This is a genomic window from Parabacteroides massiliensis, from assembly GCF_900155425.1.
GTDB classification, from domain to species: Bacteria; Bacteroidota; Bacteroidia; order Bacteroidales; family Tannerellaceae; genus Parabacteroides; species Parabacteroides massiliensis.
The window spans coordinates 1,245,141-1,302,811 of sequence record NZ_LT700191.1; the positions used below are offsets into that span (position 1 = coordinate 1,245,141).

At 43.5% G+C, this 57,671-nt stretch carries 42 protein-coding genes, 2 pseudogenes and 1 CRISPR repeat array (2 of these 45 cut by a window edge); of the genes and pseudogenes, 33 read left to right on the forward strand and 11 right to left on the reverse strand.

What is annotated here, in order from left to right:
* A protein-coding gene (locus BQ9893_RS16220) for a head GIN domain-containing protein (protein WP_075966900.1) crosses the window boundary here: on the reverse strand, positions 1 to 309 show its beginning. The gene continues 477 nt to the left of window position 1, outside the view; only the first 309 of its 786 coding nucleotides appear in the window; the start codon lies at positions 307 to 309; its stop codon lies beyond the left edge, outside the window.
* Between the two features lie 128 nt (positions 310 to 437).
* On the opposite strand from BQ9893_RS16220, the gene ahcY reads away from it, so the two are divergent.
* Positions 438 to 1,856, forward strand: coding sequence for an adenosylhomocysteinase (ahcY, locus tag BQ9893_RS16225; protein WP_075966901.1), 1,419 nt, complete (start codon positions 438 to 440; stop codon positions 1,854 to 1,856).
* A 65-nt stretch (positions 1,857 to 1,921) separates the two neighbouring features.
* Entirely contained in the window at positions 1,922 to 2,707 is a 786-nt protein-coding gene (locus tag BQ9893_RS16230) for a class I SAM-dependent methyltransferase (RefSeq protein WP_075966902.1), read from the forward strand.
* A gap of 634 nt (positions 2,708 to 3,341) precedes the next feature.
* Here BQ9893_RS16230 and BQ9893_RS16235 read toward each other — a convergent pair.
* On the reverse strand, positions 3,342 to 4,337 hold the full coding sequence (locus tag BQ9893_RS16235) for a PD-(D/E)XK nuclease family transposase (protein ID WP_075966903.1): 996 nt from the start codon (positions 4,335 to 4,337) through the stop codon (positions 3,342 to 3,344).
* Between the two features lie 204 nt (positions 4,338 to 4,541).
* Here BQ9893_RS16235 and BQ9893_RS16240 point away from each other — a divergent pair, with 204 nt between their 5' ends.
* The 8 genes and pseudogenes from BQ9893_RS16240 to BQ9893_RS16275 all read left to right on the forward strand — a co-directional run bounded on the left by BQ9893_RS16240 (position 4,542) and on the right by BQ9893_RS16275 (position 14,986).
* On the forward strand, positions 4,542 to 8,177 hold the full coding sequence (locus tag BQ9893_RS16240; protein ID WP_075966904.1) for a glycosyl hydrolase 2 galactose-binding domain-containing protein: 3,636 nt from the start codon (positions 4,542 to 4,544) through the stop codon (positions 8,175 to 8,177).
* Between the two features lie 327 nt (positions 8,178 to 8,504).
* Positions 8,505 to 8,719: pseudogene (locus BQ9893_RS22450) on the forward strand (hypothetical protein).
* Between the two features lie 360 nt (positions 8,720 to 9,079).
* Positions 9,080 to 9,655: a DUF4254 domain-containing protein gene (locus tag BQ9893_RS16250; RefSeq protein ID WP_075967410.1), complete on the forward strand. Its 576-nt coding sequence runs from the start codon at positions 9,080 to 9,082 to the stop codon at positions 9,653 to 9,655.
* Positions 9,655 to 10,689, forward strand: coding sequence for a glycosyltransferase family 9 protein (locus tag BQ9893_RS16255; RefSeq protein ID WP_075966905.1), 1,035 nt, complete (start codon positions 9,655 to 9,657; stop codon positions 10,687 to 10,689). The genes BQ9893_RS16250 and BQ9893_RS16255 overlap by 1 nt, the downstream gene beginning before the upstream one ends.
* A 47-nt stretch (positions 10,690 to 10,736) precedes the next feature.
* Positions 10,737 to 11,453 (forward strand): glycosyltransferase family protein, encoded by a 717-nt coding sequence (locus tag BQ9893_RS16260; protein WP_075966906.1) that lies wholly within the window; start codon positions 10,737 to 10,739, stop codon positions 11,451 to 11,453.
* A gap of 8 nt (positions 11,454 to 11,461) precedes the next feature.
* Positions 11,462 to 12,928: a glycosyltransferase gene (locus BQ9893_RS16265; RefSeq protein WP_075966907.1), complete on the forward strand. Its 1,467-nt coding sequence runs from the start codon at positions 11,462 to 11,464 to the stop codon at positions 12,926 to 12,928.
* 56 nt (positions 12,929 to 12,984) lie between these two features.
* A complete protein-coding gene (locus BQ9893_RS16270) occupies positions 12,985 to 13,686 on the forward strand; it encodes a glycosyltransferase family 32 protein (protein WP_075966908.1) in 702 nt (233 codons plus the stop codon).
* 10 nt (positions 13,687 to 13,696) lie between these two features.
* Positions 13,697 to 14,986, forward strand: a complete 1,290-nt coding sequence (locus tag BQ9893_RS16275; protein WP_075966909.1) for a nucleotide sugar dehydrogenase — start codon at positions 13,697 to 13,699, stop codon at positions 14,984 to 14,986.
* A 1-nt stretch (position 14,987) separates the two neighbouring features.
* On the opposite strand, the gene BQ9893_RS16280 is transcribed toward BQ9893_RS16275, so the two are convergent.
* On the reverse strand, positions 14,988 to 15,626 hold the full coding sequence (locus BQ9893_RS16280; protein WP_075966910.1) for a ribonuclease H1 domain-containing protein: 639 nt from the start codon (positions 15,624 to 15,626) through the stop codon (positions 14,988 to 14,990).
* A gap of 178 nt (positions 15,627 to 15,804) precedes the next feature.
* On the opposite strand from BQ9893_RS16280, the gene BQ9893_RS16285 reads away from it, so the two are divergent.
* From BQ9893_RS16285 to BQ9893_RS16325, 9 genes are all read left to right on the forward strand, one after another.
* Positions 15,805 to 16,326, forward strand: a complete 522-nt coding sequence (locus BQ9893_RS16285; protein WP_075967411.1) for a shikimate kinase — start codon at positions 15,805 to 15,807, stop codon at positions 16,324 to 16,326.
* An 89-nt stretch (positions 16,327 to 16,415) separates the two neighbouring features.
* Positions 16,416 to 17,615, forward strand: coding sequence for an alanine dehydrogenase (locus BQ9893_RS16290; protein ID WP_075966911.1), 1,200 nt, complete (start codon positions 16,416 to 16,418; stop codon positions 17,613 to 17,615).
* 91 nt (positions 17,616 to 17,706) lie between these two features.
* Positions 17,707 to 19,563 carry a 2-oxoacid:acceptor oxidoreductase subunit alpha gene (locus tag BQ9893_RS16295; RefSeq protein WP_075966912.1) on the forward strand — a complete coding sequence of 619 codons (1,857 nt, stop codon included), beginning with the start codon at positions 17,707 to 17,709 and terminating at the stop codon, positions 19,561 to 19,563.
* Positions 19,564 to 19,566: 3 nt separating this feature from the next.
* Positions 19,567 to 20,586 (forward strand): 2-oxoacid:ferredoxin oxidoreductase subunit beta, encoded by a 1,020-nt coding sequence (locus BQ9893_RS16300; protein ID WP_075966913.1) that lies wholly within the window; start codon positions 19,567 to 19,569, stop codon positions 20,584 to 20,586.
* Between the two features lie 90 nt (positions 20,587 to 20,676).
* Positions 20,677 to 20,991, forward strand: a complete 315-nt coding sequence (locus BQ9893_RS16305; protein ID WP_374046544.1) for a nucleotidyltransferase family protein — start codon at positions 20,677 to 20,679, stop codon at positions 20,989 to 20,991.
* The gene (locus BQ9893_RS16310; protein WP_075966914.1) at positions 20,975 to 21,379 is read left to right on the forward strand and encodes a HepT-like ribonuclease domain-containing protein; all 405 of its coding nucleotides are present in this window, start codon (positions 20,975 to 20,977) and stop codon (positions 21,377 to 21,379) included. Before BQ9893_RS16305 ends, BQ9893_RS16310 begins: the two co-directional genes overlap by 17 nt.
* Before the next feature lie 247 nt (positions 21,380 to 21,626).
* Positions 21,627 to 23,234 carry a phosphoenolpyruvate carboxykinase (ATP) gene (gene pckA / locus BQ9893_RS16315; protein ID WP_075966915.1) on the forward strand — a complete coding sequence of 536 codons (1,608 nt, stop codon included), beginning with the start codon at positions 21,627 to 21,629 and terminating at the stop codon, positions 23,232 to 23,234.
* A gap of 153 nt (positions 23,235 to 23,387) precedes the next feature.
* Positions 23,388 to 24,497, forward strand: a complete 1,110-nt coding sequence (locus BQ9893_RS16320) for a TlpA disulfide reductase family protein (protein WP_075966916.1) — start codon at positions 23,388 to 23,390, stop codon at positions 24,495 to 24,497.
* Positions 24,498 to 24,589: 92 nt separating this feature from the next.
* Positions 24,590 to 26,128, forward strand: a complete 1,539-nt coding sequence (locus tag BQ9893_RS16325; RefSeq protein ID WP_075966917.1) for a YifB family Mg chelatase-like AAA ATPase — start codon at positions 24,590 to 24,592, stop codon at positions 26,126 to 26,128.
* Between the two features lie 253 nt (positions 26,129 to 26,381).
* Here the strand turns inward: BQ9893_RS16325 and BQ9893_RS22225 are convergent, their stop codons facing one another.
* The 4 genes and pseudogenes from BQ9893_RS22225 to cas9 form a co-directional block, all read right to left on the reverse strand.
* A complete protein-coding gene (locus tag BQ9893_RS22225) occupies positions 26,382 to 26,804 on the reverse strand; it encodes a transposase (RefSeq protein ID WP_317042854.1) in 423 nt (140 codons plus the stop codon).
* A CRISPR array of direct repeats spans positions 26,805 to 27,233; the repeat unit is 47 nt; unit sequence GTTGTGATTTGCTTTCATTTTTGTATCTTTGAACTATTAGAAACAAC.
* A 107-nt stretch (positions 27,234 to 27,340) separates the two neighbouring features.
* Positions 27,341 to 27,673: a CRISPR-associated endonuclease Cas2 gene (gene cas2, locus BQ9893_RS16335; RefSeq protein ID WP_075966919.1), complete on the reverse strand. Its 333-nt coding sequence runs from the start codon at positions 27,671 to 27,673 to the stop codon at positions 27,341 to 27,343.
* Between the two features lies 1 nt (position 27,674).
* Positions 27,675 to 28,604, reverse strand: a complete 930-nt coding sequence (cas1, locus tag BQ9893_RS16340; protein ID WP_075966920.1) for a type II CRISPR-associated endonuclease Cas1 — start codon at positions 28,602 to 28,604, stop codon at positions 27,675 to 27,677.
* 132 nt (positions 28,605 to 28,736) lie between these two features.
* Positions 28,737 to 33,033 (reverse strand): annotated as a pseudogene (gene cas9 / locus BQ9893_RS22455) (type II CRISPR RNA-guided endonuclease Cas9).
* A gap of 563 nt (positions 33,034 to 33,596) precedes the next feature.
* Between cas9 and leuS the strand changes: the two are divergent.
* From leuS to porZ, 4 genes are all read left to right on the forward strand, one after another.
* Positions 33,597 to 36,434, forward strand: a complete 2,838-nt coding sequence (gene leuS, locus BQ9893_RS16350) for a leucine--tRNA ligase (protein ID WP_075966921.1) — start codon at positions 33,597 to 33,599, stop codon at positions 36,432 to 36,434.
* A 10-nt stretch (positions 36,435 to 36,444) separates the two neighbouring features.
* Positions 36,445 to 37,323 (forward strand): YitT family protein, encoded by an 879-nt coding sequence (locus BQ9893_RS16355; RefSeq protein WP_075966922.1) that lies wholly within the window; start codon positions 36,445 to 36,447, stop codon positions 37,321 to 37,323.
* Positions 37,324 to 37,409: 86 nt separating this feature from the next.
* The gene (locus tag BQ9893_RS16360) at positions 37,410 to 37,991 is read left to right on the forward strand and encodes a non-canonical purine NTP diphosphatase (RefSeq protein ID WP_075966923.1); all 582 of its coding nucleotides are present in this window, start codon (positions 37,410 to 37,412) and stop codon (positions 37,989 to 37,991) included.
* Between the two features lie 13 nt (positions 37,992 to 38,004).
* Positions 38,005 to 40,329, forward strand: coding sequence for a type IX secretion system anionic LPS delivery protein PorZ (porZ, locus tag BQ9893_RS16365; RefSeq protein WP_075966924.1), 2,325 nt, complete (start codon positions 38,005 to 38,007; stop codon positions 40,327 to 40,329).
* Positions 40,330 to 40,406: 77 nt separating this feature from the next.
* On the opposite strand, the gene nadA is transcribed toward porZ, so the two are convergent.
* On the reverse strand, positions 40,407 to 41,393 hold the full coding sequence (gene nadA / locus BQ9893_RS16370; RefSeq protein WP_075966925.1) for a quinolinate synthase NadA: 987 nt from the start codon (positions 41,391 to 41,393) through the stop codon (positions 40,407 to 40,409).
* 735 nt (positions 41,394 to 42,128) lie between these two features.
* Between nadA and BQ9893_RS16375 the strand changes: the two genes are divergently transcribed.
* Positions 42,129 to 42,659 (forward strand): RNA methyltransferase, encoded by a 531-nt coding sequence (locus tag BQ9893_RS16375; protein ID WP_075966926.1) that lies wholly within the window; start codon positions 42,129 to 42,131, stop codon positions 42,657 to 42,659.
* On the opposite strand, the gene BQ9893_RS16380 is transcribed toward BQ9893_RS16375, so the two are convergent.
* Entirely contained in the window at positions 42,651 to 43,256 is a 606-nt protein-coding gene (locus BQ9893_RS16380) for a DUF4294 domain-containing protein (protein WP_075966927.1), read from the reverse strand. The genes BQ9893_RS16375 and BQ9893_RS16380 overlap by 9 nt on opposite strands.
* Before the next feature lie 348 nt (positions 43,257 to 43,604).
* Between BQ9893_RS16380 and BQ9893_RS16385 the strand changes: the two genes are divergently transcribed.
* Genes BQ9893_RS16385 through BQ9893_RS16395 form a run of 3 tightly spaced genes read left to right on the forward strand, consistent with a single transcriptional unit; the run spans position 43,605 to position 47,268 of the window.
* Positions 43,605 to 44,411 (forward strand): PorV/PorQ family protein, encoded by an 807-nt coding sequence (locus BQ9893_RS16385; protein ID WP_075967413.1) that lies wholly within the window; start codon positions 43,605 to 43,607, stop codon positions 44,409 to 44,411.
* A 13-nt stretch (positions 44,412 to 44,424) separates the two neighbouring features.
* Positions 44,425 to 46,452, forward strand: coding sequence for a helix-hairpin-helix domain-containing protein (locus BQ9893_RS16390; protein WP_075966928.1), 2,028 nt, complete (start codon positions 44,425 to 44,427; stop codon positions 46,450 to 46,452).
* Between the two features lie 36 nt (positions 46,453 to 46,488).
* Positions 46,489 to 47,268: a radical SAM protein gene (locus BQ9893_RS16395; protein WP_075966929.1), complete on the forward strand. Its 780-nt coding sequence runs from the start codon at positions 46,489 to 46,491 to the stop codon at positions 47,266 to 47,268.
* 8 nt (positions 47,269 to 47,276) lie between these two features.
* Here the strand turns inward: BQ9893_RS16395 and BQ9893_RS16400 are convergent, their stop codons facing one another.
* Positions 47,277 to 49,832, reverse strand: a complete 2,556-nt coding sequence (locus BQ9893_RS16400; protein WP_075966930.1) for a T9SS type A sorting domain-containing protein — start codon at positions 49,830 to 49,832, stop codon at positions 47,277 to 47,279.
* 139 nt (positions 49,833 to 49,971) lie between these two features.
* On the opposite strand from BQ9893_RS16400, the gene BQ9893_RS21765 reads away from it, so the two are divergent.
* On the forward strand, positions 49,972 to 50,142 hold the full coding sequence (locus tag BQ9893_RS21765) for a hypothetical protein (protein WP_167369881.1): 171 nt from the start codon (positions 49,972 to 49,974) through the stop codon (positions 50,140 to 50,142).
* 111 nt (positions 50,143 to 50,253) lie between these two features.
* Here BQ9893_RS21765 and BQ9893_RS16405 read toward each other — a convergent pair whose 3' ends face one another.
* On the reverse strand, positions 50,254 to 51,930 hold the full coding sequence (locus BQ9893_RS16405) for a SulP family inorganic anion transporter (protein WP_075966931.1): 1,677 nt from the start codon (positions 51,928 to 51,930) through the stop codon (positions 50,254 to 50,256).
* Between the two features lie 565 nt (positions 51,931 to 52,495).
* Between BQ9893_RS16405 and BQ9893_RS16410 the strand changes: the two genes are divergently transcribed.
* From BQ9893_RS16410 to BQ9893_RS16430, 5 genes are all read left to right on the forward strand, one after another.
* Entirely contained in the window at positions 52,496 to 52,888 is a 393-nt protein-coding gene (locus BQ9893_RS16410; protein ID WP_075966932.1) for a hypothetical protein, read from the forward strand.
* Between the two features lie 17 nt (positions 52,889 to 52,905).
* Complete coding sequence (locus BQ9893_RS16415; protein WP_081415480.1) at positions 52,906 to 54,831, forward strand: FtsX-like permease family protein; 1,926 nt, start codon at positions 52,906 to 52,908, stop codon at positions 54,829 to 54,831.
* Positions 54,832 to 55,024: 193 nt separating this feature from the next.
* On the forward strand, positions 55,025 to 55,603 hold the full coding sequence (gene rbr, locus BQ9893_RS16420) for a rubrerythrin (RefSeq protein WP_075966934.1): 579 nt from the start codon (positions 55,025 to 55,027) through the stop codon (positions 55,601 to 55,603).
* Positions 55,604 to 55,766: 163 nt separating this feature from the next.
* Positions 55,767 to 56,660, forward strand: coding sequence for an ABC transporter ATP-binding protein (locus BQ9893_RS16425; protein ID WP_075966935.1), 894 nt, complete (start codon positions 55,767 to 55,769; stop codon positions 56,658 to 56,660).
* 16 nt (positions 56,661 to 56,676) lie between these two features.
* On the forward strand, positions 56,677 to 57,671 hold the 5' portion of the coding sequence (locus tag BQ9893_RS16430) for a golvesin C-terminal-like domain-containing protein (protein WP_075966936.1). It continues 2,278 nt past the right edge of the window; 995 of the gene's 3,273 nt are visible here — the first part of the coding sequence; it begins with the start codon at positions 56,677 to 56,679; its stop codon lies beyond the right edge, outside the window.

Consider the following 57,671-nt stretch of genomic DNA (forward strand, 5'->3'; position numbering starts at 1 on the left):
GGTCTTGACGATGAATTTGGTGAAATGGTCAACTTTCACTCCTTTAAACCCGACGGTCAGGACACGGTCTTTGATGTCGATGCTCACATACGGATGCAGGTTCTCATCTACGGTTATTTCAATGTGCGGAGTAGATTCCGACTGCTCGTAGTTGAAGTCGATCACCCCGTCGAACTTAATGGAATTGAAGTCGTCGATTGTTATTTTCTTGGTAGAGAGTTTTCCGCTTCCTTTCACATGGTCTGCAGCTTGGACGTTGAGAAACATTCCTATCAGGAAAGCGATCATTAATAAACCTTTTGTTTTCATATGTCTGTCTTCTTTATGTTATACGAAGGAACGCATTTATTGTACTTGGGTTACAAATGTAGAAAATTTTGCATGAAAGTCGGAGGTTTTTATGTAAATTTGCAGTATTAACATTTTAGTATCAATTTATGTCACAATTATTTCCAACTAATCTGCCTTATAAAGTAGCAGATATGGGTTTGGCTGAATTCGGTCGTAAAGAAATCGAGATCGCCGAACACGAAATGCCGGGACTTATGGCACTTCGTAAGAAGTATGCCGATCAGAAACCTCTGAAAGGAGCTCGCATCACCGGCTCACTGCACATGACGATTCAGACCGCAGTGTTAATCGAAACATTAGTTGCGTTGGGAGCAGATGTTCGCTGGGCAAGTTGCAACATCTTCTCTACACAGGATCATGCCGCCGCAGCCATCGCTGCCGATGGTGTTCCCGTTTTCGCTTGGAAAGGTGAAACACTGGAAGAATACTGGTGGTGTACCGACATGGCACTCCGTTTCCCCGACGGCAAAGGTCCGCACATGATTGTGGATGACGGTGGCGACGCATCCCTGCTGGTCCATATGGGTTACCGCGCAGAGAACGATGCCGAAACGATCAACCGCAAAGGTGGCAATCACGAAGAACAAGTTATCTTGGATACTTTGCACCGTATCCTGGCTGAAGACAATACCCGTTGGCACCGCACGATTGCCGAAATGAAAGGCGTTTCCGAAGAAACGACTACCGGCGTACACCGCCTGTACCAAATGATGGAAAAGGGCGAACTGCTGGTTCCGGCTATCAATGTCAACGACTCCGTTACAAAATCGAAATTCGACAACCTGTACGGTTGCCGTGAATCACTGGCCGATGGCATCAAGCGTGCTACCGACGTGATGATCGCCGGCAAAGTCGTGGTGGTTGCCGGATATGGCGACGTAGGTAAAGGCTGTGCCCACTCCATGCGTTCTTACGGAGCCCGTGTCCTGATCACGGAGATCGACCCGATCTGCGCCCTGCAAGCAGCCATGGAAGGCTTCGAAGTGACAACGATGGAAGAAGCCGTCAAAGAAGGTAACGTTTTCGTTACGACCACCGGTAACTGCGACATCATCACCATCGAACATATGGCCCAGATGAAAGATCAGGCCATCGTTTGCAACATCGGCCATTTCGACAACGAAATCCAGGTCGACAAACTGGTGAACTATCCGAACATCAAGCACACCAATATCAAACCACAAGTCGACAAGTACACATTCCCGACAGGCAATTCTATCTTCCTGTTGGCAGAAGGCCGCTTGGTGAACTTGGGTTGCGCGACCGGCCATCCTTCTTTCGTAATGAGCAACTCCTTCACCAACCAGGTCTTAGCCCAGATGGATTTGTGGACAATGCCTTACGAAGTAGGTGTCTACCGCTTGCCGAAACGTTTGGACGAAGAGGTAGCACGTCTCCACCTGGAGCGTATCGGCGTCAAACTATCCAAATTGACGCAGAAGCAAGCCGATTATATCGGCGTACCGGTTGAAGGACCTTATAAAGCCGAACATTACAGATATTAATATATCTGAGGGTGTGCCCAAAAATATGATAACTTTTTGCACACCCTCATTTTTATTTTGTAGATATGCAAAAAAGACACGCTGACAGACAACTATATTTCAACGAACAAAGTATTACGACACAAAAATATGTAATACCTTTTATTGAAAAGCATAAACCGATAACGGCGGATTCTCATATTCTTGAAATCGGTTGCGGTGAAGGAGGAAACATAAAACCCTTTCTGGATCTCGGTTGCCAAGTAACAGGCATAGATATCAACGAAGGCCAGATTGCGATCGCAAAAGAGATTTACAGCGCACATCCCAACAATAAAAACCTGACACTGATCTGCGAGGATATCTACAAAGTAACCGAACTGCACAACAAGTTCGATATTATCATCATCCGGGATGTGATAGAACACATCCCAAACCAAGAATTATTCTTGCCTTTCATAAAAAGGTTCTTGAATGCCTACGGTGTTATTTTTGTTGCTTTCCCCCCTTGGCAGAATCCATTCGGAGGTCACCAGCAGATTTGCAATAACAAGCTCTTAAGCCATTTGCCTTGGTTTCACCTGTTACCTCGTCCCATATATAAAAAAGTACTGGAATGGGGAAATGTCAACCCTGGAGGACTTTTGGAAATCAAAGATACCGGTATTTCGTTGGAGCGTTTTCTCTCGATCGTGCACAAGGAGAAGTACCGTATAATCGAAGAAGTTCTCTATTTCATCAACCCGAATTACGAAACAAAATTCAATCTGCCTCCCCGAAGACTATGGAAATTCCTGAATATTCCATATATCCGTAATTTCTATACAACCTGCGGATATTATATTTTGGATTACCCGCATCAGCATTTATAAGAATGCCATTCGTTTCCTTATGCACGCTCTATGATGTCCTGAAGGATGACATCATAGAGCGTGCATAAGGAATGTGGCTTTCACCTTTTTCAATCGTTTTTCAGCAAAAATCAAGTTCATATAGTCTTAAAAATCATATTGACCGACATGATCTTGTAAATAACGATAAAAAAATTTTATTATTTGTGATATAATATGTTCCTTTGTACCGAAAGATAGTTGTGGAGGCTTAAAGTTCATCTATATGCCCTCCACCCTTAACTATGGGAGAGCCAAAACCTTAACAGAAAACAAAACTTTAACTACAATGTTTTGTACGGGTATATAAATCAGGGGACGCCTTGATCCCCGTTTTTTCTCGTTATTGTTTCTACATATGTGGGCTCACTCGACAAATCCTGCAAGCCATCACAAGCAAGCTTTCTGTAAGAGATTCAGGCCTTTATGGCCATGAAGACGGTCGTTATTGAGATGAAGACGGTCATCATTGCCGTGAGATGCCGAGACCGTCTTCGTGGGAAAAAACACTGCACCTCACGGCAAGAAGACCTTTTTTTAAGGAGAAAAGCCTGGATTTAATACAATTGACAAAAGATGTGCTTCTTTGTTAAATAAACAATATTATACAATATGTTTACATCTTTTTGAGATCTTCTATGGAGAGCCCCGTACATTGGGCAATCAGTTCCGGGGCAATATGGTTTTGCATCATGGCCCGGGCAGTTTCAAGTTTACCTTCTTTTATGCCTTCTGCGAGCCCTTCTGCGAGCCCTTCTGCCATTCCTTCAGCTTTGCCCTCTGCTTTACCCTCTGCTTTACCTTCTATCTTGCCTTCTATTCTACCTTCCATTCTGCCTTCTATTCTGCCTTCTATTCTGCCTTCTATTCTGCCTTCCATTCTACCTTCTGCTCTTTCAGTGAAGATGTTATCCCGTAGGATTACGATATTATCCAGATGTCGGTAATAAGCATTTAATTCCTCTTTTGTCATTTTGTCAAGTTTTAAACGTTCTCGTGCTTCTTCCAGTCCGGGAGCAGAGGCTGTCTCCGGAATTTCTCCGGTGTTCAAATAGTAAATCCACTCTTCAAGTGGGCTTTTCGCAACCAGGTTAAAGTCATTTACTTTCAGAATGTAATATTCGGGATAGAGTTGGCTGACCTTGTCGACATTGAATGTTTGCCTCTGGAAAGGAGTCAGTTCGAGCAAATCGCCGTTGTGTATGCCTATGAATTCGGTCTTCCCGTGATAGACCGTGTCTTTGCCATTGCCCAAGTGAAAATAGACGATGTTTATGCTATACACCTTGCGGACCTTTTCATACTCTTGTCCGCGATTTATGTATTCGGTTACTAATTTGGAAACTCCAAACAACATTCGTTGGAAATAGGCATATTCATTATTGTTTTGGACTTCGATCAAGATAAGTTTGCCTTTGGAGTCTTCGGCAAGAATGTCTACCCGGTTGTATTTGTCGAACTCTTCTTCCTGATTGCTTTCACTTTCCAATAATTTCTGTATGACAATCTTTTCATTCAAAAGAGTGGTCAGAAAACCTTCCAGTACTCCGAAATTAGCTTTGTTACGCAAAAGGCGTTTCATTGCCCAGTCAAAACGAATGTAATTACTCATATATAATGTTCCTTTCTTGATCTATACAAGCAAAGATACTCTATTTATGGTATGAATCAAGTGTTTTCTTGTTTCATTTTCATAACGATTAAAGTTATTACTGAAATATAGCGGTGGAATTAGTTTTTTCCGTAAGTTTGTGCAAACTTCTTTTCAAGAGGGGTTAAGGCGTTCAAAAAGCACAAAATCAAGCAAATTTCATATATGAACACTTTTAATGAACAGAAAAAGAGCACTCGCGTCCTCTCCCTTTGCGGGGCGGCGATGGCATCGTTGATCCTTTGGGGATGTAGCGGGGCCGGTGCGACGGCCGACAAATCGTTTGAACGGTCGGATTATTACACACGCGGTATCGGGCAGTATCCGGGTAGTCCGAAGGAAGATTTCTCTCCTTCATTGGTTCCGGACCATTCAACTTACCGGAATATAGCCCTTCTGCGTTCGGCTTTTGCCTCTTCCAGCCATGACTACAATCTGGTAGCGCAATTGGCTACAGACGGTCTTGTTTCCGACAAGCAGCCGCAGTATTTGAACTTGTCGACGCCCGAAGGTGATGTCCCGAGACGGGAACGCGAATGGATGATCGACGAAGGTCCTTATTCACGGAATACTTTTACCGGAGAAGATACTTATTTTCAGTTTACATTGGCGAACTATAGCAAAACGGTCGGAAAACTCTCTTTGGTAGGAACGGTCGTTTATGATGATAAGGTTTCGAAAGGCGGATATGAAATCATTTGCCAGGGCTCCAACGATGGGCAGAACTGGACGGAAATAGGAAAACTGAGCGGTAACGGACTGCCGGGTAAAGCATTGTCTTACCGTGTTCCGGTGACCGATCCGAACAAGCAGACCGATCAGACGACGACTATGCCGGTACGTAAATTGGAAGAGACGATAACTTTTGATAAAGAAGCCGCCTATTCTGCTTACCGCGTACTGTTGAGGATGACGGGTGCCCATGACTGGGTGTTTACGGAGGCGAACTTCCAGAATAAGGACGGGCTGGTGGAAATGAAGCCGTCCCAGTTCTTCAATAGCGCTTGGATGAGCGCAACGACAGGTGAAGAATGGTTGTATGTGGATTTGGGCAGCCAGTCTGAATTTGACAAAGTGAACCTACACTGGATCAATAAAGCCGTGAAAGGGAAGATACAGGTGTCGGACGATGCCAAATTGTGGAAAGATGCAGCCGAGTTGCCGGGTGGTGACGGGTTGAACGATGAGATCGCCCTGAACGGCAAGCAGCAGGCTCGCTATGTGCGTGTTTTGATGCAACAGCCGGCGAACGACAGCCGTTATATCCTGAGCGAAATAGAAGTAATGGGTAAAGGCGGTCTGGTTGCCCGGCCTGTGGCTTCACCTGCTGCATCAAAAGGGGAAATGAACCTTTCCGGCGGTAACTGGAAATTGCAACGCGCTTCTGAAGTGGCTGTTTCGGGCGAAGAAATCTCGACTCCGGAGTTCAAGCCGGAGAACTGGATCGTGGCAACTGTGCCGGGAACAGTATTGAGCAGTTACAAGAATATCGGGGCCATTGCCGATCCGAACTATGCGGACAACCAGTTACAGGTATCCGAATCTTTCTTCTGGTCCAACTTCTGGTATCGTGACGAGTTTGAAGTACCCGAGGGATTCAAACAGGATCGCCTGTTCCTGAATTTCGACGGTATCAACTGGAAAGCAAATGTCTATCTGAACGGGAAGAAACTGGGCCGTATCGAAGGAGCCTTTATGCGGGGTAAGTTCGATGTGACAGATCTGGTTGTTCCGGGCAAGAATGTGCTGGCCGTAGAGATTATCCGAAATAATCATATCGGGGCGATCAAGGAAAAGAATAAACAGAGTACGGACTTCAACGGTGGAATCTTAGGAGCTGATAACCCGACGTTCCATGCAACGATCGGTTGGGACTGGATTCCGACGGTTCGTGGTCGCAATATCGGTATTTGGAACGATGTCTTCCTGACCTCAACCGGAAAAGTGACAGTTGCCGACCCGCTTGTTACGTCTGTCCTGCCGTTACCAGATACGACTTCTGCTACATTGACGGCCGAGGTAATCGTGAAGAACCACGATGCCAATACGGTAAACGGCACGTTGGAAGGGAAGGTTGGAGATATCACCTTCCGGCAGCCGGTCTCCTTGGCGGCCGGCGAGGAAAAGACGGTCGTTTTCGATGTCAAGGATTTCCCGCAACTGAAGATGGAGAACCCACGCTTGTGGTGGCCTAAAGGGTACGGAGAGCCGAACCTGTATGATGCGAACTTTACGTTCAAGATCGAGGATACCGTTTCGGACGCGAAAGACTTCAAGGTCGGTATCCGCCAGATGACGTTTAATGAAGACAACCAGATATTGAGTCTCTTTGTCAACGGCCGACGCTTTATCGGTCGGGGAGGAAACTGGGGCTTCAGTGAATCCAACCTGAACTATCGTGGTCGCGAATATGATATTGCTGTGGCTTACCATGCCGATATGAACTTTACGATGATGCGTAACTGGGTCGGCATGATCGGCGATAAGGAACTCTATGAAGCCTGTGACCGCCACGGTATCATGATCTGGCAGGACTTTTGGCTGGCAAATCCGGCCGACGGCCCCGATCCGTATTACCCTGAAATGTTTATCGCCAATGCGGAAGACTATGTAAAACGGATTCGTAGCCATGCTTCCATTGCTCTTTATTGCGGACGTAACGAAGGTTTCCCGCCCGAACAGATCGACAAGGCGTTGCGCCGTATCATCAAGGAAGACCATCCGGATATCCACTATATCTCCAGCTCGGCTGACGATGTGGTGAGCGGTCACGGTCCGTACCGTATGCTCCCGGCAAAAGAGTATTTCACGCTGAAGACCGGCAATGATAAATTTCATAGCGAACGAGGCATGCCGAACGTAATGACCTACGAAAGCATGCTCCGTACCTTCTCGCCGGAAGGAATCTGGCCGCAGGATAACGAATGGGGCATGCACGACTATACACGTGAAGGGGCACAGGGCTGTACTTCTTTCAATGAGATCATTGCAAAAGGATATGGCGAGCCGCAAAATGCGAAAGAGTTTGCCAGCCTGGCACAGTGGGTGAACTATGACGGCCACCGTAGTTTGTTCGAGTCCAGAAGCCAGAACCGCAAAGGTCTGCTGATGTGGATGAGCCATTCTTGCTGGCCTTCTATGGTATGGCAGACGTATGATTATTATTTCGAGCCGACTGCCGCCTATTTCGCGATCAAAAAGGCTTCCGAACCGCTGCATATCCAGTGGAATCCGGCAACGGATGAGGTGGAAGTGGTCAATTACAGCGCCGATACGCGTAAAGGCCTGACGGCAAAAGTCCAAATACTGAATATGGATGCATCCGTGGCTTGGGAAAAAGAAGCGACTGTCGATAGCAATGAAGATACGACCAACAAATGCATCAAGCTGTCATTTCCGGCTGACCTGTCGAAAGTCCATTTCATCAAAATGGTCCTGACCGAAAATGGAAAAGTCGTTTCCGACAACTTCTATCACAGAAGTTTGGAAGAAAACAACTACCAGGACCTTCGCCAGTTGGCAAAGGTCGCTTTGCAGACCACGACAACTGTGGATAAGAATGCAGACGGGACCTGGAGCGCCGTGTCCGTTGTCGAAAACAAGACTTCTACGCCGGCTTTGATGATCCGCCTCAATGTAGTCGGAAACAAAGACGGCCAGCAGATTCTGCCGGTATTCTATTCCGACAACTACTTCTCTTTGCTTCCGGGCGAAAAGAAGGAAGTCCGCATGAGCTGGAAGGATGAAGATACCAGAGGCAATGAAGGCGAAGTCTTGATTACCGGATATAACGTGGAATAATATTATAGGTCGGCGACGAAAGACGTGCAAAGTACCTTTATCACGATCCTTTAGGCACAGATTTACACGGATAAATTCCGTGTAATCCGTGCCTAAATTCTACTTACTAATAGGCAGAATTTTGTTTCGACACACCTCCTGTCATATTCTTTTCCTGACAAAAAAATAGGGCAACCGCACCAAAAATCATAAGGGGAACTCAATCCTTGTTTTATCTATCATAACCATCATGGGTAAAAATCAATAAGATATTATATATCAGTATTCTATCAAATTACAGATATACTCTGATGCTGATACAAAATATATAAATAGACTCGTTTTTTCATGAATACAAGCTACTCTTTTACAAAAAACAATTTGAAAAGTTTCTTCAGGCCCGGGTAGCGGGACACGGGAGATCCGGGTGTGGAAGATGTGGAGACCCGGGTGTGGAAGATGTGGAGATCCGGATCTTGATGAAACCGAAACAGGGATGTAGAGCTGTTTATCTGCCTTGTCCGAGGAGGTTTTATGCACTGTTTCCGATTATAATTAGGTAGAATACCTGCTTTTTTAACACAATAGTCCCTTATGTTTGCTAATGACCATTTTGGTTCAATAGAATATAAATATCATATTATCAGCGATATAGATAAAATTATAGACTGAGAACATGATAGTTGCACGATAGCAGCATGATAGTTTAAAGCAGGAACTATCATGCTTTAAGCCGTTGAACAATAGTGCATAAAGGAAGAAAATGATAGTATGATGGTTATTTTGCGGAAAACCTTTACTGACAAAATGATATTTGATCGTGATTTTGGCGCGGTTGCCTGGACAAAAAAAAGCGATATGCTGAAAGGATAAAAAAACTTGCTATCTTTGTACGTTTGTATTTACTAAGTAATTTGAACTGTATGAGTTTCAGCGAGAAGTGTTGCCGGGTTTTTGAGCAGGCTACGAATGCGTATCATATCACTAATCATATAGATGCTACGGTACATAATCCCTATGAGGTGAAGAGTATCGAGTTTTATCTTTATTTGAAGAATTGGATTGATGCCGTGCAGTGGCATATGGAAGATCTCATACGTGGCACTTCCATCGAACCGGTTGATGCATTGGCAATCATGCACCGTATCGACAAGTCGAATCTGGATCGTACAGACCTTGTGGAGTTAATAGACAGTTTCTTTCTCGATCAATATAAAAATGTGAAGGTGCAACCGGATGCTACCTTCAACACAGAGAGCCCGGCTTGGGCAATCGACCGCCTTTCCATCCTGATTTTGAAAATCTATCATATGCGACAGGAAACAGAAGCATCGGATATTACATCCGAGTATAGAGCAAAATGCGAAAAGAAGCTGAAAATCCTGTTGGAACAAAAAAAAGACCTGTCCATTGCTTTGGATCAACTGCTGGCTGATATCAAAGCAGGACGTAAACATATGAAGGTCTATAAGCAAATGAAAATGTACGATAAGAAATAATGGCGAAGATATTAGTAATACGGCTCGCTGCGATTGCCGACGTGGCGATGACGCTTCCGATCATCTATTCCGCAGCCAAAGCTAATCCGCAAGATTCGTTTACGGTGCTGACGCAGGCGTTTATGATGCCGGTATTCATGAACCGGCCGTCTAATCTGGAAGTGATAGGTATCAGCACTAAAGGGGCGGAGAAAACACTACTCGGTCTTTTGCGATTTACCTCTGCTTTGGTGAAGTTCGATTACGACATTATCTTGGACTTGCAGGATGTGATCCGGACTTGGATTATCTGCGCCGCTTTTCGGTTAAAAGGCAAACCTATCTACGTTCTGGATAAAATCAGAAAAAGATATCCTCCGCTTATGCGTAGGGAAAATAAGAAGCTGGAACCGCTGCCGACCGTTATCAAGCGGTATGCTGATGTGTTCCGTGCGGCAGGATTGGCCTATATCGAGTCTTTTACTTCTTTGTTTGAATCGCGACCTGCAGATTTGTCGAAAATGGAAGCTATTGCCGGAGTTAAGACTGGAAAATGGTTAGGTGTCGCTCCTTTTGCCCGTTATCAGGGTAAGGTATATCCGATTGAAGAAATGGAGCAGGTTGTGGCTATTCTTTCTAAAAGAGAAGACTTGACTTTATTCCTGTTCGGAGCGAAAGGGTATGAAGAGGCGGTATTGGAAGATTGGGCTTATCGCTATCCACGTGTAAAGAATGTGGTGGGTAAATATACGCTTGATAATGAATTGGCGTTAATTAGTCAGTTGGACCTGTTGCTTAGCATGGATTCGGCGAATATGCATTTTGCATCGTTGGTCGGGACTCGTGTGTTGTCCATATGGGGGGCAACACATATTTATACAGGTTTCTATGGCTATCGGCAACGTCCGGAGGATGTGATCGAGTTGCCGTTGCCTTGTCGTCCCTGTTCGCAATTTGGACAGAGAGAATGTTACAGAGGAGACTGGGCCTGCTTGACGCAGTTGCCGGCAGAAAAGATCGTGTCCCGTGTGCAAGCCGTCTTGGAAGAACAATAGCAGGCTGTGAATATAGATTCAGAGAGTGAAATTTAAAAAGAAGGAAAATGAAGCAATTACATATCATTACCCCGGTGAAAGATTCGATAGAGCTGACTTTACAGACAATCGAGTCGATTCTGTCATCTGATTTTACGGTTCCTTATCACTATTGTGTATATAATGACTTCAGCACGGATGAAAATACGGTGCGTCTTCGTGAAGCCTCCGAGAAGATGGGCTTCGAACTGATTAACCTGTCAGACCTGACCGATCATCCTTCTCCCAACTATCTTCTGATCCTTCAGGCTGCACAGCAAAAAGCGATTGCTGCCGATGCCGGGCTTTTGATTGTCGAATCAGACGTGATCGTAAAGAAGCATACATTGCAGTCGTTGTTCGATGGCGCTTTGACACGTCCGGATTGTGGCATCGCTGCCGCCGTAACAGTCGATGAACAGGAAAATATCAATTATCCGTATTTATATGCCAAAGGTAAGGAGGGCAAAGTCTTTCCAGAGAAAAAGCATTTGAGTTTCTGTTGCTCCCTGCTGACCGTGTCTTTCCTGAAAGCTTTCGATTTCCATCAACTGGATCCGGAAAAGAACTGGCACGATGTGACAATCTCGCATCGTTCTCTGGAAAAAGGATTCACAAACTACCTGTTTACAACGTTGACCGTATGGCATCGTCCGCACGGCAGCCGTCCCTGGAAACAACTTAAATATACGAATCCCTTGAAGTATTACTGGTTGAAGTTTACAAAAGGGCTCGATAAAATCTGATTGGCTTTATGGAAAATTCGCCGTTGGTTTCGGTTATCGTACCCGTGTATAACATGGAGCAGTATCTGGGTGAAACGCTTGATTCGGTATTAGCTTCGGATTATCCGTCCTTTGAAGTGGTCGTTATGGACGACGGCTCAAAAGATGCTTCGTTGGAAATTGCAAAAGAGTATGCCCGGAAAGATCCACGGGTAAAAGTCCACACTCAACCGAACGCCGGAGCTTGTGCTGCCCGCAACCATGCAATAGCATTGGCGGAAGGGGAGTTGATTCTTCCGGTTGATGCGGACAATACTATTACTCCGGATTTTATCCGTAAGGCTGTTGAAATAATTATACAGGATGAAGATATAAAAGTCGTGAGTCCGCGTGCCGACTTTTTTGGTGATCGTTCCGGAGAATGGGTTTTACCTCCTTTTTCCTTAAACCTATTGGCACGGAAGAATATCATGGATACTTGTGCTTTATACAGGAAGTCGGATTGGAAACGGGTAAATGGATATTGTGAGGAAATTATAGCCCGTGAGGACTGGGAGTTTTGGATATCGGTATTGAAGGATGGTGGTAAGGTGGTAAAGCTTCCAGACATATCTTTACACTACCGGATAAGAAACAGTTCTAAACGTGTAACGGATCGTTCACTGAAAAAACATGTGATAGACATCTTGAATAAACGTCATCCTGAGTTTTTCGAGCGGGAATTGGGCGGCCCTCTAAGGTATAGGAGGACTTGGTCGAAGTTGATAAATAAAATATATCGAATATTCCATCCCCGTGTCGTATTTGTAAATGAAGTGTATGCAGACTTTTTCTCTTTTATAAAAGTTCTTCCTGTCTATTTCAAGAATGGTGAAGGAAGGGTTATTTATAAAGGACGTAATGAATTGCGTGAGTTCAGATATAAAGGGGTGGATTTGGTAGTAAAATCTTTCCGTAAGCCGAATTTGATTAATCGGATCGTTTATGGTTTGTTTCGTTCTTCCAAAGCGCAACGTTCGTATGAATATGCAAAAATGCTGTTACAATCAGGAATTGGAACACCTCAGCCGGTAGGTTATTATACCGAACGGTCTGGGTTGTTGTTCACACATAGCTATTATGTCAGTTTAAAATCCGAATGCCCATATACCTATTATGATTTAATGAAAACCGATTTCCCTGGTCAGGAACAAATACTTCGTGCGATTGCCCGCACGACGGCTGCCATGCATGAACATGGTTATTTACATAAGGATTATTCTCGTGGAAATATACTGTTTAAGGAAACGGATGGAGGTGTGAAAGTCGAAATCATTGATTTAAACCGGATTCGTTTCATGGAGATTGGGATGGAGGCCGGTTGCAAAAACTTTGAACGCTTGCCGGGTACACAGGAAATGTTTGCTGTCCTTGCGGATGAATATGCGAAAGCGAGAGGGTTCGATTTTTGTAAATGCTTTCAATTAATGAGGCTGTATGCAGGAATAGAAGAATAAAAAGAGTTTGAAGAATAATACACGGTTATAGTGTTAACTAAAAAGAGAGTGATGTTATGGTACCTAAAATAATCCATTTGTGTTGGTTTAGTGATGATCCTTATCCAGTAGAGATAAAGATATGTTTGAAAAGTTGGGAACGTGTGTTGCCGGACTATAAGGTTAGGATTTGGAATTATGCAGACGCTCAATCTATCGGTTGCCGGTTTATAGATGAAGCGTTGGCAGCTAAGAAGTGGGCTTTTGCTGCGGATGTAGTTCGTTTCTATGCTATCTATAAAGAAGGAGGCGTCTATATGGATAGTGACATATTGGTTGAGAAACGTTTTGATTCATTCATTCCTGAAAAAGGTTTTGTCTCTTTTAATGAATATGCTGGAGAGGAGATTCGTCTGCAGGCTGCATTTCTAATAGGTGAAAAGGGAAATCAATATTGCAAGGATATGTTTGATTATTATAATCAACGCCCTTTTCTTTTGCCGGATGGTTCTTTTGATCTAAAAATTTCTCCTGTGATAATGGTTGAGATTGCCAGAAAAAAAGGATATAAGGCCGAAGATACAGAACAACATTTGGAAGATAATATCGTTATTTATCCAGGTTATAATGTTTCTCCGTGTAAGAAAATGAGATTTTCTGAAGCCTTCGCACATCATCAGGTATATGGTAGTTGGAGGAAACATAAATTGGGAAGAAAGATAGAACGTTTATTGAAGCATATCATTGTTTTGGTTCGTTTTTCATTGTTTAAACGATAATGGATTAGTTATGGAAAATATAAAACTTGCCGTTATCGGCCTCGGATATGTCGGTTTGCCGTTGGCGCGGTTGTTTGCTACGCGTTATCCGGTGGTCGGGTATGATGTGAAGCGGGAGCGGGTGGCTGCCTTGATGGAAGGGCGGGACGCGACGCAGGAGGTATCGGACGAATTGTTGAAGTCCGTGCTGCTACCCCGGTTGCCGGAGGAAGGTGAGGCGGGATTGTTCTGTACGTCCAATGCGGAACAGCTCCGCGGATGCAATTACTATATTGTGGCGGTCCCTACACCGGTCGACTTACATCATAGCCCTGACCTGACTCCTCTTTATTCGGCCAGCGAAACGGTGGGAAAGGTCCTGAGCAGAGGCGATATCGTAATCTATGAATCGACTGTCTGCCCCGGAATAACGGAAGAAGAATGTGTCCCTATATTGGAGAGAACATCCGGGTTGGTTTTCAACCGCGATTTCTTTGCCGGATATTCGCCGGAGCGTATTAATCCGGGAGACAAGGAGCATACAGTGGAGAAGATCATGAAAGTGACATCTGGCTCCACACCCGAAGCCGCGGAGAAGGTCGACGCCCTGTACCGGTCGGTCATCCAGGCGGGAACCTTTCCTGTTTCCAGTATCAAAGTGGCAGAGGCAGCCAAAGTGATCGAAAACTCCCAGCGCGATATCAACATCGCTTTTATGAACGAACTGTCGAAGATCTTCCATCTGATCGGTATCGATACGAACGAAGTGCTGGCGGCGGCCGGGACGAAATGGAACTTTCTGCCTTTCAAGCCCGGCCTGGTCGGAGGACATTGCATAGGAGTCGATCCTTACTACCTGATCCGTAAGGCTGAGGATTACGGTTTCCATCCGGGACTGATCCTGTACGGACGCCGTATCAACGATACGATGGGCGAATACATCGCCGGTCGCGTCGTGAAGTGCATGATCAAAAAAGATGTTCCGGTGCGGAATGCGGAAGCGTTGGTCTTAGGTTTTACCTTCAAGGAAAACTGCCCCGATGTGCGCAACTCCAAAGTCGGCGACGTTGTCCGCTACCTCGGAGATTACGGCATCAACGTGACGATCTACGATCCTTGGGCACGTCCGGAAGACGTACGGCGCGAATATGGCTTGGAAGTCCTGTCCGCACTGCCGGACAAGAAGTTCGATGTTGTCGTCTTGGCGGTTGCCCATACCGATTTCCTGTCCCTTGACATTCCGGCGCTGGCGAAGGAGCACAGCGTAGTGTATGATGTGAAAGGCTGTCTGGATCCGGCTTGGGTCGATGATCGCCTGTAAGTTATTTTCGTCCGAAATCCGCCGGGATCTCTCCCCATTCCGTAGTTTCCCATTTCAGGATAGGAGTCGTATATGTATTGGTTTTAAGCCACTTTTCCGCCCGTTCGATCAGGTCGAAGATCGGTTCATTCTCCGGTACGCGTTCCAAGAGTGTCTTGCATTTCTTCTTCTTTACCCAGCCGATGGCGTTCCGACTATCCGAATAGATCGGGAGGCTGCTTCCTTTTTGCTTCAACAAGGCAAGCCCGTGCACCAGAGCCAGAAACTCACCGATATTGTTCGTCCCTTTCTTTAACGGCCCAATCCGGAAGATTTCCTGCATGGTCGGCGGATAAACCCCCCGGTATTCCATGTCTCCCGGATTCCCGCTACAGGCAGCATCCACACAAAGGCTTTCCCATATCGGTTTCCCGATCGGAGCTTTCGGGGCCAGGCTTGCAGCTGCTTTGGAGGAAGATACTGTTTTCAGATAATGCTCATATCCTTTCTCAAAAGCCTGCGTTGCCTCCTCTTCGGTTTCGAACGACTTATATTTAGCCCCGTCCTGTCCGTCCACCTGTGCTTTGCATTCGTTCCAGTTGTCATACACACCCGGAGTGATGCCTTTCCACACTACATAATATTTCTTTGTTTTTGCCATTGTCTCTCCTGTTTTTCTATGTATCAAAATGTCACCACTACCCCATCCAAATCGGATTACTACCCCATGTTTTGGGAATTACACTAACGGGTAATATTAATTAACATTTCTTCGTGCTAACGGAATTGCCGTTTTTGCTGACAAAAGTATACATTTGCAGGAAACAATCATCATGAATATGAAGCGTATATTTCTGATTGGATATATGGGAGCTGGAAAAACGACTGTAGGGAAGGAGTTGTCCCGGTTGTTGGAGCTCTCGTTTATCGATTTGGATCATTATATAGAAGGCCGTTACCATAAAACCGTCAGCCAGCTTTTTGCCGAGAAAGGAGAAGAAGCGTTTCGGGATATCGAGCGGAGGATGCTCCGCGAAGTCGCTGCTTTTGAAGATGTCCTGGTTTCGACCGGCGGTGGCGCTCCCTGTTTTTTTGATAACATGGAGTTTATGAACGAGGCCGGACAAACCGTTTACCTGAAGGTTTCGGTCGAGGAATTGGCCAAGCGCCTGGAACTCTGCAAATCCACCCGCCCGGTGTTGAAAGGTCGTTCGGGCGACGAACTGAAATCCTTCATCGCCGAAAGTTTGGAGAAAAGGGAACCTTTCTATTCGAAAGCGACAATCGTGTTTGATGCGGAAGAGATGATGACCGATCAGGACGTACATAAAATATCACGAGAACTGGCAACACGATTATAGAGTTGAGAATTGAAAGTTAAGAGTTGAAAGTGAAAACTGGCACAACCTTAACTTTCAACTCTTAACTTTCAACTTTCAACTATTAAATTATGGACAGACAAGGGCAGGGGGCTTATATCCCGCAGGAACTATTGAAAGAACTCAGCAAGGCGGGTAATCGCCTGCTGATAGGTATTCCCTGTGAACGGGTAGAAGGGGAGCGCCGTCTGGCTCTGACTCCCGAAGCGGTCGACATGCTGACCGGCCGAGGGCATCGTGTCCTGGTGGAAGCCGGGGCGGGCCTGGGAATCAATTACTCCGATAACCACTATGCGGAAGCGGGAGCCGAGATCGTGGCAACACCTGCCGAAGTGTACCAGGCAGACATCATCCTGAAAATCCTGCCGCCGCTTACGGCCGAGGTGATGATGATGAAACCACGTACCACATTGTTTTCGACCGTCCAGTTTAACAACTTTCCGCATGAAGCCTTCGAACTGATGATGGCTAAACGGATTACGGCCATCGCATACGAGTTGCTGGCGGATGACAGGCAGCGCTGTCCGGTGCTGAACGTGATCTCCGAGATCGAAGGAACTGCCTCCATTACAATCGCTTCCGAGTTGCTGAGCAACACGCAGGGCGGAAAAGGGATCTTGTTAGGAGGCATACCGGGCGTTTCGCCTACCGAGGTCGTGATCATCGGAGCCGGCAATGCCGGAACTGTCGCCACCCGTGCCGCTATGGCGCTGGGCGCTTCCGTGAAAGTGTTTGATGACGATATAAACAAGCTTCGGACCATTCAGCAGGTCTTGGGACAGGGCTTGTTCACTTCCACCTTCCATCCGAATGTGTTGCAAAACGCTTTCCGCAGCGCCGACGTGGTGATCGGAGCGATGCGCTACATCAATACGCGCCACCGGTATATCATTGCCGAAGATATGATCCGTATCATGAAGCGTGGCGCACTGGTCATAGACCTCAGGGTCAACCAAGGAGGCTGCTTCGAGACGACCTGTTGCCTCTCCCCTTCCGATCCGGCTGTTTTCGAACAATACGGCGTGTTGCACTATTGCCGGCAGAACATCAGCAACCGTGTGGCACGTACCACTTCGATGGCTTTAAGCAATATCTTTGTCCCGATGCTTTTCCAGTTGGGCGAAGCCGGTGCCGTACCGGGGATGGTCAAGAGCGACCCGGGATTCAAGAACGGAGTCTATATGTATTGCGGAAAGCCTGTCAACAACTATGTCTCCAATCGGTTCGGCCTCTCGTCGAACAACATTGATCTATACCTTTCGGCGTTTTAACCCATAAAAGTTTTGAACTCGCAAAGTTTATTCTTTACTTTGCGACGATCTTAAATATCAATAATAGTGATTAAGCTAATATAAGTATATTATGGCAGAACAGACAAAAGTAACAACTCTGGAAAAGGTTGTCATTCGTTTTTCGGGAGACTCCGGAGACGGTATGCAGCTGACCGGAACAATCTTTTCCAATCTGTCGGCTGTTTTTGGGAATGAAATTTCTACATTCCCCGATTATCCGGCAGAAGTGCGTGCTCCTCAAGGAACACTTAGTGGTGTATCAGGTTTCCAAGTTCATCTGGGATCCCGTAAAATCTTTACCCCCGGTGACAAGGCGGACGTGCTGGTCGCAATGAACCCCGCTGCACTGAAAGTGAATGTGAAGAACCTGAAACCCAATGCAATCGTTCTGATCGATACGGATTCATTCCAAAAGAGCGACTTGGACAAGGCGCAGTTTACGACAAACGATCCGTTTCAGGAATTAGGCCTTGGTGGCGTACAGGTCGTGGCAGCGCCTATCTCGACAATGGTGAAAGATGGTTTGGCCGAATTTGGCCTGGACAACAAGTCGGCGCTCCGTTGTAAGAATATGTTCGCATTAGGGTTGGTTTGCTGGCTGTTCGAACGTCCGTTGGAAGAAGCGATGCACATGTTGCAGAACAAGTTCGCCAAAAAGCCGATCATCGCACAGGCCAATATCAAGGCGTTGACGGACGGTTACAACTACGGACATAATATCCATGCTTCGGTCTCCACTTACCGTATCGAAAGCAAGAAGGCCGCACCTGGTTTCTATACCGACGTGAACGGGAACAAGGCTACTTCCTACGGGTTGATAGCTGCCGCCGAGAAGGCCGGCTTGCGGTTGTTCCTCGGAAGCTACCCGATCACTCCGGCAACCGATATCCTGCATGAACTGTCGAAACATAAGGAACTCGGCGTCATCACCGTCCAGGCGGAAGATGAAATTGCCGGGATCTGTACTTCCATCGGCGCCAGCTTTGCCGGTTGCCTGGCTGCGACTTCCACATCCGGTCCCGGTCTGGCGCTGAAGAGCGAAGCGATCGGTCTGGCTGTGATTGCCGAACTGCCGTTGGTTGTTATCGACGTGCAACGTGGCGGTCCTTCTACAGGTATGCCGACCAAGAGCGAACAAACCGACCTGATGCAGGCTCTTTACGGGCGTAACGGTGAAAGCCCGGCTGTCGTGATCGCCGCTTCGACTCCGACAGACTGTTTCGATGCCGCTTACTGGGCCGGAAAGTTGGCACTCGAACACATGACTCCGGTCATCCTGCTGACGGATGCCTTCATCGCCAACGGTTCTTCCGCATGGAAGCTGCCGAACCTGGCCGAATATCCGGAAATCAAACCGAATTATGTTTCCAACTACGATGCGAGCGAAAAAGTATGGAAAGCGTATCGTCGTGATAAGGAAAGCCTGGTCCGCTATTGGGCTATTCCGGGAACCGAAGGTTTTACCCATCGCCTGGGCGGTCTCGAAAAAGACTACGAAACAAGTGCTATCTCGACCGATCCGATCAATCACCAGAAAATGGTTATGACCCGTCAGGCCAAGATCGACAAGATTGCCGATTATATCCCCGAACTGGAAGTGATCGGAGATCCCGATGCCGACCTGCTGATCGTCGGATGGGGCGGAACATACGGACACCTCTACGAAGCAATGGAAACCATGCAGGAACAAGGAAAGAAAGTCGCCCTGGCTCACTTCAAGTTCATCAGCCCGCTGCCTAAGAACACGGCTGAGGTACTGGGCAAATACAAGAAGGTGGTCGTTGCCGAACAGAACAACGGGCAGTTTGCCAACTACCTGCGTGGTAAAGTGGCCGGGTTCAACCCGTACCGTTTCAACCGGGTAAAAGGACAACCTTTTATTGTAGCGAGATTAGTTGAGGAATTCACGAAAATATTGGAGGCTTAAAAGATGGCAACTGAAGAAGTAAAATTTCAACCGAAAGATTATAAGAGCGATCAGTATGTACGCTGGTGTCCGGGTTGTGGAGACCATGCCGTGTTGAACTGCTTGCACAAAGCAATGGCCGAAGTAGGAGTGGCTCCTCATAATATGGCCGTTATTTCGGGTATCGGGTGTTCTTCCCGTTTACCTTATTATATGAACACATACGGTTTCCATACGATCCACGGACGTGGCGCCGCTATCGCTACCGGCGTGAAGACGGCTCGCCCCGATCTGAGTGTCTGGTTGGTTACCGGCGACGGAGACTGCCTGGCTATCGGCGGTAACCATTTTATCCATGCAATCCGACGCAATGTAGACCTGAATATCGTCTTGTTCAACAACAAGATATACGGCCTGACGAAAGGACAATATTCTCCGACATCCGATCGTGGTTTCGTGTCCAAGAGTTCACCTTACGGAACGGTCGAAGATCCGTTTATCCCGGCTGAACTGGCTTTGGGCGCCCGTGGCAATTTCTTTGCCCGCGTGATCGATGTGGACCTGAAGAATACGACTGAAGTGCTGGCTGCTTCTGCCCGCCATAAAGGCGCTTCGGTGACAGAAGTGTTGGTGAACTGCGTGATCTTCAACGACGGCATCCATAAAAAGATTGTCGACAAGGAATTCCGTGCCGACCGTACGATTTTCCTTCGTCATGGCGAGAAGATGTTGTTCGGCAAGAACAATGAAAAGGGCATCGTGCTGGAAGGCCTGAAACTGAAAGCCGTAACAATCGGCCAGGATGGCTATACGTTGGATGATGTTCTGGTACATGACGCACATGAAAAAGATAACACTTTGCACATGATGCTTGCCATGATGGGCGGTGAAGACATGCCGGTCGCACTCGGTGTGATCCGCGATGTGGATGCTCCGACTTATGATGAAGCCGTACACCAGCAGATCGAAGAAGTCCGGGCCAAGAACCCCATCCGCTCTCTGCATGATTATCTGATGAGCGGAGAAATCTGGGAAGTAAAGTAAGGCGGCAAACCGCTCCCTGATAAGAAAAGCTGTAAACCCTTGCTTCTTTTTTCAGGGTTTACAGCTTTTCTTATTTATATTCCTATCTTTGTGAAACAAAAGGATATAGCAATGAAGACAACAGCCGAAATCATAGAAATACTGAGAGATTACAAAGCCCGTTCCGCAGAAAAGTATGGAATCGAGACATTGGGGCTTTTCGGCAGCGTGGCTCGTGGTGAACAGAATGAGAAGAGCGACATAGATGTGTGCATTCGTTTGAAAAAACCGGACTTTTTTGTTCGTATGGCTATTAAAGAAGAGTTGGAGCATCTGTTCCATACAGAGATAGATTTGGTACCAATATTTGAAACCATGCGTACGTTGTTGCGCAATAATATAAAACAAGATGCAATCTACGTCTAAAGAATTTATATTAGAACATTTGTCTTTCTTGACAGAGAAAGCAGAATTAGCACTTGAGAGGACTTCTAATGTGTATTGTGCAAATGATTTTTTATGCACACCGAACGGTATGGACTTGTTCGATGCGACTACCATGCGCTTACAGATAGTGGGTGAATTATTGAAGCAGATAGATGTGGCTACTTCCGGGAAACTACTGACACATTATCCGGAAATAGCATGGCGAAGCGTTTTTGGTCTACGAAATCTGATTTCTCACGAATACGCCGCGATAGATCCTATTGAAATTGTGAATATTTTAAGACTGCATTTATCCCCTCTGCTTATCGTGCTCCATCGTATCCAAGATGACTTGAATGCCGGGAAACACGATGCTATCTTTGGATAAAAGAGCCTGATTTGTAAAGTATGTGTTACAAAATGGTAGAGTTTGATGTTAATGGCATGGAAAAGAATAATTATTACTGAAAAATTTCCTTAATTCGATATATGCTATGAAAATTTGTATTACTTTTGTACCGCGATTAACAAGGCGAAAGAGCAGCAAGTAAGTATAATGATGATTTGCCTTGTGTTTTTGTAATTGAGTAGAGAGAAAAAGTTATATAAAGTCAATCAATTAAATTAATTTCAAGATGGCTACATTAGATTTAAGCAAGTACGGAATTAAAGACGTGAAGGAAATCATTCACAATCCGTCTTACGATGTTCTGTTCGCAGAAGAAACAAAACCGGGTTTGGAAGGCTACGAAAAGGGTCAGGTAACTGAACTGGGCGCCGTGAACGTAATGACAGGTATTTATACAGGTCGTTCTCCTAAAGATAAATTTTTCGTAAAGAACGAAGCCAGCGAAGATTCAGTATGGTGGACTTCAGAAGAATATAAAAATGATAACAAGCCTTGTTCTGAAGAAGCTTGGGCTGATCTGAAAGCTAAAGCAGTAAAAGAATTGTCAGGCAAACGTTTGTTCGTTGTCGATACTTTCTGCGGTGCTAACGAAGCAACTCGTCTGAAAGTACGTTTCATCATGGAAGTAGCATGGCAGGCACACTTCGTGACTAACATGTTCATCCGTCCGACAGCTGAAGAACTGGCTAACTACGGAGAACCTGATTTCGTTTCTTTCAACGCAGCTAAAGCTAAAGTTGAAAACTTCAAGGAATTAGGCCTGAACTCAGAAACTGCTACTGTTTTCAACCTGAAGACTAAAGAACAGGTGATCCTGAACACTTGGTACGGTGGTGAAATGAAGAAAGGTATCTTCTCTATCATGAACTATCTGAACCCGCTGCGTGGCATCGCTTCTATGCACTGCTCCGCTAACACGGATAAGGAAGGAACAAGCTCTGCTATCTTCTTCGGTCTGTCCGGTACAGGTAAGACAACTTTGTCTACCGACCCGAAACGTCTGTTGATCGGTGATGACGAACACGGATGGGACAACGAAGGTGTATTCAACTACGAAGGTGGTTGCTACGCTAAGGTTATCAACTTGGATAAAGAAAGCGAACCGGATATCTACAACGCTATCAAACGTGACGCTCTTCTTGAAAACGTTACAGTTGATGCTAACGGCAAGATCGATTTCGCTGATAAGAGCGTAACAGAAAACACACGTGTTTCTTATCCGATCTATCACATCGAAAACATCGTTAAACCGGTTTCCAAAGGCCCGCACGCAAAACAGGTTATCTTCCTGTCTGCCGATGCATTCGGCGTATTGCCTCCGGTATCTATCCTGAACCCGGAACAGACTCAGTATTACTTCCTGTCTGGTTTTACAGCAAAATTGGCCGGTACAGAACGTGGTATCACTGAACCGACTCCGACATTCTCAGCTTGCTTCGGTGCTGCCTTCTTGTCATTGCATCCGACAAAATACGGTGAAGAATTGGTTAAGAAGATGCAGATGACCGGTGCTAAGGCTTATTTGGTCAACACTGGTTGGAACGGTACTGGCAAACGTATCTCTATCCGCGACACTCGTGGTATCATCGATGCTATCCTGGACGGTTCTATCGACAAAGCTCCGACAAAAGTTATCCCGTACTTCGATTTCGTTGTACCGACAGAATTGCCGGGTGTTGATCCGAATATCCTGGATCCGCGCGATACTTATGCTGACGCTTCTCAGTGGGAAGAAAAAGCAAAAGATCTGGCTGGCCGTTTCATCAAGAACTTCGCTAAGTTCACAGGCAACGAAGCCGGTAAGAAACTGGTTGCCGCTGGTCCGAAATTGTAATAACATACATAATGGCTATATGAAAGCGCAGAACTCCGGTTCTGCGCTTTTTTTGTATATATACATTAAATTTAGCATAAATGTTAGGATGTTTTAAAATCTATTTCTATCTTTACCCCAAATTATCTGTAAATACGAGATGTGAGGTGTAACATGATTAGACATTTATTACTGGTCGTTGGGGTTATCGTTTCTTTGTCATCGTGTGGCGGAGATGTTGCTTACCGGATAGAAGGGAAACTTACCAATCTGGAGGATCAGACCTTATATGCCGTTTTTGAGAATGAAGATATAAAAGTTGTGGATACGGTGACTTGCGAAAAGCCGGGCGAATTCTTGATCGAACAGAAACAGGGGGATTTCAGGGAGGTAACGATTTTCTTTGCAGATAAGACACATTGGGTTACCGCCTATCTGGAAAAGGGAGAAAAGGTGACGATCACCGGAGATGCAGATTATCCCGCCATGTTGCGCGTCAGAGGAGGACGGATCAATGACCGTCTTTCCGCAATAAAAAAAGAAATGGCTCCTCTATTGAAGGAACAGGCTGACTTGATCCGTCAACTGAATAAGAAAAACAGAGAAAATGTCAACAGCTCGATAGAAGGAACGGATATGGCTTCGCGCCTGGCAAATGTAAACCATCTGTTGAATGAAGAGGCCGCCGCCGCCATAAAGAAATATCCGGATGAAGAAGCGTCCGTCATCTTGATACAACATTATTTTAATCATCCGGACGATACCCGTCAAATGGACGAACTGTTGGCTGTGTTGAGTCCGAAACTGAACGACTTTTATCTGGTAAAGAAGTTGCAGGAATACAGTACACGCGCAAAAAGAACGGCTTTGGGAGCCGAAGCGCCCGGTTTCAATGTGAAGAACATTTACGGGACTCCTGTCAGCCTGGATTCTTTCCCTAAGAAATATTTGCTGCTTGCGTTTACGGCTCCCTGGTGCGATATGTGCCAGACGGAGGATCTGTATTTGGATGAAGTGGCAATGAAATACCCGAAAGAGAAGGTAGATATGTTGTTGGTCAGCCTCGACGACGATCAGTCCGGAGTGAGGAAAGTCCTTGCAAAGGACAGTATCGACTGGAATCTGGTTACCGACTCAGCCGGACAGGCGGCCATGTTGGTTGATCTGTATAATGTAAGTGCCTTACCCCGCTGTTTCCTGATCGATGAAGAAGGGAAGATCATTCTGAAAACGGACAATGGAGTCGAGATAAAGCAGACGTTGGAAAACTTAATTGGTTTATAATTCCAGATTTATGATTTATGCAATGTCGCTATCCATAAATCATATTTATCCGGACTCATAAATCAAAAATTATAAATCATAAATCTTTAACTATGTTAGTCAAATCTTATGCCGCCGCCGTACAGGGCATATCGGCAACGGTCGTTACGATCGAAGTGAACTGCACGAAGGGTATTCAATTCTTTTTGGTAGGGTTGCCGGATGTGGCTGTCCGTGAAAGCCATGAGCGCATCATTTCCGCCCTTCAGGTAAGCAGCTACAAGTTTCCCCGTAATCGTATAGTGATCAATATGGCGCCTGCCGATATCCGGAAGGAAGGCTCGTCGTATGACCTGCCGCTTGCAATCGGTATCCTGGCTGCGGCCGAAGAGCTGGATGCCTCTCGGCTGAGTCGCTACATGATGATGGGAGAGCTTTCTTTAGATGGCAGTCTGAAGCCGGTAAAGGGAATCCTCCCGATTGCGGTCAAGGCACGCGAAGAGGGGTTCAAAGGTTTTATCGTCCCCGAACAGAATGCCCGCGAAGCCGCTGTTGTCAATAACCTGGAAGTATATGGCGTTTCGAACATAAAGGAGGTGATCGAGTTCATAGCAGGAAAACGGGAATTGGAGCCGACGGTTGTCAATACCCGTGAAGAGTTTTATGCGCGGCAGTTGCAATTTGAAGCCGATTTTTCGGATGTGCGCGGACAGGAGAATGTGAAGCGTGCGATGGAAGTAGCCGCGGCCGGCAGCCACAACCTGATCCTGATCGGTCCGCCGGGAAGTGGCAAGTCGATGCTTGCCAAACGTCTTCCTTCCATCTTGCCGCCTTTTACCTTGCAGGAATCATTGGAGACAACCAAAATACATTCGGTCGCCGGCAAGATCGGGCTGAACACATCCCTGATGACACAGCGTCCGTTCCGTTCGCCCCATCACACGATTTCGAATGTGGCTATGGTCGGTGGAGGCGCTTTTCCGCAACCGGGCGAGATCAGCTTGGCTCATAACGGCATCTTGTTTCTGGATGAATTACCCGAATTCAACCGGAGCGTGCTTGAAGTCATGCGCCAACCTTTGGAAGACCGGACAATAACGGTCTCGCGTGCCCGCTTCTCTGTCGATTATCCGGCCAACTTTATGTTGGTCGCTTCCATGAATCCTTGTCCCTGCGGATATTATAATCATCCCGATCGCCCGTGTCTCTGTTCTCCCGGTGCCGTCCAGAAATATATGAACCGTGTTTCCGGTCCGTTGTTGGACCGGATCGACATACAGGTGGAAGTCGTGCCGGTCCCTTTCGAGAAGATATCAGACGGACATCCTTCCGAATGTAGCGAAGCGATACGTGAGCGCGTGATGAAAGCCCGTGCCATCCAGGAAAAACGCTTTGCCGGGCATGAAGGTATTTACAGCAACGCCCAAATGACCTCCAAGCTGCTTCACGAATACGCAGTACCCGATGCTGCCGGCCTGTCTTTGTTGAAGGTCGCCATGCAGCGCCTCAATCTTTCCGCCCGTGCCTACGACCGCATTCTGAAAGTCTCCCGTACGATCGCCGATCTGGAAGCAGCCCCGAATATCGAAGCATGCCATTTGGCGGAAGCTATCAACTACCGGAATCTGGATCGGGAGACTTGGGGAACATAAAATTTCCGACTTGAGTTTTGCCACTGTATATCCTCTTCTGGACATCCGCCGAGTCCCAAAGGAATGTAGCTTTCACCTTTTTCAATCGTTTTTGGCAAAAAATCAAGTTCATATAGTCTTAAAAATCATATTATCCTACAAGATCTTGTAAATAACGACAAAAAAATTTTATTATTTGTGATATAATATGTTCCTTTGTATCGAAAAAAAGTTGTGGAGGCTTAAAGTTCATCTATATGCCCTCCACCCTTAACTATGGAAGAGCCAAAACCTTAACAGAAAACAAAACTTTTACTACAGAGTTTTGTACGGGTATATAAATCAAGGGACGCCTTGATCCCCCGTTTTTTTTCGCTATTGTTTCTACATATGTGGTATTCCATCTATGGATGATGCGCATTTCCTGCAAAGCATCACAAGCAAGTTTCTGTATGTGAAAGCTATCGATTGTCTGTATGGCATTTGAGAAACAACGCCTGGTTATGAGCCGCAAAAACTCCTTTGAGTAGCGGATACCTTCTGCCTTGAATGATTCGTCAAGGTAAATACGGATAAGGGACGATTCTTCAACCACACGTATAACCTCAAAATTAGATAGTATTTCCAATGGCAGAAAACTGTGCCAATGTAATGGTCCTTGATTGTTCATCAGGCAAAGGCATAAACTGATCAGCATGTTGTGATTTGCTTTCATTTTTGTATCTTTGAACTATTAGAAACAACCAAGCGGTGCACCGGTGGCCAGCTTCAAACGTTGTGATTTGCTTTCATTTTTGTATCTTTGAACTATTAGAAACAACTACCCGCCAGCGTGGCAACATCGTGATCAGTTGTGATTTGCTTTCATTTTTGTATCTTTGAACTATTAGAAACAACTTTAAAGACAGCAGCATCGCGATGAACGTGTTGTGATTTGCTTTCATTTTTGTATCTTTGAACTATTAGAAACAACTAATTCAGGGGGCACATCGCGACCGCTGTCGTTGTGATTTGCTTTCATTTTTGTATCTTTGAACTATTAGAAACAACACCGCCAATACGATCCGTGACAGGGATGCGTTGTGATTTGCTTTCATTTTTGTATCTTTGAACTATTAGAAACAACTGAATTTACATTGTTTGCTATTAATCAAGGATTTAAACACTAAGTTAGAATAAAAAAATAATTGTTGTTTAAAAGGAAAATCCTACTGTTTTGTAGGATTTTCCTTTTTAGAATAGTTCCAATTGTTGTCCTGGGGCATTTACTTCTTTACTCTTTTTACCGTAGAAAAGCTCAATATTCCCAAATTGCTTATCTGTGATACACATGATGCCTACATTTCCATACTCAGGAAGAAAAGATTTAACTCTTTTTATATGCACTGCCGCATTCTCACTACTGCCACAATGACGGACATAGATAGAAAACTGAAACATTGTAAATCCATCTTTTTGCAAATTCTTTCTGAAATCAGCATACATTTTCTTATCCTTCTTTGTTTCAGTAGGCAAATCAAATAGTACAAGTACCCACATAATACGATATTCGCTAAACCTATCCATATTACATTTCAGGATAGGAAATTCTACGTAATTCACCACTAAAACATTTATATAGAGAAGCCGTTGTCTGCCCGACAGCTACCATTAGCGGACTACGTTTTCCGCCAATATTTGTTTCTAACGTAGGAATAGAAAGTAATCGCACCTTCAAATCCTTCGTCAGTTCCGCATAATCTACCCCCTGCTTTATAATGTTACAAACCAATCGATCTACATACGGACGATAAGGTTCCATAATGTCATCTGCCAAACAATAAGCATTATAACGATTGTGATGATGGATTCCAAAAGTAGGTAAAAGCCCACTTGCCACCAGGCTACGAGCAACAACTGCTCGCAAAATAGCATACCCATAATTCAACAGATTATTAGGTGGAATACCTTCTCTATCTCTTGTAAAACCTTCTATTCGAAACAGATTCTTCCAATAATAAGCAGCAGCACGGGCTTCCAGGTTATTTGAATCTCCGCTTTTTACATCGGCAGCCCATACATGCATACATTTCACTTCTGTATCGGAGTATTCTTTCAATACTGCTGCTTGATTTTCAATTTTTGCCTTTATGGTTTGCTGCCAAAGTTGTTTCATCAACGGCAAAGAAGCATCCAACTGCTGACGGAATCTTTCGTTTTGCGTTGTATTCCCATACAAAGGAAGCATCAAACCTACCGGCATACTTTTACTATCGCACGTAATAACAGCACTATTATTTTCAAGCAAAGCCTCCAATACTCCCGAAGTGATGGTAATCTGTTTATGATCCAGTACCATAACTCCGATATCCTCAATAGGTTTGGTCACTTCCGAGTTTCGTTTGAAACTTTCAGGCAATGTATCATTCCTGACTACCTCCGGTAACTTTATTACCAACTGAGCATTTTTTAAAGACAAGTAAACGGGATTTCCAAAATAAAGGGTTTTCTTGATCATAAGCCATTCGATTTTAATCTGTTATTAATCGGGATAAAAAATATTTAAGAAAAAGTTGTATGCTATTTTGGAAAAGGGTACAACCTTTTTGAAAATAGCATACAACCTTTTTTATTTCAATATCTAATAGGCTTAGTACTCTCCCACTGAAACGATTTGCCCAATGTGGTTAATTCGGACTTTAACCATTCTATCTATTTTAGTTAATGAAGTAATACGTTTCCACGTTATTTCTTGTAACTCCTTTTTATCCTCTATTGTTGTTTCTAAATGAAGTCTAAAGACATAGTATTTAGAAGAAAACTTCTGCACTCTAAACAAATTCGGACTAATCACCGCATAATTATTCGGATCCAACAAATCTATTTCCATTGGATTGAAACCTGTTTTTTCATTCGGAAATACAAAGTATTCATTTTGCTTCATGCTAAACAAGAATTGCCAGCCTTCACTTCTTCTGTAATCTTTATCGATAACAGGCAACCCCAAATTAGCCCGTGTTACTGCCTCAAAGAAAGAAACGACAACCTCATCCAATTCATACATCAGATTGCCATCCTCATCAAACATCTCCTGTCCTTTTTTATCCAAGACGGGTTTACGATAAATAGCCACATGGTGGTTATTACCGGTATTTACAAAATCCACAGGGATCTGTTTTCCGTTTTCATCCAATATCGGATTCCCGTTTTTATCTTTCTTCACATGCAGCGATTGGGCATTATTGATTCCTCGAATACTCACCCGCTTGATACTTATTCCTTTCTCCCGATTTAACCATATAGGGTTTTCATCCAAATTGACAAATGCTTTCTTGGCATCTCCTCCATATTCTTTCAGGCGTTGTTCCAAAATAGTACGAATCTTCGTATCTACTACTTTATCTACGTTCAAACCAGGATCAATAGGTTTACGTATCGTATAAACCGTTTCCAATTCGACTATTTGTACCCTGTCCGGCATTTGCATGGTTTGCGCCCTATCCAAATAGATCGGATTCTTTTCCAACGAGTTTTTACCGGTAAACGCCTTCTTGGGATCATTTCTAAAAGCTTCCAAACGCTTTAACAAGGCATTCCTGTAATTTTGCCTGCTTACAGTTGCAATCTTGGCTGCATCAAAAGAAGCATTCACTTTTTCCATCTTCGTTAAATATTGTTTATGGCTTCCGTAGATTGTTTCCAAATGTAATTGTCCACGTGGAGTTTGCTGGTGCTTCTTGAATATTCCCCCTTTCTTTTTGATGCAATTCACATTGGTCGTAACTACTTTGTTCTTAGCCTTGATAGAAACCAACAGATTCTCCAAATGCCATTTTGCCTCTGTCCTGAACTGCCCTAATGGCATAGGTGGAACAGCCTTTCCCGACTCAAAATAACGGGTCTTTATACCTACTATATTCGTATGTTCCTTACAATCGGATTTCCAAGCGGCATTTTTATTATTAAAATACTGGATAAACACATCTTTGGTGAACGCAACAGTTAGTGCATCCATCGCATGATGCCTATGGTCGTTCCTCTTTGTCCAATCTTTTATCCGTTTGATTATTCTTCCATCCTTATCCTCAAAACTCTCTACCAATCCCAAGGCTTCATACTTCGGTAGGTTCAACTCTTTCATAACATCCACAAGTTGCCAATCCTCCCGCAGCTTGTCCGTAATAGAACCGGTCGTAGCCACCACTCTGCGACAAATATCATTCAGCATGGCAAGAGCTTTTTTAGCAATATATTGCGTATTCCGCAAATCTCTGTCGATAAATCCATCCGGAATATCGCTCTGTTCCATCTTTAATTTCCGGAGTTTGGCTTTCCTGTCCTTACATACATTTTCACAACGATTGAGATATTCCTGTAATCCCTCTTCCCCATATTTATCTTTTACGAAATCGTAGGCAGTCTTATTTCCTTTCTCGATATTGATTGCCCTATATTCCAATGTTTTATTGGACAACGAATCATCAAAAAGCCGAGCCTGCGGAATGATATGTTCGATGTCTATTTCTTTACTGAAAAGTTTTTCTTTCGGAATATACTGGTTGGAATACAACGTCTTATATCCATTTTCTTTCAACTCTTCATAAAGTTTATATCGTATGATATCATTGCGACTCACATGTATCATACCAAATTCTGATTGTAACAATTTGCGTATTTCATCATGTTCACGAGTATTCTTTGCAATAACCTTAGTTAGTTCCTCACGTTCTTTGGCACTTTTTTTCAGTTCCCGCGCCAGTTCCACACGAATTTCATCAGGCCTTCCATACGCATCAATAACCGCATTGATCACATTCACCATTTGGTTCAGAATTTTTTCTACCACAGGATTGCGCAAACTGTTTTTAGGAAGGATATCCAATTTGTCTTTTAAAACCTTGTTTTCTATCTCCTCCTTAGTCAACGATGATTTGGAATGACGATAGCCGGCATACTCACAAGCTATGTCATACTGACTGCCCTCTTTCAAATAGGGTAAAATTTTTTTAATAGCTTTAGCACTTAAACTTCCGTAATCATCTTGAAACGATATATTCGCCAATTCTATGGCGTATTCTTTCTCAACCCTGCACAATTGCATGATTTTTTCAATCAATTTACCATTTCCGGTACGTATTATCACCCTCGAATGAATACAATAGATGCCAAAGCCTGAAATAAGGTTGCATTTCCAAATCCTTACCCTCTTTATCCAAATCGATGGAAAGCAAATCGGTATTCCATCCCAAATCCACAAAAACAGCCTTTAATTGAGCGATTATTTCATCAGCCGGTTTCTTAAAATCCAATGGTTCATAACCATACTTTTCAATCATCTTGCTATATGCTGAAAACAGAGCGAACCCTGTACAATTGCCATCTATCTGTTTGAAATTCATATCCAACTCTTGTGGATTTTCGAATAAAAGTTTTAACACCTCCGTTTTCGTCAAATCTTTTTTGCAAGAAAGTTCTTTGGCTAATATTTCTTTCTCTTCTTGATACAGAAAACGTCTGCCTTCCATCGCCAAGGCATCCACTGTATTGTCAAACAGACCAAAGGAAACATTCGTTTGCTTGCGTTTTTTCCTTTTCTCGCCCACAAACACTTCTATATTATTCAATGTCTGCCATATCTTAAACTCCTGAAACAGCGGATGTGATCGAGGTATAACTCTACATCCTATAATTTTAGTTTGTTTCTTGCCGTCTTTTTCGACAATGACTTCCCTATTTTCAAATTCGCAAAAACTAACCAAACCTTTTTGGCTTTTCAAGCGCCTTTGGTAAAATATAATAATATCACGTATCTCCTTCTTTAGTTCCGGTGTCAGTTCTTTATGATACTCCGTTTGTTTTTCCCAAATCACATTGAACTCATCCAAATAATCCTGCCGGTAAAATACCATATTGCGCAAACTCATGTTGGGATTCTTATCCAATTCTGCCATTTGGTATTGCCCAACTGTCTGATGATTGAAATAAAGGACTTTACTTCGGTCGCTGATAGCCCCCAAATAACCACTTGACGCACTTATCTGTCCATTGATTTCTTGTAATACTACAGCTATCTCTTCCAAATCCAATTGCTCGGTAAGAGCTTGTACACGCCAACGATAGTTTTCCTTTTTCAATGCCTCCCCTTTCACCGTCCGTTTAATACCGACAAGCCTATATTCTTTTTCTTGGTTTTCTGTTTTGGACTCATTCTCGTTCCAAACACTAACCTCTTTGGTCCATGTAAAGTATTTTGCCAGAATAGCCCAAGTCTGACTTTTATTTTTTCCTTTAACCTCTTCTTTGGCTGCATCACAAAAAGATTGAGGATTGAATTGTTTTTGAAAATTCCATATCCTATCAAATTCATCCTGCAAATCTGAACGATAGAAATCAGGAAAAGTTCTCTTACCTGATTCAAGTAATTGCAGACAAAATTGTCCGGGAGTCAAATCCTCATCATACAATTTCTTGGCAATCTCCATCCCGTCAATCAAAGAACCATCTTCCTCTCCTTTTGCTTTCCGACTGCTTTTATATCCTCGTTTCTTGTTTATCATCAACAACACACGAGCCAACTCTTCCAAAGAGACTTCTTCTTCAGCAGCCTTTGCCCGCAAACGGTAAGTTTCGAACGTGGTTCTATTCCCTTGTTCAGAAAGGATCGTTTTATCTGTAATAAACCCGACTTTTTTCAGAAGCTCGATTAGCACGTCACGCCGTAATTTGTATCGTTGCAAATTACGGCGCATGCTTCTTTTAAGGGTTCTATCGGCATTGGTTGTAATACTCTTTCCTTTTTCAAAATTTTGCATTTCATCCACAGTCAGAGGATTGACTCTTACACCTAACTGAACGATTGATGATATTTCCTCGGCTCCTTCACCTTCATTTAACAATGCCCACCCTATACTACTCGTGCCTAAATCCAATCCCAAAATTCTTTTCATGGTATATCATTTTTATTTTCCCAAATATATAAATAATATTTCTAAAATATATTTGCATACAAACCTTTTATTCCATACATTTGTTCTACTAAAATGAAGCAAATCACAATAAGGATTATTCCGTTGTGAAAACATTAGGTTCCCTCGCCCTCCTGCGGGGGATTTTTTTATAAGTGTCCCCTACCCTCTCATATCTATTCTATCCAACAGAACCTTTCTTGTTTTTCATCCTTATTGTCTCATTTTCAAAAAAGCCATTCGTCTGAATCGAAACTACTACCCCATCTAATTCGATTTTCTACCCTATCTAATTCAAATTTCCCTATAGGGTAATATTTTTTAAGAAACAGACATTTTTATCATTTCGCTATAAACCAGAAATTTATTGTACATTTGAGGCCTAAAGGGGGATATTGTATTTTTCGAGTTGCCATCCATTGCTTTCAGAATGAAATTTTGTCCTGCCCATCCTTGCAATTTGACGCTTCAAACCTTTATGTATTACAAAATTCACTAACTTTGTGGCTTTAAATAGAAAACGATAAAATAAACAATAAATAATCATGGAATACAATTTCAGAGAAATTGAAAAAAAGTGGCACGAATACTGGATTGCCAATAAAGTTTATAAAGTCGAAAAAAATGCCGACAAACCAAAGTATTACGTATTGGACATGTTTCCCTATCCGTCAGGAGCAGGACTACATGTAGGCCACCCGCTCGGCTATATTGCTTCTGATATTTATTCCCGCTATAAACGTCTGCAAGGATTCAACGTCCTGCACCCGATGGGCTACGATGCTTATGGGTTGCCGGCAGAACAATATGCCATCCAAACCGGACAGCATCCTGAAGTAACGACAAAGAAAAACATCGCCCGTTATCGGGAGCAGATGGACAAAATAGGTTTCAGCTATGACTGGAGCCGCGAAATCCGTACTTGCGACCCCGAATATTATAAATGGACGCAATGGGCATTCATCCGGATGTTCAACAGCTACTACTGCAATGATAAAAAGCAGGCACGTCCTATCAGCGAACTGGTTGCCACTTTCGAACAGTCCGGAACGGAAGGTTTGAATGTTGCTTGCAGCGAAGAATTGCATTTCACTGCCGGCGAATGGAAAGCCAAAAGCGAAAAAGAGAAACAGGAAATCCTGCTGAACTACCGGATCGCTTATCGGGGCGAAACGATGGTAAACTGGTGTGCCGCATTGGGTACGGTACTGGCCAACGACGAAGTGGTGAACGGCGTTTCCGAACGTGGTGGCTATCCGGTGGAACAAAAAATCATGCGTCAGTGGTGCCTGCGTGTATCCGCCTATGCACAACGTCTTCTGGACGGACTGGACACGATCGACTGGACAGACTCGCTGAAAGAAACACAACGCAATTGGATCGGCCGTAGCGAAGGTGCCGAAATCCAGTTCAAAGTAAAAGACAGCGACCTTGAGTTTACCATCTTTACAACCCGCGCCGACACAATGTTCGGTGTCACTTTCATGGTCTTGGCTCCTGAAAGCGAACTGGTGGCACAATTGACGACTCCGGAGCAGAAACAGGAAGTCGACGCTTATCTGGACCGCACTAAAAAACGTACGGAACGTGAACGTATCGCCGATCGTTCCGTTACCGGTGTATTCAGCGGTTCATACGCAATCAACCCGTTCACGGGAGACGCCGTGCCCGTCTGGATCAGCGACTACGTACTGGCCGGCTATGGAACAGGCGCTATCATGGCCGTTCCGGCACACGACAGCCGCGACTATGCATTCGCCAAACATTTCAACCTGCCGATTATCCCGCTGATCGAAGGTTGCGACGTAAGCGAAGAAAGCTTCGATGCAAAAGAAGGAATCGTCTGCAACTCACCGAGACCGGACGTGACGCCTCATTGCGACTTGTCGTTGAATGGCCTGACCGTAAAAGAAGCAATCGCCGCCACCAAGAAATACGTGGCAGAACATAAGTTAGGACGCGTAAAGGTGAACTACCGTCTGCGCGACGCTATCTTCAGCCGCCAGCGTTACTGGGGCGAACCGTTCCCTGTCTATTACGATGCAGACGGTATGCCGCAGATGTTGCCGGTAGACAAGTTGCCGTTGGAATTGCCGGAAGTAGATAAATTCCTGCCGACCGAAACTGGCGAACCACCTCTGGGACATGCCGTAAAATGGGCATGGGACACCGTAAAACAGGAGGTCACGGAAGTTTCCAAAATAGACAACAAGACTGTCTTCCCGTTGGAACTTTGTACGATGCCGGGATTTGCCGGTTCATCCGCCTATTACCTGCGCTATATGGACCCACACAATAACCAGGCTTTGGTTGCGAAAGACATAGACGAATACTGGCGCAACGTTGACCTGTATATAGGGGGCACCGAACATGCTACCGGACACTTGATATACAGCCGTTTCTGGAACAAATTCCTGTTTGACTTAGGACTCGTCTGCGAAGAGGAGCCGTTCAAGAAACTGATCAACCAAGGTATGATCCAGGGACGTTCCAACTTCGTATACCGTATCAACGGCACAAACAAATTCGTATCTCTGAACCTGAAAGACCAATACGAGGTCACCCCTATCCATGTAGACGTAAACATCGTATCAAACGATATACTGGATATCGAAGCCTTCAAAAACTGGCGTCCGGAATATAACGATGCGGAATTTGTATTGGAAGACGGCAAATATATTTGCGGATGGGCTGTTGAAAAAATGTCGAAATCGATGTTCAACGTGGTCAATCCGGATATGATTGTCGAAAAATACGGTGCCGACACGCTTCGCCTGTATGAAATGTTCTTAGGTCCGTTGGAACAGTCCAAACCGTGGGATACGAACGGTATCGACGGCGTGCACCGATTCTTGAAAAAACTCTGGGGATTGTTCTTCGGCAATACGGACAGCTTGCAGATCACAGATGCAGAACCGACGGCCGATGAACTGAAATCATTGCACAAACTGATCAAGAAAGTGACATACGACATCGAACATTTCTCGTACAACACTTCCATCAGTGCCTTCATGATCTGTGTAAACGAATTGAGCAGCCTGAAATGCAACAAACGGCCGATTCTGGAACAGTTAATCGTTCTGCTTACTCCGTTCGCTCCTCATATTGCTGAAGAATTATGGCACACCTGCGGTCACGATACTACCGTATGCGATGCCGAATGGCCTGTCTACAACGAAGAATACTTGAAAGAAAATTCGCTTACTTATGCTATTTCCTTCAACGGCAAAGCCCGTTTCAGCATGGAACTTCCAGCCGATATGCCCCGCGAAGAGATAGAAAAAGCCGCTCTTGCCCATGAAAATTCCGCCAAATGGATGGAAGGCAAGACCCCGAAAAAGATTATCGTTGTTCCCGGAAAGATTGTAAACATCGTAATCTAAATTTATTTATATGAAACTTATAAACGACAAAGTCTATTTTGCTGTACAAGATTACCTGATGATCCTGTTGGGTACTCTCTTGTACGGCTTTGGCTTCAACGCTTTCATTCTGTCGAATGAAATTATCACCGGTGGAGTCAGTGGTATTTGCGCCTTGATCTTTTTTGCTAGTAATGAATTAATCCCCGTTTCAGTATCTTACTTTGTCATAAACATCGTATTACTGTTGGCGGCACTGAAAATTTTAGGATTCAAGTTCCTGATAAAAACGATTTTCGGAGTGTTCTCCCTGTCAGCCTCCTTGTCATTCTTCGAATGGCTTCTGAAAGGCCAACCTCTTTTACACGACCAACCGTTTATGTCCATCATCATCGGCGCATTCCTCTGCGGAGCAGGTCTCGGACTTGTTTTTTCGGCAAACGGCAGTACTGGTGGAACGGATATCGTCGGGGCTATTGTGAACAAATACAGGAATATATCGATCGGGCGAGCCTTGCTGTTCTGCGATTTTATCATCATCGGTTCTTCATTTTTCCTGTTCCATGATGTCGAAAAAATCGTTTTCGGTTTTGTTGAAATGTTTGTAAGCAATTATATAATCGATGTCGTCCTGAACGGAAACCGTCAATCCGTTCAGTTCCTGATATTCTCTCAGAAATACGACGAAATAGCCGAGCGGATCATCCATGACCTGGACCGTGGTTGCACCATTCTCGACGGTGTAGGCGGATATTCCCGCAAACCGGTCAAAGTCGTTGTATTGCTGGCTAAAAAATCAGAATCCGTTTCTATTTTCCGCCTGGTAAAACAAATCGACCATCAGGCTTTCATCTCTCAAAGCATTGTCAGAGGGGTATATGGAGAAGGGTTTGACCAGATAAAAACATAAAACAATCATCCAAACAATTTAAAGCACTTCCATACGTTATATATACATCGTATAGAAGTGCTTTTTTATTCATAACAGCAACAAACATGAAACTTGTATTCGCAACAAACAACCGGCATAAGCTGGATGAAGTCCGGAAAATTACAGTCGGATATGCAGAAATAATCAGCCTCTCAGATATCGACTGCCACGAGGATATACCCGAAACAGCAGACACGTTAGAAGGCAACGCCTTACAAAAAGCCCGCTATATTAAAGAACATTTCGGATATGACTGCTTCGCTGACGACACCGGACTTGAAGTAGAAGCTCTGAACAACGCTCCCGGAGTATATTCGGCACGTTATGCCGGTCCCGGACATAATTCGGAAGCCAATATGGACAAACTTCTCCATGAAATGGAAAATAAAGAAAACCGGAAAGCCCGTTTCCGCACGGTAATCGCTCTTATCTTGAATGGAAAAGAACATTTGTTTGAAGGTATCGTCAACGGTACGGTCATAAGCGAAAAAAGAGGCGGAAGCGGTTTCGGATATGATCCCATATTTGTTCCCGATACCTATTCGCAAACATTTGCCGAAATGGGCAATGATATTAAAAACCAGATCAGCCACCGTGCCGAGGCAGTCAAAAAACTGACTGCTTTTTTATCAGATCACACATTTTAATATTGTAATTAATATGAGAAATATATTAACTGTCATCTTACTTTTCTTATTATCATTCTCCGCTTCGCCAGTCAATGACAATACGCTCGGATGGAAAACATATCTTTCCTACAATAATACCAATTGTGTGGAAGAATCGGCCGATCAAGTATTTGTCGTAGCAGAAGGAGCTTTATACACATACGGAAAAGAAGATAACAGCATCAAACAATATTATAAAGGAAATGGATTGAGCGACACGGATATCCAATCCATTTCCTACAACAAACAAACAAAATCATTATTGATTGTCTACAATAATTCCAATATAGACATTCTGGAAGAAGGTTCCGTAAAAAACATACCTTATCTGTACATGACAACTTCCTTAAGAGAAAAATCGCTTAATTCCGTTATGATTTATAACGAATATGCCTATTTGTCCATACAATCCGGCATAGTAGTTGTCAACATGGATAAGAAAGAAATAACCGACACCTATAACTTATCTAAAAATATAACATCTTGTGCCATTTTCAACAATAATATATATGCTTCCACAAAAGAAGATCAAAAGTCTACGGTCATATACGCTTCTTTAAATGACAACCTGCTGGACGGATCAAACTGGAAAACATATCCGATTGCAGGATTCCCATCCGAAAATTCCATTGACAAAATATCCTTATTCAAAGACAAACTGTTCTATCTGTCTCAAAATAAAGGAGTCTACTACGAATCGGATGGAACTGTCGTTCCCTTGGTCAATAACACACAAATGAACGATATGAAAATTGTGGGAGAAAAACTGGCTTGCATAGCCACATCCCAAGTCTATATTTTTACAGATACAAAAACTTTTGACCAGATCGGTAATCTATCCATAAAAGATATCAGCACTTATCAGACTGATAAATATTGGATAGCCGAAGGAAGCAAAGGCCTGCGTTCTATCAAAAGAACAGAAGCCAACCAGTTCGAAGCCGTAAACGAAGCCATAATTTTGGATGGCCCATATTCCAACAGTTCTTATGATATCGTATATGAAAACGATAAAATATACGTTATACCCGGTGGAAAAAGCCTGACCGGTGCCAATTCCTTTAATAAGGCAGGCTCGGTCATGATATACGATTATGAAAAATGGGGTGCATTGGAACCCTCCGATGTTCTGAATAAACTAAAGACATGGCCAAGAGACTATACCAGCATTGCCGTCACAACCGATGATGCTGAAAAAGAAATCATTTATGTATCTTCTTTCGGTTATGGTGTTTTTCAATTTATAGACAGAGAACCTTCTGCCGTTTATAACAGAACGAATAGTCCGCTTGAAAACGCACACGGCAATGCGGGGTCTTATTGTCGTGTAGACGGACTTGCTTTCGATAAGGAAGGAAACCTGTGGATGACCAATTCAGAAGTCGACAAAGCTATCAAGATATTGGATAAAGAAGGAAAATGGCACAGCCTGTCTGTCGAATCATTAAACGGGAAATACACGGTAAACGACATACTCGTCACCTCGAACAACGACAAATGGATCAATATCTCCCGTCCAGCCAGCCAAGCCTGCCTGACAGCCGTTGCCAACAGCAGCTCTTTAGATGAAGCGACATCCTATGAATTTAAAACCTTCATTGACACAGACGGTAATGACTTTTCTCCCAACAATTACACCTGTATGGCAGAAGACAAAAACGGATACCTATGGGTTGGAACCAACAAAGGAGCCATATACTTGACAAATCCTAAACTGGCAACAACAGAAAACAACCAATCTATACGTTGCACACGTGTGAAACTGCTTAACGACGAAGGTATTCCTTATTATTTTCTCGATAATGCGATAGTAACGACCATCAAAGTGGATAATGGAAACCGGAAATGGATCGGAACGGACGGCAACGGGGTTTATGTACTGAGCGAAGACAACCAGGAAATCGTCCATCAGTTCAATACATCCAACAGTCCGCTACTGTCTGACAAAATATATTCCATAGAAATAAATGAAAACACAGGCGAAGTATTCATCGGCTCCGACAAAGGTTTGGTTTCCTACAAAGGAGAAGCAACAAAAGGAAAAGATGACTACTCGGACGTGTATGCATATCCGAATCCCGTACGGCCCGAAAACAGGGACAAAGTAACTATCACGGGATTGATGGACAACTCGATTGTAAAAATCACCGATCTGAATGGCAATCTGGTCTATCAGACGAAATCTTTAGGAGGTCAGGTTATCTGGAACTGCCGGAACGCCAAAGGCACCCGTGTCGCTTCTGGTATATATCTGGTGCTTTCCGCCACCGAAGATTCAAAAGAAAGCGTAGTTACTAAAATCGCAGTTATAAAATAAAAAATAAAAATCCACTGTGGATTAAACAAATGCCACAGTGGATCATATTATTTAGTTCCGTTTATCTAACAAAATTCTTACAACCCTAACCTTTCCGATATCTCCAGCATCTTCTTGATCGGGCGGATTGCCTTTTCCTGTACTTGCTCGTCGACAAAGATTTCAGGAAGTTCGTATTTCAAACAGTTGTAAAGTTTCTCCATCGTGTTCAGACGCATGAAATTACATTCGTTGCAAGCACATGTGCTGTCGTTGGGAGGAGCCGGGATAAATTCCTTATCAGGGCTCTGCTTGCGCATTTCGTGAATAACACCGCTTTCCGTCGCTACGATGAACCGTTTCTTATCCGACTTGACAGTGTGCTTCAGAAGAGCCGCAGTCGATCCTACGAAGTCTGAGACCTGTATAACGGGCTGTTTGCACTCCGGATGAGTAATGACTTCCGCATCGGGATACTGTTTTTTCAATTCCAATATCTTTTCCAACGAAAACTGTTCATGTACATGGCAAGCACCATCCCAAAGCACCATCTTGCGCCCGGTAATACCGTTTATGTAATTACCTAAGTTTCGGTCCGGACCGAAGATGATCTTCGTGTCCTTCGGAAAACTTTCGACGATCTGGCGTGCATTGGTAGACGTCACCACAACATCCGTCACAGCCTTCACGGCTGCAGTCGTATTCACATACGAAATAACCACATGACCGGGATGCTGCTTTACAAATTCTGCAAAATCGGTAGCCGGACAGCTATCAGCCAACGAGCAACCGGCATTCAGGTCCGGGACCAACACTTTCTTATCCGGACACAGCACTTTCGCCGTTTCACCCATAAAATGAACACCGCAGAAAACAATGATATCGGCCGTCGTTTTGGCTGCCTGTTGCGCCAATGCCAAACTGTCTCCCACAAAATCTGCTATATCCTGAATATCACCCGTCTGGTAATAATGAGCAAGAATAACAGCGTTCTTTTCTTTACGCATCCTATTTATCTCTTCCTTCAGGTTCAACCCCTTTGGAATGGGTGCATCCATATATCCGATCGATTGGTTTGTCAACATAGTTACCTGTATTTAATGATTGTAAAATTCAATAATCGCTAATGAGTATAAACCGCTATCTACAGTCTATCAACAAAGTTATCATTACTCTTTATACCTGATAATCTTCATTTTACTCTTATTATCAACCGATAGTTGATAATGTGCAAAGGTAAAAACTTTATTGATTTTTCCCTAAGAAACATATATAAAACCAAGGAAATAGAACTAAAATTTGTTAGGTTTGGTACCGCAAATCAGCATATGTCAAGTTGACCATCCTTTCCTCCGAGTTATCCACAATCATATTATTATATTCTTATTTATTCTTTATTTTAAATCTAAATATGATGAATATAATAGCCTGTTGAAACAGTTAATACATTTCTGTTACAATACTTGTCCGGTTCGTTATTAAACGGTGTAAACTACTTATTAAATAGATACCAACATCCTATTTATTGTTTTATAGATTGGTTTTCTTTGTTTTACGGACTTTATTGATTTGCGGTTGAAAACTACCTATGTGTAAAAGTTTATGGTAGCCAAGGGCTGTTAATACGTGTATAACCACTGTTGATAGGGCGTAGTAAATAATCCGTTACTTTTATTGCATAATAAAAATGAGAGGATGTATAACGAACAAATTGAATAATGCAAGAATTAATTTTCATTTTGTGTCCACCACTTATCAATAGCTTTTCAACGGCATATCCACATTAATTCACTACTTTTGCAAACAAAGAAATGATAGCTATGCGCAAGTTAAAGATAACAGAGCTGAACCGTCTGACTCCGGAAGCATTCAAAGATAGTAAAAAGATTCCGTTGGTTGTTGTACTCGATCATGTAAGGAGCTTAAACAATGTAGGATCCGTGTTTCGTACGTCCGATGCTTTCAGGGTGGAAAGTATTTATCTGTGTGGTATCACGGCTTGTCCGCCTCATGCCGAGATTCACAAGACGGCTTTGGGAGCGGAAGAGACTGTCGACTGGGAGTATTTCGAAGATACGATGGAAGCTGTTGAAAAGCTGAAGCGACGGGGATATACTGTCTGTGCGGTCGAGCAGGCTGAAGGGAGTACGATGTTAGACAAGTTGTTGTTGGACAAGAATAAAAAGTATGCCGTTATCATGGGAAACGAAGTGAAAGGTGTTCAACAATGTGTCGTTGATAACTGTGATATGTGCATTGAAATACCGCAGTACGGAACCAAGCATTCTTTGAATGTTTCGGTGACTACCGGTATCATTATCTGGGATTTCTTCAAGCAGTTGTCAGATTAACCCGTTTTCGACAAGTACGACTACCCGTTCCGTCATGGCATCTTTTCCTTTTGGATCGTATTCGGTTTTTAGGCTGGCGCCGAACATGCCGGCAAACAGGTTCCAAAAGCCTGCCCGAAAACTGCCTAAATAGGCTTTCAACAGGTTATAACTCGATTGGTTACATTCTCTGTCAATCAGTTTGATAAGCAGTTTACCTTGTGAGAAGGTTAGTTTTTTCAACTGCGGTTTATATTCCAGGAAAAGTTCTTTCTCCATCCGCTTCAAGTGGGCTTGGCGGGACTTTTCATCGGGGAGCGTCTCTATATATTCGTAAGTTTCGATCAGTGTTTCATAAACCATTTTGGCATAAGGCAGTGTGCGCTTCACATCACGGACCAGCTTGGTGTAACGTGCCTGTTCGCGTTTGTTTTTAAACTTTACCTGCGGGTAAATGTAAATTTCCCGCAGGTTGACAATAGGTACTGTATCCTTTCCATCCAAATAAGCTTTTTGCAATCCTTCAGGAACGGTATTGATCTTCAATTTTTGTGCATGTATTCCTATTGCGCACAACATGAATATTATCAATATTTTATACTTGCCTTTTCTCAACATCGTTCACAAAAGTAATTGATTTGCGAATAGCATCTGTCGGTTTTACAGAATTTGACTAATCGATACGATCGCTTCGAGTATTGAAAAAGTGCCTTCACTCTTTCATACTTTGATTTTCAATATATAGCAAGACAGAGGTAAAAAGGCCGTGGATATGTCCTGTAAATAAGTTGCTAATGTGTTGCAGCCATTATAGAAATCCGTATCTTTGTAGCAATACGAACAACTAAAATCAACAGACTATGAAACATTCGGCCATCTTTCCATATTTATCAATCCTGACTGTATAAATTCATAAATAATCATCACTTAAACAACTTGTATTATGAAAAAGAAACAAAACTTGCTATGAAATCAATAAGTTTGTCCGTTTTGTTTTTTGTATCTGTCAACATTCATGCTGTTGATAACCTTCGTATCCCTGATATCCGTAGTTTGGGGATGGGAGGAAACGGAGTTACGCAATCTGTTTTGTTTAATCCGGCATTGGTGGATCTGCATACTGATAAAATTGTTCATTTCGAATACTTTAATCGTTATGGTGTAAAGGAATTGGGAACACTGGGAATAGGTTTTGTCTATCCTAATCCGCTGTTGTCTGTAGGTGTTGATATCTCTTCTTTCGGATATGATCAGTATAGGGAAACTCTTTTCCGTTTGTCGGTCGGGAAACAGTTGAACGATCGATGGAGGATAGGCGTTGGTTTCCAGTATAAGATGCTACAGACCGAGTTGTCGGAAGAAGTGCCCAAACAACTTTCCACAGATATCGGAATCTTGTTTACCCCCGTTGACAAACTGTTGATTGGAATGTTGATAATGAATTTTCCTTCTATTGATATCCATAAATATACTACTGAAATAAAATGCTTTACCGGTTATTCTGTGCAAATAGGTTTTCAATGGAAGATAATTAACAGCTTGTTGATAGTAGGAACTTTCGAAAGTAACAAAGAGCATACGTGGATAGGAAATATGGGTATTGAATATGTTCCATTCAGAAACTTCCGTCTACGGGCGGGAGTACAAACCGCTCCTCTCCTGCCCGCTTTGGGGATTGGATATTGTCTGTCCGGATTTACGATAGATGTTGCAACTGTTTATCATCCGGTTTTAGGAGCCAGTACCGGGCTGGGGTTGAGTTATTCTTTTTAATCAAGCTTTACTTATGAAACGAATGTTTATAAACTTGTTGGTATGTTTGTTGATAAGCAGTTATCAGCTTAAAAGCCAGACATTATATTCTGTTGATAAGTGGATGGAATATATAGAAGAAATGGCTTCGGAAACAGAAGATGAAGAACGCATTGAAACGCTTTATACAGATCTTTCCTATCTTGTCGAACATCCTTTTGAGCTCAATACGGTAACGGAAGAACAATTGAAACGCCTCCCTTTCCTATCCGATCTGCAAATAAGGGAACTGTTAGCATATCGTTCCCGTTATGGAAATATGTTGACCCTTTATGAACTTAAAAACGTGGAAGCATTCGATTTAGAGACGATTTCTCTGCTTCTCCCGTTTGTTCATATCGGTGAAATAATAGTTGATAAACGTCCTCTTACAGTGAAGAACCTGTTGAAACGAGGTTCCAATAACCTGCAAATCAGATATGACAGATGTTTTCAACAAAAGAAAGGCTATTGTTCATATCCTGACAGCGTATTGCAACAATATCCGAATCGGAAATATCTGGGAGAACCGTTCTATCATTCCGTTCGTTATTCATATGCCTTCGATGAACGCATCCAGTTCGGTCTGGTCACGGAAAAAGATGCGGGAGAACCTTTCTGGAATGAATATCACAAAGGCTATGACTACTATTCGATACACCTCTTTCTGAAAGATATGAATAAGTGGTTGAAAAGTCTTGCCGTTGGTGATTATAAAATATCTTTCGGCCAAGGTTTGGTGATCAGCAATGATTTTTCTCCCAGCCGGAACGCCCTTGTCTCCCAAGCGGAAAGAAGGACGAACGGATTCCGCCGTCATTTTTCAACCAATGAAAATGATTTCTTCCGAGGAGCGGCTGCTACCGTTAATTGGCAAAAATTGGATATCAGTCTGTTCTATTCGTATCGGAAATTAGATGGAAGCGTGGACAGTACGATCGTTGCTTCGTTTAAAACAGATGGTTTGCATCGTTTGGTGCGGGACAGGGAGAAGATGCGCAAAGTAGGCATGCAGACATATGGCGGGAATATACGATATGCAACTCCCGATCTATGTATCGGCCTGACCGCTTTGTCCTATTCTTTCGGGGACTGTTCGATACAGCCTGATCCGAAGCCTTACAATATTTTCTACTTTCGCGGTAGCCGGAATCTGAATATCAGTGTGGATTACCTGTTGAAAAATAAGTTGATCAAGTTTTACGGCGAAACAGCTTTGAGCCGTAATGGGGCGGTTGCATCCCTGAATGCTTTGCAGTTGACGCCTGCCTCTTATTTTTCCTTGTTGTTATTGTATCGTTATTATGATAAACGCTACCAAGCCTTTTTTGGAAATGCTTTTTCACAAAACTCGGCAGTCCGGAATGAACAGGGAGTGTATATGGGGATGCAATGGACACCTTTCGGTCATTGGAAGCTGTCAGCGTATGCAGATATATACCGTTTTCCCTGGCTGAAATATGGGGTAGATATGCCATCGACAGGAAAGGAATATATGCTTCAACTCGATTATACGCCAAGCCGGAACTTATCCGTATACGTCCGTTATAAACACAAGCAAAAAGAAAATATAGAACCTTATCCCCAGCAGCGTTTGCGTATGCAAGCCTTGTATGCGGTTTCTTCGTCTGTTTCGTTGCGGACATCCGCAGACGGTATTTGTTATACGGAGGCAAACGAAAGGAGCAGAGGGTGGATGATCGCCCAAAACGTAGGTTGGAAACCGGTTGATATCCCTGTTCAGGTTGATTTTTATGTGGGTGTTTTTCATACAGATAATTATCAAACCCGGATATCCTCTTATGAAAAAAATATCTTATATGCCTTCAATATGTCTTCCTTTTATGGAAAAGGAGTCCGGTTGGCGCTTTCTTTCCGGTGGAATATAGTGAAGCAGCTTTCCCTTTCCACTAAATTAGGATACACGTATTATACCGATCGAGACGTGATCGGCACTGATCTGGAAGAGATAGAAGGTAATATCAAAGCAGATGTATATACATTGTTGCGCTGGAAATTCTGATAACTTTTGTAGCTTTGCACTCAAATATAAATCAGTATGTCTACCATTCTTTTTGATAAAATAGTATTCGGGCCGGTACACAGTCGCCGGTTAGGTGTTTCTTTGGGCATGAACCTGCTTCCTACAGACGGAAAACTTTGTTCGTTCAACTGTATTTATTGTGAATGCGGATTAAATGAGAACCATCGTACATGCAGTAAACTGCCGACCCGTGCGGAGGTAAAAGAGGCTTTGATCAATAAATTATCTTCCATGCAGGCAGAGGGTATCGCTCCCGACGTAATCACTTTTGCAGGAAACGGCGAACCTACCATGCATCCTGAATTTGCCGGTATTATCGACGATACGATCGAAACTCGTAACCGCTTTTTCCCGAAAGCCAAGATTGCCGTGCTTTCGAACTCGACCATGCTCCATAAGGAAGATGTTTTTCAGGCATTGAACAAGATTGAAGATAATATATTGAAACTCGATTCCATATCGGACAGTCGTATCGCCCAGTTGAACGCCCCTAATTCTCCGGCTTTTACTTTCGCCCGGTTGCTGGAACAACTTTGCCGTTTTAATGGCAATCTGATTATCCAAACCATGTTCCTGAAAGGAGAGGTGGATGGTGAAAGTGTGACGAACACGACCGAACACGAAATTTCCGGCTGGCTGGAGGCTTTGAAGCAAATCAAGCCTAAACAGGTCATGATCTATACGATCGACCGTGAAACCCCCGTAAAGAACTTGAAGAAAGTAACAAAAGACGAGCTGGAAGCAATTGCCGACCGTGCACGTCGGGAAGGCTTCGATGTGACGGTATCGGCTTGAGTTTTTTATTACTTCTTAATTAGCTTTATCACCTTTATGTTTCCGTCCGTATGGATACGGAAGAAGTAAATGCCGGAAGGAAGGAAACCGGTTTGAATGACATTTCCAGGATGTTTCAGGTGCATGACTTTCTTACCATCGATAGAAAACACTTCCAGCAAATCAACCGGTTCATTGCTTGTCAATCGTATTTGTTCCTTGAACACGGCAGGAGTGAGCGATATTTCAGAAAGAGCAATCTTTTCAATGTCTACGCTTGCATCATAGATAACGTTTTTTATATCGCTTTCTTCTGCGCCATATTGGACCGATACACCATATATGTTGTCAATGGCGGAAGTTTGTTTGTCCGTGTATTCTCTTTCGGTAGGAGCTGCGGAGGCGAGTTTTATATTATTTTTATAGATATTATATCGGGTGATTTCCGGAAATGCAGTGATAACATTGCCTTCCTGGACTAAAGACTTCAATTGAGATTGGCGTACATTGAAAGAATGCGCCGGCTTTCTGATTGCGATTGTTTTACCGTTCGCACCTGAGTTCCGGAGCTGAGTGAGCTCTCCTTCTTCGGAACTGACGGTTGCCGACAAAACAATGTTGCAATCGATGTCACTCTGCAAAAACTCCCAGGCCTTGCCGTCTATAGAAACCAGATTCCCTTTTTGGTTGATTGCCGGTCCTTCATCCAAATAGACAGGATAAGTTGTCTTATTATATTTTTTAATATGAAGGGCAACGATTAAATCTTCGTTTGCATCTATCGTAAACGGTGTTTTTAAGAGGACTGAACATATATTATACGGATCATAAGAAGTTACGTCTTGTTCGTATATCCGGTCTCCTTGCATGATGTATACGGAATAGTCGACATCCGCCTCAGGAAAGAAATTCACGGAAATAATGGTTTTGGTATCGATTGCTTCCAATTCTTTTGCCTCCCATCTTTGCCCCGCATAGAAAGGTTCTCCTTCAAGCCCGAGCATATAGGCAGTTCCTTGGCTTCCCCAACCGATTACTTGTTTGTATACAGGTTCTTTCCAGCTTATTTTTATCATATTTCCGGAACTGAGAGCAGCTTTCACGTCGGCCGGTTTTTGCAATGAGGTGTTATACTCTTTACCTGATTGCGACATCCCGTTAAGCGAAGTGACTCCCGATCCGATCGGGTCCAACCATTTATCCATACGTCCGGTATCGGCTTGGCTGTATTTGTCCCAGTGATAGAACATTTTGCCATACAGGTTTATGCCGTCCGGCTTCTTACAGCTTGAATTTCCTCCGCTTAATGTTCCGATTATCAGTTTGTTCTGATTGAAGACAGGCGAACCGGACGAACCACCTTCCGTCACGCTGTGTCCGTTGGCAGTTTCGTCGAATATGATATTCCAATGTGCATTTATGGCTCCTTCTTTATTACTATCCGAATTTGTCCAGGAAGTGCTTGAAGGCAGATGATTCCCGTAAGTGGAAATTTTCTTGAAATCACCTCCCGGATGGTGGATTCCTACTCCAGACAAGCTTATGCTGTTGGTCCGGTCCCATCCGTTGAAATAGACGTCATAATTTTCCGGTATGTTTTCATTAAGCAATAATAACAACCCGTCTGAACCATTTTCTACCGGTATGGCGACAACTCGCGAACATCCTTGCATCGTTTTATGATATCGGACGGAAGAAGCATTGTCGCATCCGGTACGTTCCATGTGAAAATAGAACATCCATTGATTGTAGTCTTCTTTGCTGGTTGATACATTGCTTGCCAAGTCTTCCGTACAATGAAAAGCTGAAAGGATATAAGGTTTTTTGTCTTTGGCCGTATTGTTGACTAACGAACCGGTGCATATAAAGGCTTTGTCGCCGATTTTCTCTACTATCCAACAAACTCCTTTTTTCTGATTTTGCCATTCGTCTCCTTCCTCGCAGTTTATGTTGACCATACAAAATCCCGAAAGTTCGGAATTGCTGTCTTTTAAATGGTTGGAAACAAACAAATGGTTGTACCCGTAGCCCACTTCTTCAATATGGATACGCGGTTTTTCATCATTTGCGGCTGCTTCATATTCAAGGATGATATCGTCTCCGGCTACAAATTCGGTCGCGAATTTTGACGTAACGGAGTTTGCGTGCGTAAAAGCGCCGATTACATGCGACTTGTCAGCATTGTAAATGAACAGACGCCCTCCTTCTGGGATATAGAATTCTTTATAATAAAGCATCAATGCGATTGCATCTTTGGCCTGCAGGCGCAATTGCCATATCTTTTCGCCTCCGGGCAGTGTGGTCCAGTTTCCTGCATTATCTATACTCAGGTCGGTTTGTATGAGTTTGGATACTTTCAGCGGCGCCCCTTGGCTGGCCTGCCATCTGTCGACTGTTTTCATATCTTCTACGCTGAAGTTGACAGGGATCCGGACGACTGGCAGATCGCTTTTCAGTGTGTTCTGGTATTTGAAGGAGACGGGTGTTCCACCTTCGCTGATTTGTGCATGGGCAGATCCGGGAAAGACTGTTCCTGCTACCAACAGGAATAAACCGATTAGCGAGAGTAGGGTCTTTTTATTCATATTTTGTAATTTGATATAAATCTGTTCGGATATAATCTATATCCATGATTGGCAAATGTAATATTTATTTCTGATTCGGATAGGGGTTTTTTCATATTCTGTGTCTTATGTGTAAAGTGTTAAGTAAATATATGAAATAATGGAATCGCAGAGTAGCAAAAAGAGTGTGCCCCAGCTCTGGTATTGGAACCAGCCGGAAAATGGATTTAGTTTTGAAGATGCGGAAACGATCGCAAAAGAATTTGCGGTCGAGTCAAAGAGAGATAAATATAAATCGGAAGACCGTTTTCTTCACATTGTGTTTGTGTGATGCAGGTCATACGGTAATTACCTTTTGTCTTCCTGTCTGAAAAAATAGAGGGGGAATGTCTCAAAAACGCATTCCCCCTTCTCTGGTTGTTTTTTTTATTTTGGTTTGCGATTATTTTATTGCTTCATGCGCTTTTGCCACAGCCTCGTTTATATTGCTGCAAATATTTTCCGTTCCGATCTTTTTGTCGAAACCCGATTTGACAAGTACGCGTCGTACATGTTCGTTCACCCCCGAAAGAATCATGTGTATATGTTCGGCTTGTGACAGGCGGAACAGGTTTTCCAGGTTGTGTAATCCTGTCGAATCCATAAAGGGAACCTTACGCATGCGGATGATGCGGATCTTCGGTTTGTCACCTATATTGTGCATGATATCGTCAAACTTGCTGGCTACCCCGAAGAAGAACGGGCCGTCGATTTCGTATACTTCCACGCCTTTAGGCAAGGAAAGAACTTCCTCTTCATGGTGGATTTCCCCTTCGTCCGAGAGGTCGATTTCGTCTTTTACGACCGACACATGAGTCGTTTCAGCCACACGTTTCATAAAGAGGAACATGGCGATAAGCAATCCGACTTCGATTGCGATCGTCAGGTCGAAGATAACCGTCAGGAAGAAAGTCACCAGCAACACCGATACGTCGCTTTTCGGATTCTTCATCAGCGAACGGAACGTACGCCATTCGCTCATGTTATAAGAAACGATAATCAATACACCTGCCAGGCAAGCCATCGGGATATGTTTGGTCAGCGGGCCTAAAAAAAGTAAGATCAGCAACAATACTATTGCATGGATGATACCTGCAACCGGAGTGCGCCCGCCGTTATTGATGTTTGTCATCGTACGTGCAATCGCACCGGTAACGGGAATGCCGCCGAAGATAGGTACGATGATATTGGCAGCCCCTTGTGCAATCAGTTCGGTGTTGGAGTTATGCTTGTCTCCCGTCACACCGTCGGCCACCGTAGCGGACAGCAACGATTCGATTGCTCCTAACATGGCGATGGTGAATGCGGAAGGAAGCAAGAGGTTGATTGTTTCCATATTAAAGTTGATAGCTTCCGGTCCGGGCAGGGAAGCGTTGATGGTGAAACGGTCTCCGATCGTTTCGATCCCCGTGATCCCCAAATGATAGCGCATGACGTAGACGACAATCGTCATTAGGATAATAGCGATCAACGAACCCGGAATCTTCTTTGAAAATTTCGGTGTCACGGCGATAATCACGATACTGGCAAGCCCGATCAGCAGCGACCAGAGGTTGACCGTGTCGAAATGTTCGAAATAGGCGATCCATTTCGAAATGAAATCTGCCGGAACCTTGTCCATCGTCAACCCGAAGAGATCTTTCATCTGCGTGGTAAAAATAGTCAAGGCGATGCCACTGGTAAAACCGACGACGATCGGGTAGGGGATAAACTTGATGACCGTCCCTAACTTCAATGCTCCCATGATCACCAGGATAATGCCGGCAACCACGGTGGCGATAGCCAACCCTTCGATCCCGAAATTCTGGATAATGCCATATACGATTACGATAAATGCACCTGTCGGCCCGCCAATCTGCACATTGGTACCGCCCAATAGCGATACGATGAACCCACCGATAATAGCAGTGATCAATCCTTTTTCCGGGCTTACCCCCGAAGCGATACCGAATGCGATAGCCAATGGCAAAGCTACGATCCCGACAATAATACCGGCCATCAGGTCGGTCATAAATTTCTCTTTTGAGTAGTTTTTCAGCGTCGATACTAACTTGGGCTGAAAATCAAACTTATTCTTCATCTTTCTGCCTGATTATTAAAAAATGCTACAAAGGTACAAAGAAAGTATGTTGTACAACAATATTCTTAAAAGAAAAAGGTTTTCCACTTTATGATTATTCAGTTTTCAATATTGAAAAAATACAGTAACCCCCTCTAAAAGGCCAATATTCGTATTTTGTTAATATTCAGTATATTGCCAAATATCATGTTTCTTAAAAAATATTACCCTTGCGGATAATTTGAAAAATATGGGGTATAAAATCAAAATTCATGCACTACTGTTTCGATTCAGACCAACGGATATTTTATGAAACTGTACAATAAGCCGGGAATAACAATAAGTTTTGCAATAAATTGAAAAACCGGAGAGTAGTACGTTAGATATGTATCTGTTTGAATATTGGTTATCTTTACCGGAACAAATACTGAATATAATGAAAAACACATTCTGTATACTATCATTACTTTTTGTAGTATATATTGTGGCTTGTACAGACAGTCGGGTTCCGGCCCTGCCCCTGTCGTTGTCTCATGTTGAGAAAGCAACGAAGTTTTATAATAATGTCAATCAATAAAATAATATTATGCAGAACCTAAAAAATCTTTTTCTTTCTCCGAAAGGACATCTGATGATTTTTGTCTCGAATGTTTTTTGCCTGAGTATTGCGTTTGCTGCATTTATATTGTTGATGTTCCAGATTAGATATGAATGGGGATATGATGGTTTTCATAAAGATGGAGATCGCATTTTTCGATTAGAGATTCGTTTGGCTGATAAAGGGGCAGGAGTTCTTTTTGCTCGACCTATGATTGATGAGTTTCTGAAGTCTTCTTCTATGATAGAGATTGGCGCTCCGATTAGAGGATATATCGGAAAGATATCTTTTGATATAAAAAAGGGGGAAGAGAAGTTCTCTTATATCGAATCTATACGCGAGATTTATCCGCAATATCTTAAGTTAACTTCGAAGCCGTAGAAGGAGATCTTTCCACTATGGCTCCGAATAGTTGGGCTATTCCAGAATCTATGGCGAAAAAAATGTTCGGAGGCGAATCTGCTATAAACCAATCTATTGTTGCCGGTGATGACTTGTTGGTTGTCACTGCTGTTTATAAGGATTTTCCTGAAAATTCTGTCGTTAGGAATATGATCTATTCGATATTGCCGGAAACTCGGGATGTCGGAGAATGGATGAATCTGAATTATCAACTTTTTGTGAAATTGACGGATGCAAAGGCCGGGGATGAGATTTTGGCTGATTTTAAGAAGACATTTAAAGATGAGAATTATGACTGGAGCCGTGGAGAACTTTTCTTTACGAACATAAGCGACATTTATTTTGAAACAGATACGGATTTTGATTCTCATACCGAAAAAGGAAGTAGAGCCATATTGTATACTCTAATAGGTATTGCCTTTCTTATTTTGGTGATTGCCGCGATTAACTTTATGAATTATTGTATAGCTGTAGTTCCGGTTCGGATAAAAAGTATAAATGTGCAGAAAGTGTTGGGGCGATCGGATCGATCTTTACGTTTGGCTATACTAAAAGAGATTCTTGTTGTGACGATGCTGGCATATTTACTAAGTATGTTATGGATTTTTATGGCTTCTGATAGTGCTATTGCTGACTTGATCAAGCCTGATATTTCATTGTCTGCTAATTGGCATTTTATTGTAAAATTGTTTTTTATACCATTAACGATTGCTTTTTTGGCAGGGTTATATCCCTCTTTGTATGCGACATCTTTTTCTCCAGCGTTGGTTTTAAAGGGCTCTTTCGTATTGTCTCCGACCGGACGGATGTTTCGGAACTGGATGGTTGGATTTCAATTTGCGGCATCTTTTGTATTGTTTATGGCATCCCTCTTTATTTTCATGCAAAATGAATTCATGAAGAATAGCTCATTAGGATTTGATAAAGATCAGATTGTTATTGTAGAATTGGATCAAAATTTGAATAAGAAATTATCCGTATTGAAAGAAAAATGGATGGGGTTTAGCTCTATTAGAAATATATCCTTTACCAGCGTATTGTTTTGCGGATCTGATTATTATTCGGGTCGTTTTGCTGTGTTCAAAGAAAATGAAATACAATTTCAGGCAATGTGGGTCGAGTATGATTTTCCAGAGGTAATGGGCATTCCGGTTACAGAGGGGCGTACTTTTAGAAAGGAAGACAAATTACAGTTGACAGAAACATTTTTATTCAATGATATTGCTTATAAAAAATACAATTTGAATACGAACGATTATTTGAAGATGGGAGATCAGGATGGGGTTATAGTGGGTTGCATGGCGGATATCAAATATCGTTCATTTCGAAATGTGACAGAACCTATGGCTTTTATTTTATCCAAAAGAGATGAAAACAGTAGTTCGCAGTATGCGTATATACGTGTGCAAGAAGGTGTGATGATGGACAAAGCTATTGCTGATATTCGTAAAGGAATTGAGACGATAGACCCGTCTTCCGGAGTAAATGTTTATCCGTTTAATTATGTATTGGATAAGATTTATAAAACAGAAACATCTTTGAATCTGATGATTAGTTTGTTTAGTATGGTTTCTATCTTGATCTCGTTTTTTGGAGTGATCGGGATAGTTGTTTTCGACAGCCAGTATAAACGTAAAGAGGTTAGTTTACGCAAAGTACATGGAGCAACAACAATTTCGATTATCAGGCGGTTCAATGTCGCTTATTTCCGAATTTTACTTCTGTCTTTTGTTTTGGCCGTTCCGATAACGATTTACGGCATGCTTTATTGGTTACAAAATTTCGCTTATAAAATATCCTTGGACTGGTGGGTTTTCGCGGTAGTATTTTTGATAATATCTTCTATAACGACATTCATTGTTACAGCTTTAACTTGGCGTGTGGCAAATCTGAATCCAATAGATAATTTAAAATCTGAATAATGTAATGAAAGAACTGTAGTGCAATATTCGAAAATTCGGGAATGTGGGATGTGATATAGATTTAATCTATCAATGGATAGAAATATTTTGTATACATAAATGTGTTGTTTGCCTAAACATTTTTCTACCTTTGAGCATTATTCATTTAGGGAGGTTGGAAAAATTCATTTTATATCATACATAAATTAGCGTTATGGAAAAAAGTATTAAAGGTACTCGTACCGAGCAGAATCTGCTGAAATCATTTGCCGGCGAATCTCAGGCAAGAAGTCGTTACACATTCTTTGCAAGCGTGGCTAAAAAAGAAGGTTACGAACAAATTGCCGGTGTGTTTATGGAAACGGCCGAACAAGAAAAGGAACATGCCAAACGTTTCTTCAAATTTCTTGAAGGCGGTATGGTCGAAATCACGGCTGCTTATCCTGCCGGAATGATCGGAACAACTGCTGAAAACCTGGCTGCTGCCGCTGCAGGCGAAAATGAAGAATGGGCTGATCTTTATCCGATGTTTGCTGATATTGCCGATGAAGAAGGATTTAAAACTATTGCTGTCGTTTTCCGTATGATTGCCAAAGTAGAGGCTGAACATGAAAAACGGTATCGCAAGTTGTTGTCTAATATCGAAACAGGTACGGTGTTTGAAAAAGCCGAAGCTATCTTATGGCAGTGCCGTAATTGCGGTTTCGTTATCGAATCAAAGAAAGCTCCGCAGAAATGTCCGGCATGCGATCATCCGCAGTCTTATTTCGAACCGATGAAGCAGAATTATTAATCGATAGATTTACATAGTTTTATCTGTTTTCGGGCACGGATTGCACGGGTTACACAGTTTTATTTGATTTAAAACAGTGAAATCCGCGTAATCCGTGCCTGTTTTTATATTATAACCCTTATCTTTAGCCTCGCTATTTATATGAATCTGAATTTACCTGTTGATGAGCATATCGATAAGAAATCTCAATAAAGTGTATCCGAATGGAAATCATGCGTTGAAAGACGTTTGTCTGGAAATACCGACCGGTATGTTCGGGCTGTTAGGGCCGAATGGGGCAGGTAAATCTACTTTGATGCGTATTTTGGTGGCCCTTATGGAACCGACTTCGGGCGAGGTGAATATCTGCGGGTACGACCTGATGCGGCAGCGCAAGGAGATACGGGGCATATTGGGATATCTGCCGCAGGATTTCCGTTTTTTTGCCAAATATAAAACATACGAGTTTTTGGACTATGCTGCTCGTCTTTCCGGCATGAACCGTAAGTCTTTGCGGAAGAATGCGGTGGATGAGATGCTGGAAAACGTCGGGCTTTTCGATGTGCGCGACCGCTATGCCAATAAGCTGTCGGGAGGTATGAAGCGCCGTTTGGGGATTGCGCAGGCATTGATCCACCATCCGAAAGTGATTATTGTGGACGAACCTACGACGGGACTCGATCCCGAAGAGCGAATCCGTTTCCGTAACCTACTGTCGGAAGTCAGTGAAAATGACGTGACGATAATCCTTTCCACCCATATCGTGGGCGATATATCGAGTACGTGCAACTGCATGGCGCTTATGAATAAAGGGGAAGTTTCTTTCTATGGCTCCCCACAGGACATGTTGAGGCAGGCGGAAGGAAAAGTGTGGCGCATACGGGTGACAGGCGACAAGCTGCATGAAGTGGATAAACTGTACCCGGTTATCTCGACGATTCCATCCGGTACGGGCTGGGAAGTGCAGGTCGTGGCCGACGAGGTGCAGGGATATGATGCGGAATCCTATCCGCCGAACCTGGAACATGCCTATGTCTACTATATGGAAAACAAGTTGAACCGTTGGAGAAACGATTAAAAGAGACCGTTTGCCTATGTCATTTATAACGAACATACGATCCGTAGCCAAATACGAAAGCAAGATACTGGTGAGAAGCTGGTTCTTCCGTATCTTTACTCTGCTTGCCGTGGTGTTTTTAGGGTTCTTCAACTTTGCCATGATGTTAATGGAGGATAATTTCGGCCTGTGGTTCGTGAAAGCGGTTTCATCCAATATACCCTATCTGAACCTGTTGCTGTTAAACACAGGGCAGGCGGTGGTCGCCGTCTTCCTTTCTTCCGAATTTTTGAAAAGGGACAAGAAGCTCGATACTTCCGAGGTCTTTTATGTCCGGCCGCTCAGTAATGCCGAGTATGTGGTCGGGAAAATATGGGGAAACCTCAGGGTGTTCCTGCTTCTGAACCTGCTTGTATTGGCGATTGTGTTGGCTTTCAACTTTATGGCTTCCGGCATAGCTGTCGATCTGCCGGCTTATGGGGTGTATTTCCTTCTGATCAGCATACCGACGCTGATCTTTATTATCGGCCTTTCCATTTTCCTGATGCTGCTGTTGAGGAACCAGGCGTTGACCTTCATCCTGTTGTTGGGGTATATCGGGCTGACGTTGTTTTATATACAGGATAAGTTCTACTACCTGTTCGATTATATGGTGTATAACCTGCCGTTGTTCAAATCGACGATTGTCGGGTTCAGCAGTCTGGAGCTGATCTTGAACCACCGGGCGATTTATTTCTTTACCGGTCTGGGATTCATCTTCTTTACGATCTTCCTGTTCAAGCGGTTGCCTAATGCCCGGAGGAGCCACTATCCGTGGCTGTTCCTTTCGCTCTGCATGTTCTTGCTGGCGGGGACGGCGGGTTTCCGGCATGTACGTTCGATTCTCAGGGAAGGAGAAATGCGTGCTTTGTACACAAGCATCAACAATAAATATGTCCATGAACCGAAGATGGCGATCGACCGCTACGATATTTCGGTGGAGCAGGAGCCCGAAACGATCCGTTCCGTTGTCGGGATGAAAGGGATGGCGCT

Excerpts from the sequence above, each read along its gene's own strand:
- ahcY (WP_075966901.1), top strand. The coding sequence starts at position 438 with ATGTCACAATTATTTCCAACTAATCTGCCTTATAAAGTAGCAGATATG.
- BQ9893_RS16230 (WP_075966902.1), top strand. The coding sequence starts at position 1,922 with ATGCAAAAAAGACACGCTGACAGACAACTATATTTCAACGAACAAAGT.
- BQ9893_RS16235 (WP_075966903.1), bottom strand. The coding sequence starts at position 4,337 with ATGAGTAATTACATTCGTTTTGACTGGGCAATGAAACGCCTTTTGCGT.
- BQ9893_RS16240 (WP_075966904.1), top strand. The coding sequence starts at position 4,542 with ATGAACACTTTTAATGAACAGAAAAAGAGCACTCGCGTCCTCTCCCTT.
- BQ9893_RS16250 (WP_075967410.1), top strand. The coding sequence starts at position 9,080 with ATGAGTTTCAGCGAGAAGTGTTGCCGGGTTTTTGAGCAGGCTACGAAT.
- BQ9893_RS16255 (WP_075966905.1), top strand. The coding sequence starts at position 9,655 with ATGGCGAAGATATTAGTAATACGGCTCGCTGCGATTGCCGACGTGGCG.
- BQ9893_RS16260 (WP_075966906.1), top strand. The coding sequence starts at position 10,737 with ATGAAGCAATTACATATCATTACCCCGGTGAAAGATTCGATAGAGCTG.
- BQ9893_RS16265 (WP_075966907.1), top strand. The coding sequence starts at position 11,462 with ATGGAAAATTCGCCGTTGGTTTCGGTTATCGTACCCGTGTATAACATG.
- BQ9893_RS16270 (WP_075966908.1), top strand. The coding sequence starts at position 12,985 with ATGGTACCTAAAATAATCCATTTGTGTTGGTTTAGTGATGATCCTTAT.
- BQ9893_RS16275 (WP_075966909.1), top strand. The coding sequence starts at position 13,697 with ATGGAAAATATAAAACTTGCCGTTATCGGCCTCGGATATGTCGGTTTG.
- BQ9893_RS16280 (WP_075966910.1), bottom strand. The coding sequence starts at position 15,626 with ATGGCAAAAACAAAGAAATATTATGTAGTGTGGAAAGGCATCACTCCG.
- BQ9893_RS16285 (WP_075967411.1), top strand. The coding sequence starts at position 15,805 with ATGAAGCGTATATTTCTGATTGGATATATGGGAGCTGGAAAAACGACT.
- BQ9893_RS16290 (WP_075966911.1), top strand. The coding sequence starts at position 16,416 with ATGGACAGACAAGGGCAGGGGGCTTATATCCCGCAGGAACTATTGAAA.
- BQ9893_RS16295 (WP_075966912.1), top strand. The coding sequence starts at position 17,707 with ATGGCAGAACAGACAAAAGTAACAACTCTGGAAAAGGTTGTCATTCGT.
- BQ9893_RS16300 (WP_075966913.1), top strand. The coding sequence starts at position 19,567 with ATGGCAACTGAAGAAGTAAAATTTCAACCGAAAGATTATAAGAGCGAT.
- BQ9893_RS16310 (WP_075966914.1), top strand. The coding sequence starts at position 20,975 with ATGCAATCTACGTCTAAAGAATTTATATTAGAACATTTGTCTTTCTTG.
- pckA (WP_075966915.1), top strand. The coding sequence starts at position 21,627 with ATGGCTACATTAGATTTAAGCAAGTACGGAATTAAAGACGTGAAGGAA.
- BQ9893_RS16320 (WP_075966916.1), top strand. The coding sequence starts at position 23,388 with ATGATTAGACATTTATTACTGGTCGTTGGGGTTATCGTTTCTTTGTCA.
- BQ9893_RS16325 (WP_075966917.1), top strand. The coding sequence starts at position 24,590 with ATGTTAGTCAAATCTTATGCCGCCGCCGTACAGGGCATATCGGCAACG.
- BQ9893_RS22225 (WP_317042854.1), bottom strand. The coding sequence starts at position 26,804 with ATGCTGATCAGTTTATGCCTTTGCCTGATGAACAATCAAGGACCATTA.
- cas2 (WP_075966919.1), bottom strand. The coding sequence starts at position 27,673 with ATGGATAGGTTTAGCGAATATCGTATTATGTGGGTACTTGTACTATTT.
- cas1 (WP_075966920.1), bottom strand. The coding sequence starts at position 28,604 with ATGATCAAGAAAACCCTTTATTTTGGAAATCCCGTTTACTTGTCTTTA.
- leuS (WP_075966921.1), top strand. The coding sequence starts at position 33,597 with ATGGAATACAATTTCAGAGAAATTGAAAAAAAGTGGCACGAATACTGG.
- BQ9893_RS16355 (WP_075966922.1), top strand. The coding sequence starts at position 36,445 with ATGAAACTTATAAACGACAAAGTCTATTTTGCTGTACAAGATTACCTG.
- BQ9893_RS16360 (WP_075966923.1), top strand. The coding sequence starts at position 37,410 with ATGAAACTTGTATTCGCAACAAACAACCGGCATAAGCTGGATGAAGTC.
- porZ (WP_075966924.1), top strand. The coding sequence starts at position 38,005 with ATGAGAAATATATTAACTGTCATCTTACTTTTCTTATTATCATTCTCC.
- nadA (WP_075966925.1), bottom strand. The coding sequence starts at position 41,393 with ATGTTGACAAACCAATCGATCGGATATATGGATGCACCCATTCCAAAG.
- BQ9893_RS16375 (WP_075966926.1), top strand. The coding sequence starts at position 42,129 with ATGCGCAAGTTAAAGATAACAGAGCTGAACCGTCTGACTCCGGAAGCA.
- BQ9893_RS16380 (WP_075966927.1), bottom strand. The coding sequence starts at position 43,256 with ATGTTGAGAAAAGGCAAGTATAAAATATTGATAATATTCATGTTGTGC.
- BQ9893_RS16385 (WP_075967413.1), top strand. The coding sequence starts at position 43,605 with ATGAAATCAATAAGTTTGTCCGTTTTGTTTTTTGTATCTGTCAACATT.
- BQ9893_RS16390 (WP_075966928.1), top strand. The coding sequence starts at position 44,425 with ATGAAACGAATGTTTATAAACTTGTTGGTATGTTTGTTGATAAGCAGT.
- BQ9893_RS16395 (WP_075966929.1), top strand. The coding sequence starts at position 46,489 with ATGTCTACCATTCTTTTTGATAAAATAGTATTCGGGCCGGTACACAGT.
- BQ9893_RS16400 (WP_075966930.1), bottom strand. The coding sequence starts at position 49,832 with ATGAATAAAAAGACCCTACTCTCGCTAATCGGTTTATTCCTGTTGGTA.
- BQ9893_RS21765 (WP_167369881.1), top strand. The coding sequence starts at position 49,972 with ATGGAATCGCAGAGTAGCAAAAAGAGTGTGCCCCAGCTCTGGTATTGG.
- BQ9893_RS16405 (WP_075966931.1), bottom strand. The coding sequence starts at position 51,930 with ATGAAGAATAAGTTTGATTTTCAGCCCAAGTTAGTATCGACGCTGAAA.
- BQ9893_RS16410 (WP_075966932.1), top strand. The coding sequence starts at position 52,496 with ATGCAGAACCTAAAAAATCTTTTTCTTTCTCCGAAAGGACATCTGATG.
- BQ9893_RS16415 (WP_081415480.1), top strand. The coding sequence starts at position 52,906 with ATGGCTCCGAATAGTTGGGCTATTCCAGAATCTATGGCGAAAAAAATG.
- rbr (WP_075966934.1), top strand. The coding sequence starts at position 55,025 with ATGGAAAAAAGTATTAAAGGTACTCGTACCGAGCAGAATCTGCTGAAA.
- BQ9893_RS16425 (WP_075966935.1), top strand. The coding sequence starts at position 55,767 with ATGAGCATATCGATAAGAAATCTCAATAAAGTGTATCCGAATGGAAAT.